Annotated in this window: 44 protein-coding genes (1 of these 44 only partly in view); 27 read left to right on the top strand and 17 right to left on the bottom strand. The window is 66.2% G+C overall.

The genetic code is table 11. The annotated features are described in order from the left end of the window. Positions 1-233: 233 nt before the first annotated feature. Positions 234-854, bottom strand: coding sequence for a class I SAM-dependent DNA methyltransferase (locus DQ229_RS08545; RefSeq protein ID WP_114965845.1), 621 nt, complete (start codon positions 852-854; stop codon positions 234-236). Between the two features lie 121 nt (positions 855-975). Here DQ229_RS08545 and def (DQ229_RS08540) point away from each other — a divergent pair, with 121 nt between their 5' ends. Genes def (DQ229_RS08540) through fmt form a run of 3 tightly spaced genes read left to right on the top strand, consistent with a single transcriptional unit; the run spans position 976 to position 2,947 of the window. After that, the gene (def, locus tag DQ229_RS08540; protein WP_114965844.1) at positions 976-1,497 is read left to right on the top strand and encodes a peptide deformylase; all 522 of its coding nucleotides are present in this window, start codon (positions 976-978) and stop codon (positions 1,495-1,497) included. Between the two features lie 8 nt (positions 1,498-1,505). Further along, positions 1,506-2,018, top strand: a complete 513-nt coding sequence (def, locus tag DQ229_RS08535) for a peptide deformylase (protein WP_114965843.1) — start codon at positions 1,506-1,508, stop codon at positions 2,016-2,018. After that, positions 2,015-2,947, top strand: a complete 933-nt coding sequence (gene fmt / locus DQ229_RS08530) for a methionyl-tRNA formyltransferase (protein ID WP_114965842.1) — start codon at positions 2,015-2,017, stop codon at positions 2,945-2,947. Before def (DQ229_RS08535) ends, fmt begins: the two co-directional genes overlap by 4 nt. A 9-nt stretch (positions 2,948-2,956) precedes the next feature. Here fmt and DQ229_RS08525 read toward each other — a convergent pair whose 3' ends face one another. Both DQ229_RS08525 and DQ229_RS08520 read right to left on the bottom strand, forming a co-directional pair. After that, on the bottom strand, positions 2,957-3,574 hold the full coding sequence (locus tag DQ229_RS08525) for a hypothetical protein (RefSeq protein ID WP_114965841.1): 618 nt from the start codon (positions 3,572-3,574) through the stop codon (positions 2,957-2,959). Then, a complete protein-coding gene (locus DQ229_RS08520; RefSeq protein ID WP_114965840.1) occupies positions 3,567-3,701 on the bottom strand; it encodes an aa3-type cytochrome c oxidase subunit IV in 135 nt (44 codons plus the stop codon). Before DQ229_RS08520 ends, DQ229_RS08525 begins: the two co-directional genes overlap by 8 nt. Positions 3,702-3,885: 184 nt before the next feature. Here DQ229_RS08520 and DQ229_RS08515 point away from each other — a divergent pair, with 184 nt between their 5' ends. Continuing rightward, a complete protein-coding gene (locus DQ229_RS08515) occupies positions 3,886-5,124 on the top strand; it encodes an argininosuccinate synthase (RefSeq protein WP_114965839.1) in 1,239 nt (412 codons plus the stop codon). A 60-nt stretch (positions 5,125-5,184) separates the two neighbouring features. Here DQ229_RS08515 and DQ229_RS08510 read toward each other — a convergent pair whose 3' ends face one another. Beyond that, on the bottom strand, positions 5,185-6,816 hold the full coding sequence (locus DQ229_RS08510) for an alpha-D-glucose phosphate-specific phosphoglucomutase (RefSeq protein ID WP_114965838.1): 1,632 nt from the start codon (positions 6,814-6,816) through the stop codon (positions 5,185-5,187). A gap of 849 nt (positions 6,817-7,665) precedes the next feature. Here DQ229_RS08510 and dnaA point away from each other — a divergent pair. From dnaA to DQ229_RS08490, 4 genes are all read left to right on the top strand, one after another. Then, complete coding sequence (dnaA, locus tag DQ229_RS08505) at positions 7,666-9,111, top strand: chromosomal replication initiator protein DnaA (protein WP_114965837.1); 1,446 nt, start codon at positions 7,666-7,668, stop codon at positions 9,109-9,111. Positions 9,112-9,283: 172 nt separating this feature from the next. Beyond that, positions 9,284-10,402, top strand: a complete 1,119-nt coding sequence (gene dnaN / locus DQ229_RS08500; protein ID WP_114965836.1) for a DNA polymerase III subunit beta — start codon at positions 9,284-9,286, stop codon at positions 10,400-10,402. A gap of 37 nt (positions 10,403-10,439) precedes the next feature. Continuing rightward, on the top strand, positions 10,440-11,558 hold the full coding sequence (gene recF / locus DQ229_RS08495; protein WP_114965835.1) for a DNA replication/repair protein RecF: 1,119 nt from the start codon (positions 10,440-10,442) through the stop codon (positions 11,556-11,558). A gap of 129 nt (positions 11,559-11,687) precedes the next feature. Further along, positions 11,688-12,299: a L,D-transpeptidase gene (locus DQ229_RS08490; protein WP_114965834.1), complete on the top strand. Its 612-nt coding sequence runs from the start codon at positions 11,688-11,690 to the stop codon at positions 12,297-12,299. Positions 12,300-12,463: 164 nt separating this feature from the next. Here DQ229_RS08490 and trpS read toward each other — a convergent pair whose 3' ends face one another. Further along, positions 12,464-13,513 (bottom strand): tryptophan--tRNA ligase, encoded by a 1,050-nt coding sequence (gene trpS / locus DQ229_RS08485; RefSeq protein ID WP_114965833.1) that lies wholly within the window; start codon positions 13,511-13,513, stop codon positions 12,464-12,466. Between the two features lie 101 nt (positions 13,514-13,614). Between trpS and DQ229_RS08480 the strand changes: the two genes are divergently transcribed. Continuing rightward, positions 13,615-14,301 (top strand): rhomboid family intramembrane serine protease, encoded by a 687-nt coding sequence (locus tag DQ229_RS08480; RefSeq protein WP_114965832.1) that lies wholly within the window; start codon positions 13,615-13,617, stop codon positions 14,299-14,301. Here DQ229_RS08480 and murJ read toward each other — a convergent pair. From murJ to DQ229_RS08460, 4 genes are read right to left on the bottom strand one after another with little or no spacing between them, the layout of a single operon-like run. Beyond that, the gene (gene murJ, locus DQ229_RS08475) at positions 14,275-15,846 is read right to left on the bottom strand and encodes a murein biosynthesis integral membrane protein MurJ (RefSeq protein WP_114965831.1); all 1,572 of its coding nucleotides are present in this window, start codon (positions 15,844-15,846) and stop codon (positions 14,275-14,277) included. The genes DQ229_RS08480 and murJ overlap by 27 nt on opposite strands. Beyond that, positions 15,843-16,103 carry a YdeI/OmpD-associated family protein gene (locus DQ229_RS08470; RefSeq protein WP_114965830.1) on the bottom strand — a complete coding sequence of 87 codons (261 nt, stop codon included), beginning with the start codon at positions 16,101-16,103 and terminating at the stop codon, positions 15,843-15,845. The genes murJ and DQ229_RS08470 overlap by 4 nt, the downstream gene beginning before the upstream one ends. Next, complete coding sequence (locus tag DQ229_RS08465; protein WP_114965829.1) at positions 16,103-18,931, bottom strand: [protein-PII] uridylyltransferase; 2,829 nt, start codon at positions 18,929-18,931, stop codon at positions 16,103-16,105. The genes DQ229_RS08470 and DQ229_RS08465 overlap by 1 nt, the downstream gene beginning before the upstream one ends. 6 nt (positions 18,932-18,937) lie before the next feature. After that, the gene (locus tag DQ229_RS08460; RefSeq protein ID WP_114965861.1) at positions 18,938-20,125 is read right to left on the bottom strand and encodes a penicillin-binding protein activator; all 1,188 of its coding nucleotides are present in this window, start codon (positions 20,123-20,125) and stop codon (positions 18,938-18,940) included. An 87-nt stretch (positions 20,126-20,212) separates the two neighbouring features. Between DQ229_RS08460 and rsmI the strand changes: the two genes are divergently transcribed. The 17 genes from rsmI to DQ229_RS08375 all read left to right on the top strand — a co-directional run bounded on the left by rsmI (position 20,213) and on the right by DQ229_RS08375 (position 35,621). Then, a complete protein-coding gene (gene rsmI, locus DQ229_RS08455) occupies positions 20,213-21,085 on the top strand; it encodes a 16S rRNA (cytidine(1402)-2'-O)-methyltransferase (RefSeq protein ID WP_114965860.1) in 873 nt (290 codons plus the stop codon). Next, positions 21,082-21,456, top strand: a complete 375-nt coding sequence (locus tag DQ229_RS08450; RefSeq protein WP_114965828.1) for a YraN family protein — start codon at positions 21,082-21,084, stop codon at positions 21,454-21,456. Before rsmI ends, DQ229_RS08450 begins: the two co-directional genes overlap by 4 nt. A gap of 84 nt (positions 21,457-21,540) precedes the next feature. After that, the gene (gene gshB / locus DQ229_RS08445; RefSeq protein WP_114965827.1) at positions 21,541-22,488 is read left to right on the top strand and encodes a glutathione synthase; all 948 of its coding nucleotides are present in this window, start codon (positions 21,541-21,543) and stop codon (positions 22,486-22,488) included. Continuing rightward, complete coding sequence (locus DQ229_RS08440) at positions 22,485-23,435, top strand: alpha/beta hydrolase (RefSeq protein ID WP_238381006.1); 951 nt, start codon at positions 22,485-22,487, stop codon at positions 23,433-23,435. The genes gshB and DQ229_RS08440 overlap by 4 nt, the downstream gene beginning before the upstream one ends. Positions 23,436-23,525: 90 nt before the next feature. Further along, positions 23,526-24,404, top strand: a complete 879-nt coding sequence (locus DQ229_RS08435; protein ID WP_114965825.1) for an RNA polymerase factor sigma-32 — start codon at positions 23,526-23,528, stop codon at positions 24,402-24,404. Positions 24,405-24,581: 177 nt separating this feature from the next. Continuing rightward, a complete protein-coding gene (gene coaBC, locus DQ229_RS08430; protein WP_114965824.1) occupies positions 24,582-25,787 on the top strand; it encodes a bifunctional phosphopantothenoylcysteine decarboxylase/phosphopantothenate--cysteine ligase CoaBC in 1,206 nt (401 codons plus the stop codon). Next, on the top strand, positions 25,784-26,251 hold the full coding sequence (gene dut, locus DQ229_RS08425) for a dUTP diphosphatase (RefSeq protein ID WP_114965823.1): 468 nt from the start codon (positions 25,784-25,786) through the stop codon (positions 26,249-26,251). Before coaBC ends, dut begins: the two co-directional genes overlap by 4 nt. Next, positions 26,251-27,330 (top strand): HesA/MoeB/ThiF family protein, encoded by a 1,080-nt coding sequence (locus DQ229_RS08420; RefSeq protein WP_114965822.1) that lies wholly within the window; start codon positions 26,251-26,253, stop codon positions 27,328-27,330. Before dut ends, DQ229_RS08420 begins: the two co-directional genes overlap by 1 nt. Positions 27,331-27,429: 99 nt before the next feature. Further along, entirely contained in the window at positions 27,430-28,308 is an 879-nt protein-coding gene (locus DQ229_RS08415) for an MBL fold metallo-hydrolase (RefSeq protein WP_114965821.1), read from the top strand. Between the two features lie 196 nt (positions 28,309-28,504). Beyond that, positions 28,505-29,023 carry a Na+/H+ antiporter subunit E gene (locus DQ229_RS08410; RefSeq protein WP_162300801.1) on the top strand — a complete coding sequence of 173 codons (519 nt, stop codon included), beginning with the start codon at positions 28,505-28,507 and terminating at the stop codon, positions 29,021-29,023. Next, complete coding sequence (locus DQ229_RS08405) at positions 29,020-29,319, top strand: MrpF/PhaF family protein (RefSeq protein ID WP_114965819.1); 300 nt, start codon at positions 29,020-29,022, stop codon at positions 29,317-29,319. The genes DQ229_RS08410 and DQ229_RS08405 overlap by 4 nt, the downstream gene beginning before the upstream one ends. Further along, on the top strand, positions 29,312-29,614 hold the full coding sequence (gene mnhG, locus DQ229_RS08400) for a monovalent cation/H(+) antiporter subunit G (RefSeq protein WP_114965818.1): 303 nt from the start codon (positions 29,312-29,314) through the stop codon (positions 29,612-29,614). Before DQ229_RS08405 ends, mnhG begins: the two co-directional genes overlap by 8 nt. Continuing rightward, positions 29,611-30,558 carry a hydrogenase subunit MbhD domain-containing protein gene (locus tag DQ229_RS08395; protein ID WP_114965817.1) on the top strand — a complete coding sequence of 316 codons (948 nt, stop codon included), beginning with the start codon at positions 29,611-29,613 and terminating at the stop codon, positions 30,556-30,558. Before mnhG ends, DQ229_RS08395 begins: the two co-directional genes overlap by 4 nt. Next, positions 30,555-30,905 carry an NADH-quinone oxidoreductase subunit K gene (locus tag DQ229_RS08390; protein ID WP_114965816.1) on the top strand — a complete coding sequence of 117 codons (351 nt, stop codon included), beginning with the start codon at positions 30,555-30,557 and terminating at the stop codon, positions 30,903-30,905. Before DQ229_RS08395 ends, DQ229_RS08390 begins: the two co-directional genes overlap by 4 nt. Beyond that, a complete protein-coding gene (locus DQ229_RS08385) occupies positions 30,902-32,425 on the top strand; it encodes a complex I subunit 5 family protein (protein WP_114965815.1) in 1,524 nt (507 codons plus the stop codon). The genes DQ229_RS08390 and DQ229_RS08385 overlap by 4 nt, the downstream gene beginning before the upstream one ends. Positions 32,426-32,475: 50 nt before the next feature. Beyond that, complete coding sequence (locus DQ229_RS08380; RefSeq protein ID WP_238381005.1) at positions 32,476-33,894, top strand: proton-conducting transporter transmembrane domain-containing protein; 1,419 nt, start codon at positions 32,476-32,478, stop codon at positions 33,892-33,894. Next, complete coding sequence (locus DQ229_RS08375; RefSeq protein WP_114965813.1) at positions 33,891-35,621, top strand: complex I subunit 5 family protein; 1,731 nt, start codon at positions 33,891-33,893, stop codon at positions 35,619-35,621. Before DQ229_RS08380 ends, DQ229_RS08375 begins: the two co-directional genes overlap by 4 nt. A gap of 26 nt (positions 35,622-35,647) precedes the next feature. On the opposite strand, the gene DQ229_RS08370 is transcribed toward DQ229_RS08375, so the two are convergent. Together DQ229_RS08370 and DQ229_RS08365 are read right to left on the bottom strand one after the other, a co-directional pair. Beyond that, positions 35,648-37,945 carry a xanthine dehydrogenase family protein molybdopterin-binding subunit gene (locus tag DQ229_RS08370; protein WP_114965812.1) on the bottom strand — a complete coding sequence of 766 codons (2,298 nt, stop codon included), beginning with the start codon at positions 37,943-37,945 and terminating at the stop codon, positions 35,648-35,650. 176 nt (positions 37,946-38,121) lie between these two features. Continuing rightward, the gene (locus DQ229_RS08365; RefSeq protein ID WP_114965811.1) at positions 38,122-39,399 is read right to left on the bottom strand and encodes a glycerate kinase type-2 family protein; all 1,278 of its coding nucleotides are present in this window, start codon (positions 39,397-39,399) and stop codon (positions 38,122-38,124) included. Between the two features lie 140 nt (positions 39,400-39,539). On the opposite strand from DQ229_RS08365, the gene DQ229_RS08360 reads away from it, so the two are divergent. Next, positions 39,540-39,848, top strand: a complete 309-nt coding sequence (locus DQ229_RS08360) for a hypothetical protein (protein WP_155326474.1) — start codon at positions 39,540-39,542, stop codon at positions 39,846-39,848. 12 nt (positions 39,849-39,860) lie between these two features. On the opposite strand, the gene DQ229_RS08355 is transcribed toward DQ229_RS08360, so the two are convergent. The 6 genes from DQ229_RS08355 to DQ229_RS08330 form a co-directional block, all read right to left on the bottom strand. Then, positions 39,861-40,136, bottom strand: coding sequence for a hypothetical protein (locus tag DQ229_RS08355; RefSeq protein WP_114965859.1), 276 nt, complete (start codon positions 40,134-40,136; stop codon positions 39,861-39,863). Between the two features lie 64 nt (positions 40,137-40,200). Continuing rightward, a complete protein-coding gene (locus DQ229_RS08350) occupies positions 40,201-41,022 on the bottom strand; it encodes a YihY/virulence factor BrkB family protein (RefSeq protein ID WP_274378829.1) in 822 nt (273 codons plus the stop codon). 77 nt (positions 41,023-41,099) lie between these two features. Beyond that, on the bottom strand, positions 41,100-41,426 hold the full coding sequence (locus DQ229_RS08345; RefSeq protein WP_114965808.1) for an H-NS histone family protein: 327 nt from the start codon (positions 41,424-41,426) through the stop codon (positions 41,100-41,102). A gap of 163 nt (positions 41,427-41,589) precedes the next feature. Then, positions 41,590-42,678, bottom strand: a complete 1,089-nt coding sequence (locus DQ229_RS08340) for an ABC transporter ATP-binding protein (protein ID WP_202909538.1) — start codon at positions 42,676-42,678, stop codon at positions 41,590-41,592. A gap of 2 nt (positions 42,679-42,680) precedes the next feature. Continuing rightward, on the bottom strand, positions 42,681-44,273 hold the full coding sequence (locus tag DQ229_RS08335) for an ABC transporter permease (protein ID WP_238381004.1): 1,593 nt from the start codon (positions 44,271-44,273) through the stop codon (positions 42,681-42,683). Then, positions 44,270-45,157, bottom strand: the 3' portion of a protein-coding gene (locus DQ229_RS08330) for an extracellular solute-binding protein (protein ID WP_114965807.1). 105 nt of this gene lie beyond the right edge of the window; 888 of the gene's 993 nt are visible here — the last part of the coding sequence; its start codon lies off the right edge, out of view; it ends in the stop codon at positions 44,270-44,272. The genes DQ229_RS08335 and DQ229_RS08330 overlap by 4 nt, the downstream gene beginning before the upstream one ends.

Below are 45,157 nucleotides of genomic sequence, written 5' to 3'. Positions count from 1 at the left end.
GGTGGGCGCGGATGCGCCCGCCTGGGGGGCGGGCGGGCGCATGCCCGGGCCGCAAGCGGCCCGCGCAGGGTGAAACCGATCAAGCGCGAGCACGCTATAGTGCCGTTGGAACGAGCGGTGCGCATTGGCCAGCTTGCAAAGCCGGGCCGACGCCGAAGCGGTGGAAATCCATCTCATCATTGAAGGCGCTATGGACGTGAACGGCGACCCTATCGAGTAGCGTCAGGTTCCCCCTAAACCTTCCGCAAGACAAACACCGTCGATTGCAGCCCCAGCGCCGGAAGGTGCGGCCCGCGCGCGGCCTCGAGCCTCTCGGCCCCACCTGCGGCCACTGCAGCATCAAGCCGCTCCTTGTACCCGCCTTCGTCGAGCGCGTGGTCGTTGAGCGAGATCACCAGCAGCCCGCCCTGCGCAAGACTGTCAAGCGCGCCGTCGATATTCTCGGGCGGGGCGGCACCGGGGCTGATCGCGCCCGAGGCAACGATCGCCGCATACCCCTGCCCGCGCGCATCGAGCACCGCATCGGGCGCAGGCTGAACAAGCTTGCGGTAGACGCCCTTGGCCCGCGCCTGCGCCAGCATCCCCGCAGAGATGTCCATTCCGTCGATAACCCGAAACCCTGCCGCATACAGCGCAACGCCCGAAAGCCCGGTGCCGCAGGCAAAATCGAGCACTGGCGCATCGGGGTCGGAAAGGTAGCGGGCCAGCGCCTGTGCGCAGCGTTGCGGCGTGCGGTAGTCGCTTTGGGCAAGTTCGCTGTCGTAGCTGTCTGCCCATTGATCGTAATAATCGCGAAGGTTCTCGCTACCTTCGACCGAATAGATGTTGCTCAGAAAGCCCTCTTCCTGCGGCATTCGCAATGCTCCATTCTCTGCCTCGGGGGTCTCGAAGACCTAGCATCACGGGCAGCGCATTGCAAAATCGGCACCCCGGCACCGATTGCGCATTGCACCAGCTTCGCCTAAATCACGCTGCATGACCATTCGCCCGATCCTGATACATCCCGACCCGCGCCTCAAGAAGGCAGCCGCCCCGGTCGAAGCGATCACGCCCGAGCTGCAAACGCTCGCGCGTGACATGCTGGAAACCATGTATGACGCGCCGGGCATCGGGCTTGCCGCGCCGCAGGTGGGTGTCTCGGCTCGGTTGATCGTGATGGATTGCGTGAAAGACCCCGAGGAAGACCCGCGCCCGCTGATCCTGTTCAACCCCGAGATCACATGGGCCTCGGAGGAGCGCAGCACCTACGAGGAAGGCTGCCTGTCGATCCCCGAGCAATACGCCGATGTCGAACGCCCCTCCGAGGTCAAGGTGCGCTGGCTCAACATCGACGGCCAACCACAGGACGAACATTTCACCGGCCTCTGGGCCACCTGCGTGCAACACGAGATCGACCATCTGGATGGCAAGCTGTTCATCGACTATCTCGGCCCGCTCAAGCGGCAGATGATCACGCGGCGCATGGCCAAGCTCAAGCGCGAACGCGCGCGGGCCTGAGGCGCAGTATGGCGGTGCTCCCCTGTCTGCCCTGGCCCGACCCGCGGCTTGCCACACCCGCCGCCCCGGCCGATGCGATCACCGACGCGATCCGCGCCCTTTGGCAGGACATGATCGACACCATGGAGGCCATGCCCGGCGTCGGCCTTGCCGCACCGCAGATCGGGGTGTTGCTGCGCCTCGCGGTCGTCGATGCCTCCGACGGGCGCGGGGAGGCCGTGCGCATGGCCAACCCCGAGATCCTGCATGAAAGCATCAAGCTGCGCGCCCATGAGGAGGCCAGCCCGAACCTGCCTGGCATCTCGGCCAGGATCGAGCGGCCGCGCGCGGTGACTGTGCGGTTTCTCAATGCCGATGGCGAATGGGAGGAACGCGATTTCGTCAGCCTATGGGCCACCAGCGTACAGCACCAGATCGACCATCTGAACGGGCGTATGTATTTCGACCGGCTCAGCCCGCTCAAGCGGCGGATGTTGCTGTCGCGCGCGGAAAAGCTGCGCAAACGTGGGGGCGGGCGATGAAGGTTGTGTTCATGGGCACGCCCGATTTCTCGGTGCCGGCGCTGCGGGCGCTGCACGCCGCGCATGAGGTCGTCGCCGTCTATTGCCAGCCACCCCGCCCCGCTGGGCGCGGGCAAAAACCCCGGCCCTGCCCCGTGCAGGCCGAGGCCGAGGCTCTGGGCCTGCCTGTGCGCCACCCCGAAAGCCTGCGCGGCCCACAGGAACAGGCCCGCTTTGCCGATCTGGGGGCCGATGTGGCCGTGGTGGTGGCCTACGGGCTGATCCTGCCCCGCGCTGTGCTCGAGGCCCCCGCGCGGGGGTGCCTGAACATCCATGCCTCGCTGTTGCCGCGCTGGCGCGGGGCGGCGCCCATTCACCGCGCGGTGCTGGCAGGGGATGCGGAAACCGGGGTCTGCATCATGCAGATGGAAGTGGGGCTTGATACTGGGCCGGTGCTGCTGCGGCAATCCACGCCCATCGGCCCCGAGGACACGACCGGCGACTTGCATGACCGGTTGGCCGCGATGGGGGCCGAACTGATCTGCACGGCGCTTGAGCGCCTCGACACGCTTGAGCCCGCGCCGCAACCCGATGTCAGCGTCACCTATGCCGCCAAGATCGACAAGGCCGAGGCCCGCATCGACTGGACCCTACCCGCCGCCGCGATCGACCGCCAACTCCGCGCGCTGTCGCCCTTTCCCGGCGCCTGGTGCCTGGCCGGAAGCGAGCGGCTCAAGCTGTTGCGCAGCCGGCTGGCCGAGACACGCGCCGCACCCGGCACCCAAGCCGGCGAGGTGCTGGCCACAGACGATGCGCACAGCCTGCATATCGCGGCTGGCGATGGCGGGGTCATTGCCGTGACCATGGCACAGCGTCAAGGCAAACGCCCGATGGAGATTTCGGAGCTTCTGCGCGGTCTGCGCCTGCCGCCGGGCAGCCGGCTGGAATGACCGCCTTGCTCAGCCAGCCAGCGCGGTCTGCGCACTTTCGCGCGGCGGCAGGACAGGGGCATCTATCCTGCGGGTAACAACGCCGGGCACATCTTCGAAGCGGTTCTTCAGGGTGCGTGGGAAAAAGGTGCTGCCCACACCCTCAAGCCCTGGTATCTGCCGCAGCACCGCGCTGGTGCGCACCGCGCATTGCCCGGATGGTGCAGCCGATTGCGCCTTGGCCGCCTGAATTGCAGCAGCGGCCTGCCCGGGCGTCAGGCGCAAGGTCTGCGCAATCACGTGATGCGTGTCGCGTGCATGGTAATCGAGATATATGCGTTCAAGCTGCGGCGACATGCCGTAATGCACATCGTTGCGCCGTGGTGCGTGCCGGTTGAACCAGCTGCCTGCCGGGTCATACAGAATGCGGTGTTCACCATTGATGATCAGCGCCGAATGATCCCCCGCGCCCGAACGCGTGTTGATCACCGTGATAAGGGTAATCTCGGCCGGTGCATCCGACACATGGCGCGCACGGGCCACCACATCGTCAGCGGCCCATTCGCCCGCAGGCGCGCAGGCGGCCACGAGGACCGGCAGAAGAAGCAGCGCGATCAGCCGCCTCGTAAGCGCGCGAAAATCAGGCATTGACCAGCGCAAGAAACACCAGAATGGCGAGCACGATCACCGTGACCCAGATCGAGAACTTGATGAATCCCGCAAAGGTCTTCTCCTGCTCGGAAATATCCATTTCGCCATGCTTGTGATTGGCCATCTCGGCATATCCTCGGTTTGGTAGCTGTCGTTGTGCCCCGCTATAGCCGATTCATTTCGGGCTGTCACGGCGGCGTGGCGGGTGCAGCCTGAATTTTGTATGCCCGGCCTGCCCCATGCGCTTGCCTCGCCCCGTGAAAGTCACTACACCGCGCGCGTCACAACCCCTGACCCCGGAGCCTGCAATGTCTGCTACAGCGTCCGCGCCGAAAAAAGTCGTGCTTGCCTATTCGGGGGGGCTCGATACCTCGATCATCCTGAAATGGCTGCAAGCCGAATATGGCTGCGAGGTCGTGACCTTCACCGCCGATCTGGGCCAGGGCGAAGAGCTGGACCCCGCGCGCAAGAAGGCCGAGCTGCTGGGGATTGCCCCCGAGAACATCTATATTGAAGACCTGCGCGAGGAATTCGTGCGCGATTTCGTCTTTCCGATGTTTCGCGCTAATGCCGTCTATGAGGGGCTTTACCTGCTGGGCACCTCGATCGCACGGCCGCTGATCTCCAAGCGGCTGGTCGAGATTGCCGAAGCCACCGGCGCCGACGCCGTGGCTCATGGCGCCACCGGCAAGGGCAACGACCAGGTGCGCTTCGAACTGGCCGCCTATGCGCTCAACCCCGATATCAAGGTGATCGCCCCCTGGCGCGAATGGGATCTGACCAGCCGCACCAAGCTGCTGGAGTTCGCCGAGGCACACCAGATCCCCATTGCCAAGGACAAGCGCGGCGAGGCGCCGTTTTCGGTCGATGCGAACATGCTGCACACCTCGTCCGAGGGCAAGGTGCTGGAAGACCCGGCCGAGGATGCGCCCGATTACGTCTATCAGCGCACCGTGAACCCCGAAGACGCCCCCGACACGCCCGAATTCATCGAGATCGGGTTCGAGAAGGGCGATGCTGTCTCGATCAATGGCGAGGCAATGTCGCCCGCCACGGTCCTGACCACGCTTAACGAGCTGGGGCGCAAGCACGGCATCGGGCGGCTCGATTTCGTGGAAAACCGCTTTGTCGGGATGAAGTCGCGCGGCATCTACGAGACCCCCGGCGGCACCATCCTGCTGGAAGCCCATCGCGGGATCGAGCAGATCACCCTCGATTCCGGCGCGGGCCACCTGAAAGACAGCCTGATGCCGCGCTACGCCGAGCTGATCTACAACGGTTTCTGGTTCAGCCCAGAGCGCGAAATGCTGCAAGCGGCCATCGATCGCAGCCAGGAGCACGTCACCGGCACAGTGCGGCTCAAGCTATACAAGGGCTCGGCGCGCACCGTGGGCCGCTGGTCGGAGCACAGCCTCTACTCCGAGGCGCATGTGACCTTCGAGGACGACGCAGGCGCCTATGACCAGAAGGACGCCGCGGGCTTCATCCAGCTCAACGCGCTGCGTCTCAAACTGCTGGCGGCACGCAACCGGCGGCTGAAGGGCTGAAGGGGCGCGGCCCTTCGCGCGCTGGCCGACCTTCACGGCAACTCCGCATTTCCATCCGTCTTATGTCACCACATCGGGCGCCGTGCGCCCGGTGCGCGCCTTGATCCCGGCCAGCACATCAGCGGCGCGCGCCACCGGGGCCAGCACCTCGGCAGGATCGGCGTGCAGATCCTCCGGTGCCTCGCGCAGTTGTTCAAGATAAAGCCGCAAGGTCGCACCCTCGGTACCTGTGCCTGAAAGGCGCAGCACCGCCCGCGCGCCGCCGTCGAATCCGATCTGGATGCCCTGGCCCGTGGCCACCGACCCATCGACCGGATCGGTATAGGCGAAATCCTCGGCCGCGGCCACGCGCAGCCCGGCGAAGTCCTGTCCCGGCAGGCTGGGCAGGCGCACGCGCAGATCCTCCATCAGCCCGGCCGCGGCGGCGCTGTCGATCCCCTCGTAATCGTGGCGGGTGTAGTAGTTGCGCCCGAACTCGGCCCAATGCGCGGCCATCAGATCGGCCACTGACATGCGGCGCACGGCCAGGATGTTGAGCCACATCAGAACGGCCCAGAGCCCATCCTTTTCGCGCACATGGTCCGATCCGGTGCCGGCGCTTTCCTCGCCGCACAGCGTCACATGCCCGGCATCGAGCAGGTTACCGAAGAACTTCCACCCCGTTGGCGTGGCGAAACACGGCAAGCCCCGCGCGGCGGCAACACGATCCGCCGCGCGGCTGGTGGGCATGGAACGGGCTATGCCGCGCAGCCCCTGCGCATGGCCCGGCGTCAGATGCGCATTCGCCGCCAGCACGGCGAGGCTGTCGGAGGGCGTGACATAGATGCCGCGCCCCAGGATCATGTTGCGGTCGCCATCCCCATCCGAGGCGGCGGCGAAATCGGGCGCGCCGGGCCCCATGACATGCGCCACCAGATCCCTTGCCCAGACGGGGTTCGGGTCCGGGTGGCCACCCCCGAAATCCGGCAGCGGCACAGCGTTGACCACCGACCCGGCCGGGGCGCCCAGTGCGGTTTCCAGAATGTCGCGCGCATAGGGTCCGGTCACGGCGTGCATCGCATCGAAGCGCAGCCTGAAGCCGCCCGCGATCAGCCCGGCGATGGCTTCGAAATCGAAAAGTCGCGCCATCAGCGCGCGGTAATCGGCCACCGGGTCCACCACCTCGACGGTCATGCCGCCAAAGCTGTGTTCCCCGATCTGGCCAAGCGGCAGGTCGGCGGCCTCGAAGATGGCGTATTCGCTCAGGCGCAGACTCTCGTCGTGTATGGCCCTGGTGAGCGATTCGGGCGCAGGGCCGCCGTTGGCAGTGTTGAATTTCACGCCGAAATCGGCCTCCGGCCCGCCGGGGTTGTGGCTGGCCGAAAGGATGATCCCGCCATCAGCGCCGTGCAGCCGGATCAGATGCGAGGCTGCGGGCGTCGAAAGCAGCCCGTCCCTCCCCACGATCACACGCCGCGCACCCGAAGCGGCGGCCATACGCAGAATCACCTGCGCGGCCCGATCGTTGAAATAACGCCCGTCGCCACCCAGGACCAACATCTTGCCCTCGAGTCCGCCAATGGCGTTCCAGATGCTCTGGATAAAATTCTCCAGATAATGCGACTGCATGAAGACACGGGTCTTCTTGCGCAGCCCCGAAGTGCCGGGAACCTGCCCTTCGATCGGGCGGGTCGGGTGGCGGCTTATCTGCATGTCATGTTCCTGATTCAAGTCCCTGGTTCAAACCTTGCCCGTCACGGCCGAAGCCCAGATTACCCGCGCGCTGCACGCGATGTCACCCCACCCGGCCCTTCGTGGCCGGACAGGCGCGACTCGGGCCGCTTGCGCGATCGGAGGCTTCTGTCCAGTTCGAATCGGAGGGCTTGTCCCCATGCGGGCATTGCCGTCGCGAGTCGTGCCCAAGCTGCAACAGCCGAACAGGACAGCGCCCGCGGAACAAATGGCGAAGGCCACGACGCTTTCCGGCAAGACGCCTGTTTTCTTTGCCGGCTTTACAATGACGCGCTGCGGCGGGCGCCTTGCCCGTTCCGAAGGCAGCTTCGGGATTCGCGCGATCAGGTGTGAGTCAAGCGCGTTGTTCAGTTGCGCGGGGCGAGAGCGTGTTGCTACCTTTCAGGAGCGATTCACGTCGTCTGGGGGACAAGGAAGCGCCCCGCCCGCGATAGCCGGCCCGACTGTCAGAACGGGCCATGATATTATTTGGGGCGGAAAAGCGCCGTTTGGTCCGGCCACCTGTAGCGCGTTGCGTCTGAACAGGGCGCCAATGCACGCGAGCCAGCAGGTGGCACGACCATGCGGCAGGTGGCCGGCATATTTATGCCGGCTGTCGGGCGCATGTCCGGAAGGGTTCTATCGCCGCCGAAATTGCGGCCAGCATCGCCTCGGGCGATCAGGCGGCATTCGGGCGTAGCCCTCCGCAGAGGCAGGTATTCCGTTCGGTACTGCGAACGGGTTTCTGCTGCAGTTGGCGTGAGCGTTCATTGCAACGTTCGCCCGCAGACCGCGCTGTCTGGCGGGCGACGCCAACGAGAAAGCGGAAGCATGGGGAAAACCAGCCAGGATGAGACTTTGCAGGATAGCTGGGACGAGGTGCGTTCGGCCCTTCAGTCCAGCATCGGAAGAAACAACTTCGTAACCTGGATCGAACCGCTGCAGCTTCGCGGGCTTAGCAATGGGATCTTGCGGGTCGCGGTGCCGACCCGGTTTATCGGGGAATGGGTCTCACGCAATTACAACCAGCAGATCCTGCGTGAATATGCACGGATCGGGGTGCCGGTGTCGCGGATCGATTTTCAGGTATCCCGGCCATCCCAGCCCAAGGCAGAGAAAAAATCGGCCAATACGGCCAACTGTAACGGCGTGGAGAGCCGCGCTGCACAGAACCGCAACGCATCCGCCGCCGGACCCGCCCCGCAATCATCGGAAACCGCAAATGAAGAAGGCGATCTGCCGGGCGCGGCGCTGGACAGGCGCTTCACTTTCGACCGCTTTGTCGTGGGCAAGCCCAACGAACTGGCCCATGCCGCCGCGCGCCGCGTGGGCGAAGGCGGCGCAGTCACCTTCAATCCGCTGTTCCTTTATGGCGGCGTGGGCCTTGGCAAGACCCACCTGATGCATGCCATCGCCTGGGAATTGAACGCGCGCCAGCCTGAAATGCGGGTGCTCTACCTGTCGGCCGAGCAGTTCATGTACCGCTTCATCCAGGCGCTGCGCGATCGACAGATCATGGATTTCAAGGAACTGTTTCGCTCGGTCGATGTGCTGATGGTCGATGATGTGCAATTCATCGCCGGAAAAGACAGCACCCAGGACGAATTCTTTCACACCTTCAACGCGCTGGTCGATCAGGGAAAGCAGATTATCATCTCGGCCGATCGCGCACCGGGCGAGATCAAGGATCTAGAGGAACGCATCAAGTCGCGCCTGCAATGCGGGCTTGTCGTCGATCTGCATCCCACCGACTACGAATTGCGCCTCGGCATTCTTCAGCAGAAGACCGAGAATTACCGCCACCAGTATGGCGGGATCGAGGTGGCATCCGGGGTTCTGGAGTTTCTTGCCCACCGGATCACCACCAATGTGCGCGTGCTCGAAGGGGCGCTGACCCGGCTTTTCGCCTTTGCCTCTCTGGTCGGGCGCGAGATCACGCTCGACCTGGCGCAGGACTGTCTGGCCGACATTCTGCGCGCCTCGGACCGGCGCGTCACCGTCGAAGAAATTCAGCGCAAGGTCTCCGAGCATTACAACATCCGGCTTGCCGACATGATCGGCCCGAAACGCGTGCGCACCATCGCCCGGCCCCGGCAGATCGCGATGTATCTGGCCAAGGAACTGACCTCGCGCAGCCTGCCCGAGATCGGCCGCCGCTTTGGCGGGCGCGATCACACGACGATCATTCACGGGGTGCGCAAGGTCGAGACCCTGCGCGAATCCGATCCGCAGATCGCCGAAGATGTCGATCTTCTGCGGCGCCTGCTTTCGGGATGAGCGCCCGTCACCACCTTTGCCGATGCCGCTTCAGTGCGCCTCGTGGCCACTGAAATGCGATAACGGCGGAAATCTGACAGGAAATACTTGAGGGCCGGGCGAAAATGGCTAGGCTCTGCCCCCCGACACCGCCGGTTGTGCGGGTCGGGCGCGCAAGAAGGGAACCGAGGGCATGAAGATCAGTATCGAACGCGGCCCGTTGCTCAAGGCGGTTGCGCAGGCGCAATCGGTCGTTGAGCGCCGCAACACCATTCCGATCCTGGCCAATGTGCTGATCGAGGCGGAAGGCGACGCGGTCAGCTTCCGGGCCACCGATCTGGACATCGAGGTGGTCGACAAGGTGCCCGCTCAGGTCGAGCAGGCCGGCGCCACCACCATTTCCGCCGTGCTGCTGCATGAAATCGTGCGCAAGCTGCCCGATGGCGCGCTGGTGCGGCTGGTGGACGATCCGCAAAGCGGGCGCCTCTCGGTCGAGGCGGGGCGGTCGAGCTTTTCGCTGGCGACGCTCCCGCGCGAGGATTTCCCGGTGATGGCCAGCTCGGAATACACCAGCAACTTCGCCGCACCCGCGAAAGATTTGCGCCGGCTCTTCGACAAGACCAAATTCGCCATCTCGACCGAAGAGACACGGTATTACCTCAACGGGGTCTATCTGCATGTGGCCCAGGGCGAGGATGGCCCTGCCCTGCGCGCCGTCGCGACCGATGGCCACCGGCTGGCCCGCGTGGATGCGCCGCTGCCCGAGGGGGCCGACAACATGCCTGGCGTGATCGTGCCGCGCAAGACGGTGGGCGAGCTGCGCAAGCTGCTGGAAGACGACGAGGCACAGATCGCCGTTTCCGTTTCAGAAACCAAGCTGCGCTTTGCCACGCCCGAGATCACCCTGACATCCAAGGTCATCGACGGCACTTTCCCCGATTACACGCGGGTCATCCCGACGGGCAACACCCGCCGCATGGAAGTCGATGCCAGCGAATTCGCCCGCGCCGTGGACCGTGTGGCGACGGTTTCCTCCGAGCGGTCGCGCGCGGTCAAGCTGACGATCGAGGAAGACCGGCTGGTGCTGTCGGTAAACGCCCCCGATGCGGGTGCGGCCGAGGAAGAGGTCGCCGTGGCTTATGCCGATGAACGGCTGGAGATCGGGTTCAACGCCAAGTACCTTTTGGAGATCGCCAGCCAGGTAGATCGCGAGAATGCGGTGTTCATGTTCAACTCATCGGGCGACCCGACCCTGATGCGCGAGGGCAACGACACCTCGGCTGTCTATGTCGTGATGCCGATGCGGGTCTGAGGCGGGCGCGGGCCTGTCATTCGAAAGAAGGGCAGCCATGCCCGGAATGGCCGTCGAATCGCTGACGCTTTCGCATTTCCGCTCGCATGTGGCGACGCGGATGACGCTTGACGGGCGGGCCGTGGCGCTGTTCGGCCCCAATGGCGCGGGCAAGACCAACATCCTCGAGGCGCTGTCGCTGCTGTCTCCGGGCCGCGGCTTGCGGCGGGCCGCGCCTGAGTCCCTTTCCCGGCAGCCGGAGGCGCTGGGCTGGAAGGTCACCGCCACGCTGCGCTGCGACGGGCGACAGCACGAGGTCGAAACCTGGGCCGAACCGGGGCGCCCGCGCAGCCTGCGCATCGACGGCAAGGCGGCACCGCAAACGGCATTGGGCCGGATCGCCCGCATCCTGTGGCTGGTGCCGGCAATGGATCGTCTCTGGACCGAGGCTGCCGAAGGGAGGCGCCGGTTTCTCGACCGGATCACGATGAGCTTCGAGCCCGGCCACGCAGACACTGTGCTCACCTATGAAAAGGCCATGCGCGAACGCAACCGGCTGTTGCGCGATCAGGTGACGGATGAGGCATGGTATGGTGCGCTCGAGGCGCAGATGGCGCAGGCGGGGGCGCAGATCATGGTCAACCGCCGCGCCGCGCTTGACCGCATCGCGGCGGCCACCGAAGGCGCCAAGACAAGCTTTCCCGCTGCCACGCTGTACTTGACCGCCCCCGAGGATGCCAGCGCGTCCCCCGAAGAACCCGCCCCCCTGGCCGAGGCTTACGCGCGGGGCCGCCGGCGCGACATGGCGGCGGGGCGAACCCTGGCAGGGCCCCATCGGTCCGACCTGAGCGCGACTTACGCAGCCAAGGGCGTGCCGGCAGCGCAATGCTCGACCGGCGAGCAGAAGGCGCTTCTGATTTCGCTGGTTCTGGCCAATGCCCGCGCGCTGAGCGCGCTGATAGGCAACGCCCCGATCCTGTTGCTGGATGAAGTGGCCGCGCATCTGGACGCCGCGCGCCGCACCGCGCTTTACGACGAGATCACCGCGCTGGGCGCGCAGGCCTGGATGACCGGCACCGGGGCCGAGCTGTTTGCGCAGTTGGGGCCGCGAGCGCAGGGATTTGCGGTGTTCGAGCACGATGGTGCCTCCGGGCTGCACTCCCATGCCCTGGGCTGAGCCGTGCGCAGCGCCTGTGGCAAAGTGGTTACGCCCCGTGCCGACCCACATGATCGTGACTTGAAAGGCCAAGCGAAATCCAGAAGATGTTGGGTCTCGCCGCGTTTGGCCACTCAAAAGGGTATACAGATGTCTGCCAATGGAATCGGACGCCGCCGGGTGCTTGCCATGGGAGGCGCTGCCGCGCTTTCGTCAGTTGCGCTGCCGCTGCGTGCCCAGAATTTCACCGGCGCGATCGAAGGGGAAACAGGCGTTGAAGCCACCGCCAGCGAACGCGCGCGTCGGAATATCCAGGGGTTCCGCAATGTCCGCTGGCAGGACCATTTCGACCATCTGCGCAACGGTGCGATCCTGTGCGACACGGCATCGCGCGCACTGCATTACTGGTCGGCGGATGAAAGCATCTATCTGCTTCACCCCTGTTCGGTGCCGATGAGCGAAGAGTTCATCCGCCGCGGCCGCACCAGCATCGTGGAGAAACGGCCCAATCCCACCTGGATCCCCACCCCCAACATGCGCGAGCGCGACCCGTCGCTGCCCGCCATCGTCCACCCCGGCCCCGACAACCCGCTGGGGACCCGCGCGATGAACCTTGGCTGGACCTACTACCGTATTCACGGCATCGACAACCCCGCGAAGATCGGTCGCAAGGCCTCGAACGGCTGCTTCGGCTTGTATAACGAGGATGTCGAGGTTCTGTACGAGCTGGCGGTCATCGGGACGCAGGTTGTCGTGATCTGAGCGCGACAGGCCAGGCCGGGCGCCGGCATCTGCCCGCGGGGCCGCCTTCGGCGAGGATATTTTTTTCACAGTGAAGAAGGGGTTTGGCGCCTTGCCGAGCCCCTGCAGGACATTTCCGCAGGGCTGCAGGGCGCCCGCCCAAGATGGCAGGCGCCGGGTATCGGTCAGCCGCGCGACCGGATCATGCCCGTGATCTCGAAGCAGCGCTCGACGATGGGGCGGGCGATGGCTTCGGCGCGCTCGGCACCCCCGCCGAGGGTGCGGTCGATCTCGGCCGGGTCATCCATCAGGCGCGCCATTTCGCTGTTGATCGGGCGCAGCTTTTCCACGGCAAGATCGGCCAGCGCGGGCTTGAAGGCGCCGAAGCCCTGCCCGGCGAAGTCTTGCAGCACCGCAGCCGGGCTGATGTCGGCCAGGGCGGCATAGATGTTCACGAGGTTACGCGCCTCGGGCCGCTCTGACAGGCCGTCGAGTGCCTCGGGCAGGGGGTCCGGGTCGGTGCGGGCCTTGCGGATCTTCTGGGCGATGGCGTCGGCATCGTCGGTCAGGTTGATCCGGCTCATGTCGGAAGGGTCGGATTTCGACATTTTCTTTGTGCCGTCGCGCAAGCTCATCACGCGGGTGGCGGCGCCTTCGATCACCGGCTCGACGATGGGGAAAAATTCAATCCCGTAGTCGTGGTTGAACTTGATCGCGATGTCGCGGGTCAGTTCGAGGTGCTGTTTCTGATCCTCGCCCACCGGCACATGGGTTGCATGATAGGCAAGGATGTCCGCGGCCATCAGGTTGGGGTAGGCGAACAGGCCGACGGAGGCGTTTTCGCGGTTCTTTCCGGCCTTGTCCTTGAACTGGGTCATGCGGCTGAGCCAGCCCATGCGCGCCACGCAATTGAAGATCCAGGCGAGTTCCGCATGCGCGGGCACCTGGCTTTGGTTGAACAGGATCGAGCGTGCCGGATCGATGCCCGCGGCCAGGAACCCGGCGGCGGCCTCGCGGGTGGCGTGGCGTAGCTTCGCCGGCTCTTGCCAGACGGTGATGGCGTGCAGATCGACCAGGCAGTAGATGGTTTCAACGCCTTCGTCCTGCTTTTCGACAAAGCGCTTGAGCGCGCCGAGGTAATTGCCCAGCGTCAGCCCGCCCGAAGGCTGGATACCCGAGAAGACACGCGGCGCGAAGGCCGGAGTTGTGCCGGAGGTCTGCGGCGCCTCGGTCATGCGAATTCTCCATCTGGAAATCTGCCTGCGCGTCGCTTATCGCTGGGCGGGCGGGGCGTCAACTATGGCCGGGTCGTGCCGGACAGGCACAGGGAATTGGCATGTCACAGGAAAATACGTTTTCGCTGTTCAATCCGCTGCCGTTCTGGCTATGGGCGCTCGTGTTGGCCATTGTCGGGGTCGAGGCTGCGCTGCTGGCCACGGAGCTGGGCCTTGTCGCAGCGCGGGAAGCGATCGGCTGGCGGCTTGAGCTGGTTCAGCACTACGGCTTTTCCGGTAGCCTGTTCGAGTGGATGCTGGAGAACCGGCGTTTCCCGCCCGAGCATCTGCTGCGGCTGATCAGCTATCCGTTCATTCATGGCGACCCGGTGCACACGCTGTTTGTGGTGGTCTTCGTGCTGGCGCTGGGCCGCTTCGTCAGCGAAGGCATGAGCGGCCTTGCCATGATCGTGGTGTTTCTGGCGGCCTCGGCGACGGGGGCGGCGGCCTGGGGCTGGGCCTTTGGCAGCCCGAGCTGGCTGTTTGGCGGCTATCCCGGGGTGTTCGGCCTGGTGGGGGCATTCACCTATTTGCTGTGGATCGCGCTTGGGCGCAGCGGGGCGAACCGGGCGCGGGCGTTCCTGCTGATCGGGCTGTTGCTGCTGCTGCGGTTTCTGGTGGGGCTTTACCAGGGGATGGGCAGTGTCTGGCTGGCCGATCTGGCGGGGTTTGCCACAGGCTTCGGGCTGTCATTCGTGCTGGCCCCGGGGGGCTGGGCGCGGTTACTCGGCCTGCTCCGGCGGCGCTGAGCCGCGCGAGCGGCTGATGGCGGCGCGGATCTCGCTAATGCTGAAGGCGCCGATGGCCTGGCCAAGGCCGAAATAGACCGCACTTCCACCCAGGATCATCGCCAGCAGTGCGAGATACCGCTTGCCCGACTGTTCCAGCCAGGGCTGGAACAGCATATGCAACCCGTAAAGCGCCAGGCCCATGACCAGCGCGGCCGTCACAATCCGCCAGAAACGCGATTTCATCTGCGCGTCCAGCTGCGCCGCGCGGCCCATGCCGGCCGCCCCGCGCCACAGTTGCCAGACCATGACCCAGGCCGCCAAGGTGGTGGCCAGAGCCGCCGCGATGAAGCCGATGAAGGGCATCAGCCCGATGGCCACCGCCGCATTGACCAGCATCGACACCACCGCATAGCGAAACGGGCGGCGGGTATCGTGGCGTGCGTAATAGAGCGGTTGCAGCACCTTGTGCAGCACGAAGGCCGGCAGCCCCAACCCGTAGACGGCCAGCGCAAGGGCCGTGGCCTGGGTGTCAGTTTCGGTCCAGGCGCCGCGCCCGAACAGCACCGAGATGATTGGCGCGGCGATCACGATCAGCGCCACTGCCGAGGGCAATGTCAGAAACAGCGAGAACTCCAGCCCCCGGTTGAAGCTGTGTTGCCCCGCGCCCTCGTCGCCCGCGCGCAGGCGGCGTGACAGTTCGGGCAGCAGCACCACCCCCACGGCAATGCCCACCACCCCCAGCGGCAACTGGTAGAGCCTGTCGGCATAGGACAGCCAGGAAACGGCGTTTTCAGTAAAGCTGGCGACCTGCCGCCCGACGATCAGGTTGATCTGCACCACACCGCCGGCCAGCACCGCAGGGGCCGCAATGATGGCAAGGCGTTTGAGTTCCGGCGTCAGCCGGGGCCGACGAAACCGCATCTGGAAGCCCGCGCGCCGCACCGCGACCCACAACAGCACCAGTTGCGCCACCCCGGCCACCGGCACCGCGTAGGACAGGGCAAGCCCCATGGGCCAACCCGCGCGCTCGGCCAGCAGCATCGCCGCGACAAAGACCACGTTCAGCAGCACCGGCGCGGCGGCGGCGGCGGTGAAGCGCCCGACGGCGTTGAGCATCCCCGACAAGAGCGCCACCAGGGAGATGAAGAAGATATAGGGGAACGCCACGCGTCCGAAGAGCACCGCCATGTCGAAACGGTCGTCGTAAGCAAAGCCTGCCGCCATTCCCCAGACCAGGAGCGGCATGGCGATGATCGCCAGCGTGCAGAAGACCAGCAGCAGCGCCACCATTCCCCAGAAGGCATCCCGCGCGAAGCTTTCGGCATCTTCGCCCGCTTCGTGCTTCTTGGCGAAGATCGGGACAAAGGCGAAGTTGAATGCGCCCTCGGCAAAGAACCGGCGGAACATGTTGGGCAGCGAAAACGCGACGAAAAAGGCGTCCGTCACCGGCCCCGCGCCCAGATAAGCCGCCATCATCACATCGCGCACGAAGCCGAAGACGCGGCTGAGCAACGTCCACAGCCCCACCGTGAGGAAACCGGCCACAAGGCGGATCGGCTTCATTGCCCGTCCTGCCCGCTGCCGCGCCGGGTGCCGCGCGGCTTCCACGCCATGCCCATATACCCCTCGCCTGCGGCAAGTTCGACCAACATGCTTTCGATACGGCGTGCGCGCGTGTCCGGGCGCTTGGCGCCATCTATCCAGATCAGCCAATCATTGCGCTGATAGGGCGGGCGAGCATCATAGGCCGCGCGCAAGCCGCGTTCGTGCAACAGCGCCTCCACATCCTGCGGCATCGGGTGGCGCGGGCGGCGGGCCATCAGCGCGCGGCCCTTTCGGCGCCGGCCTTGATTGCCTCGCGCAGCTTGCGCTCCAGTGCTTCCTGCTTGGCGCGGCTGTGCAGCTTCAGCCCGAACATGTCCTTGACATAGAAGGTATCGACAACCTGCACCCCGTAGGTCGCGATCACGGCACTGGCGATATAGATGTTGTTGGCCGCAAGCGTGCGCGTCAGGTCGTAGAGCAACCCTGGCCGGTCGCGGGTGTCCACCTCGATGATCGTGTATATCTCGGACCCTTCATTGTCGAAACTGATGTTGGTGGGCACGCGGAAGGGGCGTTCGCGCCTGGGCACCTTGTCGCGATCTTGCAGCGCCTCACCGGCGACAACCTTGCCGGCAAAGGTGCGTTCGATCATGCTGCGCAAGCGCGGCAGGCGCGCGGCCTCGAAGGGGTGGCCCTCGTTGTCCTGCACCCAGAAAACCGCGGTGGCATAGCCATCCTTGGACGTATAGGTGCGCGCATCCACCACATTGGCGCCCACCAGCGCCAGCGCCCCCGCCACCCGCGAGAAGATGCCCGGGTGATCGGCCAGCACGAAACAGGCGCGCGTGGCGTCGCGGTCTTCGTCGGGGTGCAGGTCGATGCGGATTTCATCCGGGCCGATCCCGCGCAGCAGGTTGGCGAAGACCACATGCGTCTCGGTCGGTAGCCCCTGCCAGTAGGGGCCGTAGTGGCGCGCGGTCTCGGTGCGCAACTCGGCGCGGGTCCAGTCGGCCAGCGCCTTGCGCAGGGCGCGCTTGGCTTCGGCCTCCCGCTTTTCGCGGTTGAGGTCTTCAAGCCCGGTCTCCAGCGCATCTGCGGTGTCACGGTAAAGCTGCCGCAGCAGCATCGCCTTCCAGTTGTTCCATGTTCCGGGGCCGACGCCGCGAATGTCGCAGACCGTCAGCACCGTCAGCAGATCGAGCCGCTTGCGCGTCTTCACCGCCTTGGCAAAACCACGCACCGTGCGCGGATCGGAAATGTCGCGCTTTTGCGCCATGTCGGACATCAGCAGGTGATAGCGCACCAGCCATTCGACGGTTTCGGCCTCTTCGCCGCTTAGCCCGAAGCGCGGCGCAATGCGGCGGGCGATTTGCGCACCCAGCACCGAATGATCCTCGGGCAGGCCCTTGCCGATGTCGTGCAGCAGCAGCGCGACATACAGCACCTTGCGGTTCACGCCCTCTTGCAGGATGCGGCTGGCGATGGGCAGTTCCTCGACCAGTTCGCCCCGTTCGATCTGTGCGAGCGTGCTGATGCACTGGATGGTGTGCTCATCCACCGTGTAATGATGATAAACGTTGAACTGCATCATCGCGACGATGCGCTCGAACTCGGGGATGAAGGCGCCAAGCACGCCCAACTCATTCATTCGCCTGAGCGCGCGCTCGGGGTTGCCATGCTTCAGCATCAGGTCGAGAAAGATGCGGTTGGCCTCGGCGCTGTTGCGCAAATCACTGTCGAAACGGTGCAGGTTCGCCGCGATCAGCCGCATGGCATCGGGGTGGATCAGCAGCCCCGTGCGCAGCGCCTCTTCAAAGATGCGCAGCAGATTGAGCGGATCGTCCAGAAAAGACTCCGGGTCGGAAACCTGCAGCCGGCCATGCAGGATCTCGTAGCCCTGCCGCGTCTTGCGGCGGCGCTTGAACAGCCCCACCAGCATCGGCTCGCGTTTGACATGCGACGCCTCGAGCGCTGTCAGGAAGATCCGCGTCAGCTCCCCCACTACGGTGGCATGGCGGAAATAGGCCTGCATGAAATGCTCGACCGCGCGGCGGCCGCCGCCATCGACAAACCCCATGCGTTCGGCCACCTCGACCTGAAGGTCGAAGGTCAGCTGATCCATTTCCCGCCCGGTGATCATGTGCAGATGGCAGCGCACAGCCCAGAGGAAGGTTTCCGCCGCGCGGAAGCTTTCGTATTCCTCGGGGGTGAACATGCCCAGTTCGACCAGTTCGGCCGCGGCATCGACATGGTGGATATACTTGGCGATCCAGTAGAGCGTCTGCAGGTCACGCAACCCGCCCTTGCCCTCTTTCACGTTGGGCTCCAGCACATAGCGCTGTCCGCCCTGCCGCTTGTGGCGCTCGGCGCGTTCGGTCAGCTTGGCCTCGATGAAATCGCGCGCGGTTCCCTTGAACAGCTCTGCCCAGAGCCGCTGGTCCAGGTCATCCGACAACGGCCTGTGCCCCCAGAGATAACGATACTCCAGCAAGGCGGTGCGGATCGTCATGTCGGCGCGGCCAAGGCGTAGGCACTCTTCCACATTGCGCGAGGCATGGCCGACCTTCAGCTTGAGATCCCACAGGATATAAAGCGTCGATTCGATCACGCTCTCGGCCCAGCCGGTCACTTTCCACGGCATCAGGAACAGCAGATCGACATCGGAATGCGGCGCCATCTCGGCTCGGCCATAGCCGCCGACAGCCAGCACGGCGAGGCGCTCTCCCTCGGTCGGGTTGGGCGCGGGATGCAGGTGTTGCACCACCACGTCCAGCGCAGTCGTGACCAGCCTATCCATCAGAAAGCTCTGTGCCTGCACCAGCGCGCGCGCATCCAGCGGCGCGGCCTTGAACGCCGCTTCAAGCCGGTCGCCGCCGGCCCGGCGTGCAGCGGTCAGTTCGCGTACCGTGGCGGCACGAACCGCGCGGCTGTCGGGGGCCTCGGCAATGGCGGCCTCGATCCGTCTGCGCACTGCTTCCGCATCGAAGATCTCACGCTCGGGGCAGATCAGCCCCTCGGCCCAGGTATGGCGCGCACCCGGCGCGGAAGGCTCGGCCACGGCGGCGGATTCGGCAGCGGGTTCGGCGGCAGAGTCCACGGACATGACCGATCAGAAACCGGCACCGGCGAAGCTGCGCGGCGCGGGATCGATCACAACGAGGTCATTGTCCCGAATCTCGGCCACCGCGAGCGCGCGCTCGTTGGTGCCGTCGGGACGCAAGCGGAAGACGCCGCCCACACCGGCAAAACCGGAAGCCTGGGTCAGCCCCGAACGCGACAGCGCATCGGATTGCCCCGCGCTGATCAGGGCGCCGATCGCCGCGACACCGTCATAGGCGAGCCCCGCGATGGGATGCGGCGCCCTACCATGGGCAGCCTCGTAGCGGCGCTGGAACTGTTCGGTCAGACCGGGGTCGGGCAGCGCGAACCAGCCCCCCTGCAACCCGCCCAGAGACAAGGTCGAGCGCGGAATGTCCCAGCGCGTCAGGCCGATATACTGGTAACGGTCGGGGCCGGTGCGGTTTTCGGGCAGGAGTTGCGCAAGCAATGGCAGCGCCCCCGCCGAATCGGAAGTGAAGAACAGCGCATCGGCCGAGGTCGCACGCGCGGCCTCGGCAATGCCGGGCGTCGCATCGACAACCCCCTGCTGCGAGAAGTCGAAGCTCTGCGCCCCGGCGATCTGCCCACCGGCGCGCTGAACCGCCTGTTCGATCGCGCGGCGGCCGACGGCGCCGGCCTCGTTGCGCTCATGCACGATCAGCACCCGCCCCTTGCCTTCGCGAACAGCGTGCCCGGCGAGCCGCGCAGCGGTGTTCTCGAAAGTGGGGCCAAGCACGAAGACGTTGCCGCCCGCAACGGCCGTGTTGTTGGAAAAGCTCAGCACATTGACATTACGCGCGGCGACCGCCTGCCCCACCGCGCGCGCCGAGGACGAGAATACCGGGCCAAGGATGATCTGCGCGCCCTCCTCAACCGCCTGCGCGGCAACCCGCGCGGCCTGGTCGGCGCGGCCCTCGGTATTGTAGACTCGCAGGTCGATCTGTGCGCCGGCTAGGTCGGAAATGGCGAGGCGGGCGGCGTTCTCGAGGCTGGTCGCAATTGCCTGATCGCCCTGTTCGCCCGAGCCGCCCGGGACCAGCAAAGCCACCTGCACCGCACGAGAGGTGTCGATACGCGGGCCACCCCCGAATCCTTGCGGATCGCAGGCCGCAAGGCCCAGCACAGCCAGTAGCAACAGCAATCGGGCGGGCAGACGAAGGGAAAGCGGGTTGCGGATGGCGGGCAAAAGGGCAAACATGAAGGGCATCCTCGGCGTGTTCCTGATCGCAGCGCGACACTAAGCGTTGCGGGGGATGAAGTAAACTTGGCAGAAGGCAATCAGGACATGGCGGGCGAAATCCCACCGGTGGAGCCGGGCCTGCATCTTGTGGCAACCCCGATCGGGGCGGCGCGCGACATTACCCTGCGCGCGCTGGACGTTCTGGCGCGCGCCGATGTGCTGGCAGCGGAAGACACCCGTAACCTGCGGCACCTCATGGCGCTCCACGGCCTCGAGACGGCCGGGCGCGAGATCGTCGCCTATCACGACCATAACGGCCCGCGAATGCGCCCGCGCCTGCTGGAGGCGCTGGAGGCTGGAAAAAGCGTGGCCTACGCCTCGGATGCGGGAACGCCGCTGGTGGCCGACCCGGGCTATCAGCTTGCCCGCGAGGCCATCGGCGCCGGGCACCGGGTGATCGCCGCGCCGGGGCCCTCGGCGGCGCTGGCCGCGCTTACCGTGTCGGGGCTGCCCAGCGACAGGTTTCTCTTCGCCGGTTTCGCCCCCGCACAGGGCGCGGCACGCAAGAAGTTCCTGCATGAGATGGGCACAATCCCCGCAACCGTGATCCTTTTCGAATCCCCGAAACGCATTTGCCGCCTGTTAACCGAACTGTGCGAAGCATGGGGACAGGAACGGGAAGCGGCGCTATGCCGGGAACTGACCAAGCGGCATGAGGAAGTGCGCCGCGGCACGCTGGGTGCGCTGGCCCAGGGTTGCACCGAACACCCGCCACGGGGCGAGATCGTGCTTGTCATCGACCGCGCGCGGGAAACGGAAGCTACACGCGCGGCCGCGTCGACGGATATGGAGGATGCCTTGAGGGAACGATTGCAGACACGCTCGCTCAAACAGGCGGTGGCCGAGATCACCGCCGAAACCGGCCTGCCGCGGCGACAGGTCTATCAGGCGGCGCTCAGGCTGGAGCAAGGCACATGAGCGCGGCGGGCCGGGCAGCGCGGGGCGAAATGGGGTATCATGCCGGGCTGGCCGCCGAGGCGGCGGTCGCGGCGCATTATCTGCGCGCGGGCCTTTCGGTGGTGGCCGAACGCTGGCGCGGCCGGGGCGGCGAGATCGACCTGATCGCCCGTGACGGCGAAGGGCTGGTCTTCATCGAGGTCAAGAAAAGCCGCAGTTTCGCCCATGCGGCCGAACGTGTCACAGCGCGCCAGATCGGGCGGATTTTCGCGGCCGCCTCGGAGTATCTGGCCGGAGAGCCCGCCGGGCAAGCGACCGAGGTGCGCTTTGACGTGGCGCTGGTGAACGGCACGGGTGAAATAGAGGTTCTGGAAAACGCGCTCTGCGCCTGATGGCAACGCCAGCCTGCCACGGCGCCATTGCAACCGGCCCCGCACTGCGGCAATGAAGATTGCAGCAGAAAAGGGGATGCGCAGATGAGCCTCAAGGTCGCTTTCCAGATGGACCCGATCGAGTCGGTCGCTATCGACGCAGACAGCACTTTCCGGATCGCGGAGGAGGCTCAGGCACGCGGGCACCAGCTGTTCTACTATTCGCCCGACGCGCTGCGCTATCGTGAAGGCCGAGTAATCGCCCGGGGGCGACCGATCGAGGAGCTGCGCCGCCGACACGGCGACCATGTCAGCCTCGGCCCCGAAACGGAAATCGACCTTGCCGAATGCGATGTCGTCTGGCTGCGGCAGGACCCGCCGTTCGACATGCATTACATCACCGGCACCCATCTGCTGGACCTGATCCACCCCGGAACCCTCGTGGTGAACAACCCGTTCTGGGTGCGCAACTATCCCGAAAAACTGCTGGTACTGCGCTTTCCCGATCTCACGCCACCGACGCTGATCGCCCGCGACCTCGACGCGATCCGCGCCTTCAAGGACGTGCATGGCGACATCATCCTCAAGCCGCTTTACGGCAATGGTGGGGCGGGTGTCTTCCGGCTGGACCCTAACGACCGCAACCTCGCCGCGTTGCACGAGTTGTTCACCGGCTTCACGCGTGAGCCGCTGATCGCGCAGAAATTCCTGCCGGATGTCGCGCAAGGCGACAAGCGGGTGATCCTGGTGGATGGCGAACCGGTGGGCGCGATCAACCGCGTCCCGGCCGCGGGCGAGACGCGGTCGAACATGCATGTGGGCGGGCGCCCCGAGAAGATCGGCCTGACCGACCGCGACCGCGAGATATGCGCGCGCATCGGCCCGCTCTTGCGCGAGAAGGGGCAGATATTCGTCGGGATCGACGTGATCGGCGGCTATCTCACCGAAATCAACCTCACCTCGCCCACGGGCATCCAGGAACTCGAGCGTTTCGACCAGATCAACGTGGCGGGCCGCATATGGGAAGCGATCGAAGCCAGGCGCGCCGGTTGACAGGCCAGAGCCTGCGCGCACGGCTGCTGAGGCTTGTGCTGCGCTGGCTGATACGCCCGCAGCTTGCCCGCGAGAGCAGCCCACCCCGCGCGCGTCGACTGTTCCGGCTGGGCGCGCGGCTCCTCTTTCGCGATCCGCCGTTCACGGCCTATCTGCCCGCCCGTCTGTGCGCAGATGGTCAGGCGGTGCCCGCGCTCTGGGCGCGGGGCGCGGGCAGGCAAGGCGTGCTTCTCTACTTGCATGGCGGCGCCTATATCATGGGAAGCCCGCGCACCCATCGCGCACTTGCCGCAACGCTGGCCGGCCTCGCCGGGATGGACGCGCTGCTGCCCCGCTACCGGCTTGCGCCCGAGCACCCCTTTCCCGCAGCCTTCGAGGATGCGCGCACAGCCTATGCCGCGCTGCTTGCACGCGGCTATCCGCCCGAACGCATCGCCCTTGCCGGTGACAGCGCCGGCGGCGGCCTTGCCCTTGCGCTGCTGGCCGAGGTGCTGCGGAAGGGCTGGCCTGCCCCTGCGGCGCTGGTGGCGTTCTCGCCGCTGACCGACATGACGTTTTCGGGCGCCTCCTTTCACGAGAACGCCCGCCGCGATGCGATGCTCCCGCCCGCGCGTGCCAACGACATGCGCCGCTTCTACCTGGGCGAGGGCGGCGATTCGCGCGACCCGCGTGCCTCGCCGCTTTTTGCCGGGTGGCACCGGCCGCCGCCGGTTCTTCTGCAAGCCTCCGAGAGCGAGATTCTGCGCGACGACAGCCTGCGCATGGCCGCGCGGCTGCGCACCGCGGGCGGCAGGGTAGAATGCGAAATCTGCGGCGACCTGCCCCATGTCTGGCAAATATTCCAGGGCCGCCTGCCCGAGGCCGATGCCGCACTGGCGCGCGCAGGTGATTTCCTGCGCCGTGCGCTGCCCCCGGCCCGGGGAACGACACCCCCGCAAACTGTCTGAAAATTTGATCCGGCCTCGGGCCCGGCGCGTAAACATGGTATATCCGCCGCGAGAGGTTGCGGCGCTCTGAATACGCCGGAGGCTCGAAAAATGGCATTTGACGGACCCAGCGACAGGGAATTTTCGCGCAAGGCGATGAAGGCCGAACTGCTCGACGCCGAGACCGAGCGCGAACTGGCCTATGCCTGGCGCGACCGGCGCGACGAGGCCGCGCTGCACCGGCTTATCACCGCCTATATGCGCCTTGCCATTTCGATGGCAGCCAAGTTCCGCCGTTACGGCGCGCCGATGAACGAACTGATCCAGGAGGCCAGCCTCGGCCTCATGAAAGCCGCCGACAAGTTCGACCCCGACAGGGGCGTGCGGTTTTCGACCTATGCGGTCTGGTGGATCAAGGCCAGCGTTCAGGATTACGTCATGCGCAACTGGTCGATGGTGCGCACCGGCTCGACCAGCAGCCAGAAATCGCTGTTCTTCAACATGCGCCGCGTGCAGGCCAAGATCGAGCGCGAGGCGCTGGCGCGGGGCGAAACGCTCGACGGGCATCAGTTGCGCGAAATGATCGCCCATGAGGTGGGCGTGCCGCTGCATGATGTAGAGATGATGGAAGGCCGGCTTGCGGGAATCGATTACTCGCTCGATGCGACACAAAGCACCGACGAGGATGGCCGTGCCTGGATCGATCTGCTGGAAGACGATGCGCCGCAAGCTGCGCAAACAGTCGCCAGGGATCACGACAGCGCGCAGTTGCGCGACTGGCTGATCGACGCGATATGCACCCTGAACCCGCGCGAGCGCTTCATCCTGCGCGAGCGCAAGCTGCGGGAAGATCCGCGAACGCTGGAAAGCCTGGGGCAGGAGTTGAACCTTTCGAAGGAACGTGTGCGCCAGCTTGAGGCCGCAGCCTTCGTCAAGATGCGCAAAGCGCTCGAATCCCGCTCGCGCGAGGTGCAGCAATTGCTGGCGTGATACTCCGGCCGCCCGACGTTCTGGACGGGTTGCCGGATGCCCCGTCAATGGGTCCGGCGCCAATGGCAACGTGATTGCACCCCGACCCGGCCCCTGCGCTTCCTTCCGGCGAGAACTGTTGTGCGCGGCCCGGCCTGCGCCTAGAACGGTCGGGCAGGCGGCAAAAAGGGCGTTGGGATGCTGGGCGGCAGGCGGATACTACTTATCATCGGCGGCGGGATCGCCGCCTACAAGGCGCTCGAACTGATCCGGCGGCTGCGCGAGCGTGGCGCAGCCGTGGTGCCGGTGCTTACCCGTGCGGGGGCCGAGTTCGTCACACCCCTTTCCGTGTCGGCGCTGGCGGGCGAGAAGGTCTATCAACAACTCTTCGACCTGACAGCCGAGGCCGAGATGGGCCATATCCAGCTTTCGCGCGCGGCCGATCTGGTTGTGGTGGCCCCGGCCACGGCCGACCTGATGGCGAAGATGGCCGGCGGACATGCCGATGACTTGGCCTCGACACTGCTGATGGCGACCGACAAGCGTGTGCTGATCGCGCCGGCGATGAACGTGCGCATGTGGGAACATCCCGCGACCCAGCGCAACAGCGCCACCCTGCGCAGCGATGGGGTGCTGTTTGTCGGCCCCAACGCCGGCGACATGGCTTGCGGCGAACACGGCCCTGGCCGAATGGCCGAACCGGCCGAGATCATCACCGCGGTCGAGGCCGCGCTAGGCAGCGGGGCGGCACAGGGGCCGCTGGCCGGGCGGCATGTGATCGTGACCTCGGGGCCCACGCATGAACCCATCGACCCGGTGCGGTACATCGCCAACCGCTCGTCGGGGCGGCAGGGCGCGGCGATTGCGGCCAGCTTGCGTGATCTGGGCGCGCGAGTCACCTTCGTCACCGGCCCGGCCGAGATGCCGCCGCCCGAGGGCGTGGCCGTGGCCCATGTCCAGACCGCACGCGAGATGCTGGCCGCCGTCGAGACGGCGCTGCCCGCCGATGCGGTGATCTGCGCCGCCGCCGTGGCCGACTGGCACGTGACCAACGGTGCCGCGCAGAAGATGAAGAAAGACAGGGGCGGCCCGCCAGTTCTGAAGTTCGCCGAGAACCCCGATATTCTGGCACAGATCAGCCAGCCCGGCCCGCAGCGCCCCGCGCTGGTGGTGGGCTTTGCCGCCGAAACCGAGAATGTGGCGGAGAACGCCACCACCAAACGGGCGCGAAAGGGCTGCGACTGGATCGTGGCCAATGATGTATCCGCCGGAACGGGCATCATGGGCGGGGCTGAGAACGCCGTGACCCTGATCACCGACGCGGGCGCCGAGGCCTGGCCCCGCATGGTCAAGCCCGAGGTGGCCCGCCGCCTGGCCGAACGGATCGCGCAGGCGCTCGCATGAGGCCGGTACTGCGCCTTTCCCGCATCGACGGGTTCGACCCCGCCGTGCCGCTGCCCGGCTATGAAACCGAGGGCGCCGCCGGCGCCGACCTGCGCGCCAACCTGCCGGACACCCACCGCAACGGCGGCATCACGCTTTACCCTATGCAGCGCGCGCTGGTGTCCACGGGCCTGCGCGTCGAGATCCCGCCGGGGTTCGAGCTGCAGATCAGGCCGCGTTCGGGGTTGGCACTAAAGCACGGAATCACATTGCTGAACACGCCGGGCACGATCGACAGCGATTACCGCGGCCCGTTGGGTGTGATCGCGGTCAACCTCGGGGCCGATCCCTTCACCATTCGCCATGGCGATCGGATCGCGCAGATGGTTCTGGCGCCGGTGGTGCAGGCCCGCATGGAACTGACCGAAACACTTTCGGACACCGCCCGCGGCTCGGGCGGCTTCGGCTCGACCGGGAGGGGGTGATGGGGCTGGTGTTGTTCATGGCGGCGGTGCTGCTGGTCATCGGGCACCTGATGGGGGCACCTTGGCGGGCGCGGCTGACCATGCTGGCGGTGCTTTATGCCGGGGTGCTGCTGGTGCAGTTCACCCTGCCCGAGGGCGCCGGGCTGCGGCAGGCAACCGGAGGCTCGCCGCTGCCCTGGCTTGCGCTCGGGGTCGTGGGGCTGATGGTGGGGGGCTACGCGGCGGGGCTGGGGCACCTGCGCGCGCGGGCACAGGCCGCAGCCGAAACCCCAGGCAGAACCGCCGGCGGCACCTCGCCCGACAGTTTCAGCCCCGTCGAGCTTGAGCGCTACGCCCGCCACATCATGCTGCGCGAGGTCGGCGGCACCGGGCAGAAGCGCCTCAAGGCCGCGCGGGTGCTGGTGATCGGCGCGGGTGGCCTAGGCTCGCCCGTGCTGCTTTACCTGGCGGCGGCGGGCGTGGGTACTTTGGGAGTGATCGATGACGATGTGGTCGACAACTCCAACCTGCAGCGGCAGATCATCCATACCGATGCACGGATCGGGATGCCCAAGGTGTTCTCGGCACAAATCGCCATCGAGGCGCTGAACCCTTTCGTCACCGTGCGCCCCTACGAGCGCCGCCTCACCGAGGAGATCGCAGAAACCCTGTTTTCGGAATACGATCTGATTCTTGACGGAACGGACAATTTCGACACCCGCTATCTGTCCAACCGTGCCGCTGTCGCTGCGGGCAAGCCGCTGATCGCGGCCGCCATTACACAGTGGGAAGGTCAGATCAGCCTTTACGACCCGGCACGGGGCGGGCCTTGTTTTCAATGCGTCTTTCCCGAACGCCCCGCGCCCGAGCTGGTGCCAAGCTGCGCCGAGGCCGGTGTAATCGCCCCGCTGCCGGGTGTGCTGGGCACGATGATGGCCAATGAGGCGATCAAGCATATCACGGGCGCGGGCGAAGGGCTGCGCGGGCGCCTGATGATCCTTGATATGCTTTATGCCGATTCGCGGATAATTGCCGTCAAACCACGTAAAAGCTGCCCCATTTGCACGGGGGGCGATGCCGAAACCGGCACAAAGACCTGACTTTTCCACCGATGCGACTTGGCCGATATCCGGGTCTTGAAACATATTCGAATTGTGTTATGTGTTGTGCCAACGGATGCAGCAGAAGGAATGTAATCCATGGCCAATTCGCCCGTCGTCAAGACTTTTTTCGACCGCCCGACCGGCAGCCTGCAATATGTCTTTCATGACCCGGAGACCATGAAAGGCGCGATTGTCGACCCGGTGTGGAATTTCTACCCGGAGGCTGGTGCCGTCACCACCGAAGATGCCGACAAGATCCTTGCCTATGTAAAGGAGCAGGGCATCGAGATCGTCTGGGTGCTCGACACCCACCCCCATGCCGACCACTTCTCAGCCGCGCCCTACCTTGCCGAAAAGCTGGGCGGCGTGCCGCGCGGGATCGGTGAAAAGGTGCGCGACATCCAGAAACTCTGGAAAGACAAGTACAACCTGCCCGACGACTTTCCCACCGATGGCAGCCAGTGGGATCGGCTGTTTCACGAGGGTGACGAATTCGAGGTCGGCAACATCAAGGTCAAGGTGCTGTTCTCGCCCGGGCATACGCTTGGCTCGATCACCTATGTCGCGGGGGATGCGGCCTTCGTGCACGATACGTTGATGTATCCGGAATCGGGCACCTCGCGCGCCGATTTCCCCGGCGGCTCCTCGGAAGTGCTTTGGAACTCGATCCGCGAGATCCTCGACCTGCCGGGCAACACGCGGCTTTTTGTTGGCCACGACTATCCCGAAGAAGGCGAAGAGCCGAAATACGAGGCCACCGTGGCCGAGCATCGTGCCCGCAACAAGCACGTCAAGGATGGCATCACCAAGGAAGAGTTCATCCAGACGCGCGACGCGCGCGACGCCACGCTGAAGCTGCCCGCACGGATGCTGGCCGCGCTTCAGGTCAACATCCGCGGCGGTCGCCTGCCCGAGCCGGAAGGCGATGGTCATTCCTACCTCAAGCTGCCGATCGGCAAGTTCGAGCCGCGCTGAGCCGCCCGCGCGATCAAGACGAGACTCTGAAGGCCGCCCCGGATCTCCGGGGCGGCCTTTGGTTTGCGCGGCAGCCCGTTTCGGCCTGACGGAATGCATTCCCCCGCTTCGGGGCGCAGCCGCTTGCGTCGCCCCGCGCCGGGGGTCTACCTTTACCGGGAAAGCCGCTGAAACCCGGAAAGGTCCGCGCACGCCCGTGCCAAATGAACGATCCGCCCGCATCGAACTGCCTCTCGTGCTGATGCTCGTGCTCAAGCGCGGCGCACTCCTGGCTGCGGTCTGGCTGGTGCTTGCGGGCGCGGGGGGCGATGCGTTGCTTGTCGGTCTGCTGGTGGTGCCGGTTGCCACATGGATAAGCCTGCGGCTGCTGCCGGCGTCCGGGGGGGTGCGACTTTACCGGATGCTTTTGTTTTTACCGGGCTTTTTGTGGCGGTCGTTGCTGGGTGGCGTCGACGTCGCCTGGCGTGTCTTTCATCCCGCACTGCCCATTCGCCCCGGCTGGATCAAGGAGCCGGTCAACCTGTCGGATGGCGGCAAGGTCGCGCTGGGCGCCGAACTGTCGCTGATGCCCGGCACCCTGGTCGCCGGCAGCGATGGCCCGATGCTGCTGGTGCATGTGCTCGATACGCGCCAACACACGGCCGATGCGGTGCATGTGGAAGAGGCCCGTATCGCCACGTTGCTGGCGGCTGCGCCCGGCGAGCCGCGATCATGAGCGGGTGGCTGACCGCATGGCTGACCTTTGCGGCGGCGATCGCGCTGCTGGCGCTGGCGGGCGCGCTCTGGCGCGTCTGGCACGGGCCAGCACCGGCTGACCGGATGATGGCCGCGCAGCTTGTCGGCACCGGCGGCGTGGCGGTGGTGCTGCTGCTGGCTGCTGCAAACGATTGGGGGATGGTCGATGTGGCGCTGGTGCTGGCGCTGCTTGCCGCTTTTGCCGCCGTAGCGTTTGTGAAGGCCGAAAGCAGCGGCGGGCGCGGCGACCCGGAAGAGGAGAGCGCCGATGACTGAGCCGCTCACCGCCATGCTGGTCGGGCTGGGGCTGGTGTTCTTCCTGGCGGGCACGCTGGGGCTGATCCGGCTGCCTGACACCTTCAGCCGCTTGCACGCGTTGACCAAGGCCGACAATCTGGGATTGGGATTCATCGTCCTGGGGCTGGCGCTGCAAGCCGATGACTGGAACGTGCTGGGCAAGCTGGTGTTGATCTGGGCCTTTGCTCTGATCGCTGCCGGCACCAGCGCACAACTGGTCGCACGCAGCGCGCTGCGGCGCAAATCCACACCATCCGAACGGCAGGCGCCATGACCGCTGTTGCCCTGGCCGACATCGCCTTTGACCTGATCCTTTGCGCACTTTTGCTGAGTGCGGCGCTGGCCGCTCTCAGCCGCCAGCCGCTGTTCGGGGCGGTGATCTTCTTCATCGTCTATGGCGTGTTCGCCGCGATCGCCTGGCTGCGCCTCGGCGCAACCGATGTCGCGCTGGCAGAGGCCGCCATTGGCGCGGGGCTGACCGGGGTCTTGCTGCTTGGGGCGATGGCAAGGCTTGATGCCGCAGCGCATACCGAGCCGGGCTTTGGGCTGGCCGAAGCATTGACCGCAATCGCCGCCGTTGGCGTGACGCTGGGGCTGGGCTGGGCCTTTCTGGCGCTGCCCGAGCCGGGCGGGCTGCAACAGGCCGTGGCGGCAAACCTCGCGCAATCGGGCAGCGAGAACCCTGTTACCGCAGTTCTGCTGAACTTTCGCGCCTGGGATACACTGCTGGAAAGCATCGTTCTGCTGGCGGCGCTGATCGGGGTCTGGGCGCTGGCCGATGATGCGGCCTGGGGTGGCCGGCCGGGGCTGCGCCACCACACAAGGCCCGGCGGGGTGCTGGCCAGCTTTGGCCGGGTGCTGCCGCCGATGGGCCTTCTGGTCGGGGTCTATCTGGTCTGGGCCGGGGCCAGCCAGCCGGGCGGCGCCTTTCAGGGCGGCACAGTGCTGGCCGCCGTCTGGCTGCTGGTGGCGATGGCCGGGGTGGTGCGCGCGCCGCATGTCAGCGCGACCTGGCTGCGGGCGGCGCTGGTTGCGGGGCCTGTGGTGTTCCTGGCGGTGGGGCTGGCCGGTGTGGCAGCGGGGGCTTTCCTGACCTTGCCGCCCGATCACGCCAAGGCGCTGATCGTCACCATCGAGGTCACGCTGACGCTGTCCATCGCGATCACCCTGGCCGCGCTGGTGCTCGGCCCGCCCGAAAACGCGGAGCAGGCCCCATGATCGCACCGGCAACGATATACGGGCTGTGCGGCGCGGCGCTGGTGGGGCTGGGGCTTTATGGGTTCGTCACAAGGCGCGGACTTTTGCGCAGGGTGCTTGCGTTCAATGTGATCGGCTCGGGCGTGTTCTTGTATTTCGGCGCGGCGGCGGCGCGCGGGGCGCGCGACGGCATCGCCACCGACCCGGTCCCGCAGGCCATGATCATCACCGGGATCGTGGTCGCCCTGTCGGCCACGGCGCTGGCCGTGGCGCTGGTGGTGGCCCATGCCAAGGCCGGCGGCGGCCACGACCGGCTTCCCGAGGATGAGCCTCGGGAAACCCCCGCTGGCAAGGATGGCCCCGCATGACCGCCACGGCTGCGATGACACCCCCGGCGCTGGTGTCGCTGGCGCTGGCACTTGTCGTGGCGCTGCCGCTGCTCGGGGCACTGCTGGCGGTGGTGGCCGGGCGGCGCGGTGGTGCGGTCGCGCTGGCCACGCTGGGCGCTACCGGGGCCGCGCTGGCGGTGGTGGTGTTCTCCGTCGCGCGAGACGGTGCGCCGGTGCTCATGGCGCTGGGCGGCTGGGCGCCGCCGCTGGGGATCGTGCTGCGCGCCGACGGGCTTGCGGGCGCTTTCCTGTGCATGAGCTGGCTGGTCTTGGGCGGCGTCATGCTGCAGGGGCTGCACCGTTTCGGCCCCAGCAGCGACCCGCCCGCCGAGACCCGCGCGGGCTTTGCCTTCTGGCCGCTGGTGCTGCTGCTGTGGGGCGCGCTCAACGCGATCTTCCTGTCGCGCGACCTGTTCAACCTCTATGTAGGGCTGGAACTACTGAGCCTTGCCGCCATCGCCCTTGTCGCGATCGAGCGCAAGCCCGAGACCATCGCCGCCGCGTTGCGCTACATGGTGTTCGCGCTGATGGGCTCGCTGCTTTACCTGCTCGGGGCCGCGCTGCTGTATGCCGCGCATGGCACGCTCGACACGGTGCTGCTGGCCGCGCGCACGCCCGCAGGCCTGCCCGACCACATGGCGGCGGCGCTGATCACCGCGGGGCTGGCGGTCAAGACCGCGCTTTTTCCCTTTCATGCCTGGCTGCCGCCTGCCCATGCCGGGGCGCCCGCGCCGGCCTCGGCGCTCTTGTCGGGGCTGGTGCCCAAGGCCTCTTTCTTCATCCTCGTGCAGGTCTGGTTCGGGGCGTTGCCCGACATGACAGACCCGGCCATGCCGCTGGTGCTGGCCAGCCTGGGCGCGGTGGCGGTGTTCTATGGTGGCATCATGGCGCTGCGGCAGGAGCGCCTGAAGCAGATCATCGCGTATTCAACCGTGGCGCAGCTTGGGTATCTGTTCCTGATTTTTCCGCTGGCCGGGGGCGACTCGGCCGCGCAGCCCTGGGCCGCGGGGGCATGGACGGGGGCGATGTTCCATGCGCTCAGCCACGCGCTGGCCAAGGCGTCGATGTTTCTATGCGCGGGCCTGTGGATAACTGCCGCCGGGCATGACCGGCTCAACGGGCTGCGCGGCATGGCCAAGGCCACGCCGATTGCCGCCTTCGCCTTCGGTCTTTCGGCGATCGTGCTGATGGGCCTTCCTCCCTCGGGCGCATTCACGGCCAAGTACCTGATGCTGACGGCGGCCTTTGCCTCGGGGCAGGTCATCTGGGCCGCGGTGCTGGTGCTGGGCGGGCTGCTGGCCGCCATTTATCTCTATCGCCCGCTGGTGCTGACCTTCGCCCGCGACATGCCCGAGGGGCTGACGGCGATCACGCGGGCGGCGCAACTGGTGCCTCTGGTCCTGGCTGCGGCAGCCATCCTGCTGGGCCTGGCCTCGGCCGCGCCGTTCGAGTTTCTCCAGATCGGCCGACCAGAGGCCGCGGCGGAGGGGCTGGAATGACCGCGGCGCTTCCGGTTTTGATCCTGTTTTCGTCATTGATCGCATCTTTAGTGACGTTTTTTCTGCCGCAGACCGCCCATGGCACCCGCAATGCGCTGAACCTTGGCTGCGCGTTGCTCAAGCTGGGGATGGTGGCCTTCATGCTGGGCGAGGTCGCGCAAGGCACGATCTACGAGATGCGGCTGCCGCTTGCGCCGGGGCTGGACCTGTTGTTGCGCATCGATGCGCTTTCGCTGCTGTTCGTGACGCTCTCGGCTTTTCTGTGGCTGCTGACCACGATCTACGCCATTGCCTATTTCGGCACCAAGCCCGAGCTTTCGCGCTTTTTCGGCTTCTTCAGCCTTTGCGTGGCGGCCACCACGGGGCTGGCGATGGCAGGCAACCTGATCAGCTTTTTCATCTTCTACGAGCTTCTCACGCTGTCCACATGGCCGCTGGTCATCCACAAGCAGGATCGCGCCTCGCTGGCGGCAGGACGCAGCTACCTGACGTTTTCGCTGCCCGGCAGCGCTGCACTTCTGGTGGCGATACTCTGGCTGGAAAGCGCGACCGGCCCGATCGAATTCGCCCTGCCTGCCGACCTGCGCGCGCATGGCGATGCCAGCCTGCGCATGATCTTCGCGCTGTTCATCGCCGGGCTTGGGGTCAAGGCCGCGCTGGTGCCGCTGCATGGCTGGCTGCCCGCAGCCATGGCCGCGCCCGCGCCGGTCAGTGCGCTGCTGCACGCGGTGGCGGTGGTCAAGGCCGGGGCCTTCGGCATCGTGCGGGTCATCTATGATGTCTTCGGCATCGCGCTGGTCGAGGAATTGCGCGTGGGCATCGTCCTGGCCGCGCTGGCGGCGGTCACGATCATCTGGGGCTCGCTCAGGGCGTTGCAGCAAACCGAGGTCAAGAAGCGGCTGGCGTTTTCGACCGTCAGCCAGGTCGCCTATATCGTGCTGGGCGCAGCGTTGGCGGGGCCCTTCGCGGTGATCGGCGGGCTGGTGCACCTGGTGCATCAGGGGCTGATGAAGATCACGCTGTTCTTCTGCGCCGGGGTCTATCAGGAATGCGCCGACATTTCCGAGATCCGCCAGCTTGACGGGATAGGGGCGCGGATGCCGCTGACGTCGCTGTGCTTTTCGCTGGGCGCGCTGGGCATGATCGGGATACCGCCGATGGCCGGGTTCGTTTCTAAATTCTACCTGGGCGTTGGCGGTGTGCAATCGGGCGCGGCCTGGGTGGTGGCGGTGCTGGTGGCATCGTCGCTGCTCAACTCGGCCTATTTCCTGCCGCTGCTCTACCGGATCTGGTTTCGGCCCGTGCCGGTCGAAGGGGGCAGCTCCGGCCCGAGGGCGACGCCGCCGGGTATCCTCTGGCCGCCGGTCATTACTGCGGCGGCGGCGCTGGCCGTGGGGCTGTTTGCCGCCAGCGCGTTCAGCCCGCTGGCCTGGGCCACCCTGATCGTCGAAAGGGAGTATCTGCCGTGACACCCCTTGTGCTTGATGGCCCTGTGCTGCCGCTGATCGCGCTGATCTGGCCGCTTGTGCTGGGTCTGGCGGCGGCCTTGCCTGCGATCCGCACCCACGCAATCACACTGCTGCCGCTTGCGCCGCTGCCTGCGCTGCTGCTGGCGCTGGTGGCAATGACAGGGGCCGGTAGCGGGGCCGAGACTGTGGTGGGGTTCGTTCTGCTCGGCGTGGTGCTGGGCCAGCCGCCGCTGGGGATGTTGCTGTTGGGGATGACAGCGTTTCTGTGGCTGGCGGCGGGGGTATATGCGGTGGCCTACATGCGCAGCGCGCGCCGCCCCGCTGTATTCACCGGCTTCTGGTGCCTGACGCTGGCAGGCAATCTGGGGGTGTTTCTGGCGCAGGACATCATCACCTTCTATGTGGCCTTTGCCGCAGTGTCGCTCGCGGCCTATGTTCTGGTGGTCGAGGCGGCGAGCAAAGAGGCCCTGCGCGCCGGGCGTATCTATTTGACGCTGGCTGTGCTGGGCGAGGCCTGCCTGCTGGCGGGGTTCACCATCGGTGCTGCCGCTGCCGATACCCTGCGCATCGAGGATATGCGCGCGGCCCTGCCCCAGGCGCCGCTGGGCGGGCTGGCGGGATGGCTGCTGCTGGCAGGCTTCGGGCTGAAAGCGGGGCTCGTGCCGCTGCATATCTGGCTGCCGCTGGCGCATCCGGTCGCACCGACGCCGGCTTCGGCGGTCCTGTCGGGGGCGATCGTCAAGGCCGGGGTCATCGGGCTGATCCTGTTCCTGCCGCCGGGCACGGGCCTGGCCGGGGTGCTGGTGACGGCGGGGCTGTTCGGGGCCTTCGCCGCGGCGCTCTACGGGCTGAGCCAGGCCAATCCCAAGGCGATCCTGGCCTATTCCACGATCAGCCAGATGGGGCTGGTGATGGCGCTGATCGGTGCGGCACTGACGGCGGGCAGCGGGATGGAGCAGGCAGGTTTCTACGCCTTTCATCATGGGCTGGCCAAGGCGGCCTTGTTCCTGTCGGTGGGTGTGGTCGCAGGCGCGGCTGGCGGTCGGCGTGTTGCTGCCTTGGGCCTTGCGGCGCTGGCCGCGCTTTCGGTCGCGGGTGCGCCGCTGAGTGGCGGCGCGCTGGTCAAGGCGGCTGGCAAGCCGGTGCTGGCCGGTGGTGCAGGCGCCACCGCCGAAATGCTGATGACGATTTCGGGGATCACCACGACATTGCTGCTGGGCTGGTTCCTGATCCGGCTGTCGCGGGAAGCAACGCCCGAGGGAAAGCACAGTGCCGGGCGGTCCGACTGGAGGCTTTGGGCGCCGGTGCTGGCGCTGAGCCTTGGCGCGGTGCTGTTGCCCTGGGGGCTTTGGTCGGACTGGTCCGGAGGGCTTGGCCCCGACTACCCGTGGCGGGGCACCACCCTGTTGGCCGCTGCCTGGCCCGTGGCCACCGGGCTGGCTGCTGGCCTTCTGGCAAATTGGCGTGGGCTGGTCATGCCGCGTCTGCCCACCGGAGATCTGGCGCCAATGCTCGAGCGGGCGGTGCTGACCACGATCAGGCAGGCCGAGCGCGCTGACACCGCGCGCAGAAGCCTTGCGCAAAAGACAGTCACCAGCCCCTTGCCGCGAAGCCTTGGCAACCAGACGGGCCAGCTTGTCGCCCGTCTGGAGGCCGCGCTGGGGCAGTGGCGATGGAGCGGGCTGGCGGCGCTCGTGCTGATCCTGGTGCTGGCCGGCTTCATGTAAGCGCGGCGGGGCGGCCGGGGCCGCCTTCAGCCATTCGCCCCGTTCAACGCCTGCCACACCCGCAACGGGCTGGCCGGCATCCCGATCGGGCCGACCCCGCGCGAAGCCAGCGCATCGCAAACCGCGCTCATCACCACCGGCAGGGCGCCCACGGTGCCCGCCTCGCCCGCACCCTTGGCGCCAAGCGGGTTGTTCGCCGTCGGCACCGAGTGTGTCTCGACCCGCGGGCTGGGCATGTCGCCCGCGCGGGGCATGGCGTAATCCATGAAGCTTGCGCTCAGAAGCTGGCCGCTGCCGGATTCGAAATGCACCTGCTCGAGCAGCGCTTGCCCCAACCCCTGGGCTATCCCGCCGATGATCTGCCCTTTCATCAGCAACGGGTTGATCACCGTGCCAACGTCATCGACCAGCGTGTAGCGCACCACCCGCGTGCCGCCGGTGTCCGGGTCTATCTCGACCTCGCAGACATGGCAGCCATTGGGGAAGGTGGCTGCATCCGCCGCCTCGAAGGATTCTCCCGAAACCTCGCGGTCGGCGCGGGCCAGAACATCGCGGAAGGCCACGCCAAGGTCGGTGCCGGCCACGCGGTAGCGGCCGTGGTCGAACTCGATATCGGCGGATGCAGCCTCGAGCATCTCGGCAGCTTCTTCGCGCAGGGCCTCGATCACCTGGTCGGCCGCGCGCCACAGCGAGGTGCCCGCCGCCGCCATCGTGCGCGACCCGAAGGTGCCAACACCCTGCGGCACGACATCGGTGTCACCCGTCAGCAGCGAAATCTCTTCGGGTTCCAGACCCAGCCGATCGCTCAGCACCTGGCGGAAGGTTGTCAGATGCCCCTGCCCCGAATCGGAGGAGCCCATCAACATCCGTGCCCCCGCCTGGGGCGAAACCACCAGCCGGGCGAATTCCGGCGCGGGCTTGCCGGGGGGGCCGTTGGCGATCTCGATCACGCAGGCAAGGCCAATGCCAAGGATACGGCCCCGGGCTTCGGCCTCGGCCCGGCGCACGGGAAAGCCCGCCCAATCGGCCGCCGCCAGAGCCTTTTCGAGAACGGCAGGAAAATCGCCACTGTCATAGGTGTAGATGAAGCCGGTGTCATAGGGCATCTGATCGGGGGTGACCATGTTGCGCCTGCGCAGCTCAACCCGGTCCACGCCCAGCTTCACGGCGGCCCGGTCGATCATGTGCTCAAGGATGTAACTGGCCTCGGGCCGCCCGGCGCCGCGGTAAGGCGCATTGATCTGGGTGTTGGTGAAATAGCTTTCGATCCGCATGGCCGCAGCCGGGAAACGGTAAACCCCGACGATGCCGCCGGTATTGGCGATCGGCGGAACCATGGTCGCTGGCCCCAGATAGGCGCCAAGGCTGGCCTTTACCGCGACATCGATGGCGAGGAACCGCCCGTCTTCATCCAGCGCGAGCGTCGCATCGGCCCATTGTTCACGCGCGTGCGCGTCCGACTGGAACGATTCCATCCGCCCTGCGACCCAGCGCACCGGCCGCCCCAGCCGCCGCGCCGCCCAGAGCGCGACGACATATTCGGGATAGGCCATGTTCCGCATCCCGAAAGAGCCGCCGCAGCTGCGGGTCATGACGTGCACCGCCTGGTTCGGCAATCCCAGCGCAGCTGCCAGATCGCCGCCCAGCCGGTGCGGTGCCTGGGTGCCCAGTTCCACCTCGAAACGTTCGGTTTCAGGGTCGAAACTGACCAGCACGGCGCGCGGCTCCATCGCGGCGGTGGTGATCCGGGTGATCTCAAGCCGCTCGCGCAGCACATGCGCGGCGCCAGAGATTGCCTCGCGGGCCGCCTCCGGGTCGCCCTGTATCTGGCGATAGCATAGGTTGTCGGGATATTGTGGCCAGACGCGTGGCGCATCGGGGCGCGCGGCCTCAAGCGCGCTGATCACCGCGGGCCGGTCCTCGATCTCGAGCATCACCGCCTCGGCGGCATCCTCGGCCTGCGCGCGCGTCTCGGCCAGGATCGCGGCAACCGGCTCTCCGACATGGCGCACCTCATCCACCGCGAGGGGCATGAAGGGCGGATGGCGCGAGGCCTCACCATCCGGGCCCGGCATCGGCACGCGCGGCGCAAGCCCGACAACTCCGCCCGCCGCCAGCTCCTGCCCGGTGAAAACCGCCACGACACCCGGCATTCCGACCGCGCCGGAGACATCGAGCCTGGCGATCCGGCCCACCGCGACCGGAGACCTCAGCAGCACGAGGGCAAGCTCGCCGGGGCGGCGCACATCATCGGTATAGGTGGCCTTGCCGCGCACCAGCACGTCATCTTCAAAACGGACCTGCGACTGCCCAATCCTCAGCATGAACTCCCCCTCGATACGGTTTTGTTGCCCTCACGATCCGCAACAAAGCACAGCCCCGCACGGGCTGCGAGAGGCAGAAGCGCAAAAATCGTTTTTCCGGGTATGTTTTCGCTCTTGCGTCATCGCGCCGCCATCGACGGCGGTGCGCCGCGGCCCCCGCAGAGCCGAAAGCGCGCTCATTCAGGCGGCAGGACGAGGATCGCGCGAAAATCGTTCACATTGGTCAGGGTCGGGCCAGTGATGACCTGATCGCCCAGCGCCGCGAAAAAACCGTGGCTGTCATTGGCGTTGAGCGCGCGCTCGGGGTCATGCCCGACAGCGCGCGCACGGGCGAGCGTGCCCGGCCCGATAATCGCGCCGGCCACTTCGGCCGCACCATCCACCCCGTCGGTGTCGCAGGCGATGGCATGGATACCCGGCGCACCATCAAGCGCAAGCGCCAGCGCCAGCGCGAACTCGGCATTCGGGCCACCCAGGCCATCGCCCCGGCGCGTTACCGTCAGTTCCCCCCCCGACAGCAACAGCAGCGGCGAATCGCCCGGCTTCATCGCCTGCCGCGCCTCAATGGCTGTGCGTGCCTGCGCGCCGGCGATTTCGCGCGCTTCACCCTCCAGGGCATCGCCCAGAATGCGCAGATCGCAGCCTGACGCGCGGACCAGCGCCGCCGCCGCATCGAGCGATTGCGCAGGCGCGGCGATCACCCGGTTTTCCACCCGCGCCAAACGGGGGTCGCCGGGCGGCACCACGCCGGTTTCGCCGCCGGCCAGGTGCGCGCCCACCGATTGCGGCACCTCGACATTCCAGCGCGCAAGGGTCGCGGCCGCGTCTGCCGGGGTGGAGGCATCGCCCACCGTCGGGCCTGAGCCGATCTCGGCCGGGTCATCGCCCGGCACATCCGAGATCATCAGGGCAACCATGCGCGCGGGCGACGCCGCAGCGGCAAGCTGCCCGCCCTTCACGCGGCTGAGATGTTTGCGCACGATGTTCATCTGCCCGATGGGCGCACCCGAAGCCAGAAGCGCCGCGTTCACCGCCTGTTTGTCAGCCAGCGAGATCGCGCCCGCCGGACGCACCAACAGCGCCGATGCCCCGCCCGAAATCAGCGCCACGGCCAGGTCATCCTCGCCCAGAGTTGAGAGCAGTTCGAGCATCCGTCCCGTGGCCTCGGCCCCGCGCGCATCGGGCACCGGGTGTGCGGCTTCGACAATCTCGATACCTGCGCAGGAGCGCGCATATCCATAGCGCGTGATGACCAGCCCCTCGCAGGGGCCCCAGGCCGCCTCGACCGCCTCGGCCATCCGGGCCGAGGCCTTGCCCGCCCCGATCACCACAACCCGCCCGGCCGGCCGCGGCGGAAGTGCCGGAGCAACGATCCGCATCGGGTCGGCCACCGCGACCGCACGGTCGAACAGGGCACGGAGAAAGTCGGCGGGCTGTTGCGGGCCAGGGTGCATCGGGTTTCTCGTTTCTTGCGCATTGCATATGCGAAAGGGGTAGCGCCAGCCGCGCCGGGGGGAAAGGGCGATCTGCCCCTCAGTGCAACGGAGCGCCGCGCGCTAACCTTCTGTTAACCAGACCTCGGGAGACTGCCGCCATGCACCCATGTCTCGCAGCCTTTGCCTTCGTGCTCGCCATCTCACTCGGCCTTGGCGGGTGTGCCTCGCCCTCGCCCCGGTTTCTGGGGGCAGAAGAGCAGCGCGTAACCATCGGCGGCACGCAGATCGCGGTTTTCCGCGACGGTGATCACGCACAGGCGATCCGGCTGGATTACGCCGGCCGTGCCGCCCGGCGCGACATGCCAGAACGGCTGGTTCAGGCAATCGGGCAGACCACGGGCTGTTCGGTGCGCCCCGGCTCGGCCGAGGGTGACAGCGGCGTGATCACCGCACGGATCGATTGCTGAGGGGGCATGTGCCTACTCTGCCCCGCGCGCGGCTTCGGGATGATCGGCCATGAAGCTGCGCAGCACTGTAAAAAGCGTGCGCGCATGGTCGAGATCATCGCGGTGCAGCGCGGCGCGAATGTCATCGCAGATCATCTGCTGCACCTGCACCGGGCCGTGATGGATATGCATCAGATATTCACCCAGCATCGCGGCATCGAGGTCGGGCAGGTGCTCATGCTCGGCGATGGCCGCGATTTCTTCGCGGCTCAGGCAGGTCATGTCTTCAATGTCGTCCAGGGTGATCATCGGTGCCTCCATACGCAAGGGCACCATTATAGCAGGTTCACTCCCCCGCCCGGGATGATCGGGATCAATCCGCAGCCGCGTCGTTATCGGCCTCGGCGGTATCCAGCCGCCCGCCCTCGAGCTCGGCATTGAGCAGCGCGCCGATCAGCGTGGCATAGGCCGAGATATAGAACCAGATCAGCAAGGCGACCACCGCCGCCAGCGATCCGTAGGTCTCGTTGTAGTTGCCGAAATTCGCAAGAAACCAGGAAAAGGCCAGCGACGCCAATGCCCAGAGCGACACCGCCAGCAATAGCCCAGGCGTGAGCCAGGGCAGCCGAACCCCACGATTGGGGCCGTAGCGATAGACAATACTCAACCCGCCCATGACCACTGAAAGCGCGACGATCCATTTCAGCGAATTCACGACGATACTGGCGAACGGCCCCAGCGGCACAAAAGCAAGAACGATGGGCAGTACGATGATCGTTGCAATCGCCACGATGGCCACGGCAAGCAGCGTGACGGTCAACGCGATCGCCACGGCTGTGCGCCGCACCCCGCCACGATTATTCAAGCCATGCACGGCATTCAGCCCCGTCATCAGCGCCCCGACGCCCAACCGCGCCGTCCACAATGTGAAGAGAATGGAAACGAGCGTCGTCCAGCCCAGTGCACTGTCATGCGCGGCGGCAAGGCGGTCAATCTGGCTGGCGACCAGCGCATGCGCCTCTTCCGGGATGAATTCGCGCAGCATTTCGAACTGATACTCGATCATCGCGGGGTCTGACATGAAGCCCCAGATTGATATCAGTGCTGCAATACCCGGAAAAATTGCAAGCAGCGCGAAAAACGCAACCCCGGCCGCAATAAGGTCAAGGTTGCGTTCGCCCATTGCATTCCACATGCGGCCAACGATGCGGAGCCAGGTTTTCATGCGTCCGGCGTGCGGCTTGTCATCGCCAGGGCCTTGCTGCACTTTGATCAGATGGCAAGATCGTCTGCCGACTTGCCCTGTTTCAGCGCATCGACAAACCAATTGGGTTTGCGGCCACGGCCTGACCAGGTAATGCTCGGGTCATGCGGGTGACGGTATTTTGGCTTTGCCGGTTTGCGGGTTTTCCGCGCAACCCCGGTCAACTCGGCCAGAGAAAACCCTTTTTCGCGCGCCAGAGCCTCAAGCTCAGATGCCGCTTCCAGCTTTTTACGCTCCTGGAAGGTTTCAATAGCTCGATCAACATCCTTCCTGAGCTGCTTCAACTCATTCAGCGGCATTTCTTCCAGATTGAATCTAACCACGTCGTTCCCCATTCTAGAGAGTTACACCATTAAAATGGCACGCAGCGTATAAATAGCAAGCGCTTTGATTGCAATAAGGGAAAGGCATGGCGCGCCCGAGCCAAACCGCAAACTGGCACGGGCACGTTTTGCAACAGCGCTTTTCGCTATGAGGGCTCGCGGTATCCGAGGTGGCTCAATTCACCGGGGTGACGCAATCGCAGATCCGCAGCCGCACGCGCGCGCCCACATCAATCTGCGCCCCCGGCCCTGAGATGACAAGCAGACAGCGTTCGCCTTCCTGCACCCAGTAAAGCTGATCGTGGCCGCGGTATTCGCGGCCCACCACGGCGGCGGTGCCTTCGGGGTCGGGCTCAAGCAGGATCTGTTCAGGCCGCACGGCAAGGCTGACCTCGCCATTGGCCGCGCGTGACAGCGGCAGCCGGCCGAACGGTGTGTCGGCATCCATCCCGTCGGCGGTGCCTTCGAAGATGTTCGAGCGGCCAATGAAGCTGGCAACAAAAGCACTGACGGGGTTGCGATAGATCTCGTCGGGGGTGCCGATCTGCACCACGCGCCCGGCCTCCATCACCGCGATGCGATCGGCCAGCGCCAGCGCCTCTTCCTGGTCATGGGTGACGAGGATCGCGGCCGATCCCGCCTCTTTCAAAAGCGCGCGCACTTCCTGCCGGGTCTCGACCCGCATGGCGGCGTCGAGGTTTGAAAACGGCTCGTCCAGTAGCACCAGCGGGGGCGCCACAGCCAGGGTGCGGGCCAGTGCCACGCGCTGCTGCTGACCGCCGGAAAGTTCATGGGGGTTGCGCGCAGCGAGCGATTCCAGCCCGACGAGCCGCAGCATGGCGCGGGCGCGGTCGTCGGCCTCGGCACGGCGCATACCGCGCAGGCCGAACTTGACGTTGTCGAGCACGTCGAGATGCGGAAACAGCGCGTAATCCTGAAACACGAAGCCGATGCCGCGCTTTTCCGGGGGCAGGCGCGTGATGTCGCGCCCGCGCAGGATGATGCGGCCAGCATCCGGCGGTTCGAACCCGCCGATCATGCGCAGCGTGGTTGTCTTGCCGCAGCCGGAGGGGCCAAGCAGTGCGAGCAATTCGCCTTCGCCCATGCTGAACGAGACACGCTCGACCGCGGCCGCGCCTTCACCGGGGAAACGGCGCATCAGGCCATCGACCTCGAGCAGCACCTTTGCCGGGCGTTGGCGGAAGCCCAGCGGCGTCGCCTCGGCCGGCATACGGAAACTGAGTGAACGCGGCAGCTCTTGCATCATCATCCTCCTGCCTTGCGGTCATGCCGCAAAACGAAGCCGACGAAAATAGCCGAGAAGGCGATAATCGCCGCCGCATAGGGCGCGGCATCCATCAGCATCCCCTCGGAGGTGCGCGAGAACATGGTGATCGCCAAGGGCCTGAAACCGGTTGGCGCCAGCAGGAACGCGATTGGCAGCTCTTTCATCGCGATGACGAAGACCAGCACCATACCGGCAACGATGCCGGGGCGGATGGTGGGAAAGGTCACGCGGCAGAAGGTCGAGACCGGGCCGTGCCCCAGTGCGCGCGCGGCTTCCTCCAGCGAGGGCCGCGCGTGATACATGGCCGAGCGGATCGGCCCCAATGCCAGAGCTAGAAAGGCGAGTGCATAGACGGTGATCAGCAGCAGGTGGGTCTGGTAAAGCCAGCGCGCACCCTGAAGCGAAAAGAACACGAAGGCCAGCGCGAAGGCCAGCGCAGGCACAGCATAGCCCACGAAGGCCAGCCGGTTGATCAGCGTCGAAAGCGGCGAGGGGTAGCGCACCGCCAACACCGCTACGGGCAAGGCCATCACCGCGGCCAGCGCCGCCGAGGGCACCGCGACCGAGAGCGATTGCACGAAGCTGTCAAAAAGCGGCGCAAGCACCGGCTCGAGCGGCCCGCGTGTCATCCAGAAGGTCAGCACCGCCACCGGCAACCCGATAGAGGCCAGCACCACCGCCCCGGCAAAGCCCCAGCCTGCCGCCTGCCCGGCCAGTCCCAGCCGCAGGCGTTTCAGCGCCGCGCCGCTTCCCGATCCGGTGCGCGCATAATGCGCCCCCTCGCGCAACCGGCTTTCCCACCAGACCACGGTCAGCGCGATGGCGATCAGGATCAGCGCGAGCCATGCCGCATAGACCCGGTCGAACGCCGCCGAATACTGCACATAGATCACGTAGGAAAACGCCTCGTAACGCATCAGCGCGACGGCGCCGAAATCGCCGATTACGTAAAGCCCTATCACCAGCCAGCCGGCCAGCAGCGCGGGCATCAGATGCGGCAGCGTCACCCGCATGAACACCTCGCGCGCGGAACAACCCAGCGCGCGGGCGCTTTCCTCAAGGCTTGCATCCAGCCCGGCAAAAGCCGCGCGCAGGTTCAGGTAGAGGTAGGGGAAGGTGTAGAGGCTGAGCGCCAGTGTCGCGCCCCACCAGCCTTGCGGGCGCGGCAGGGTGAAACCCAGCGTCTGGTTGAGAAACCCGTAATTGCCCGCCAGCCCGATCAGCGCATAGGCCATGACGTATCCGGGCACGGCAAGCGGCAGCACGACGAGGATGTTGAGCACACGCCGCCCGGCCAGGTTGGTGCGGCTGACCAGCCAGGCCAGCGGCAGCGCGATCACTGTGGCAAACACCAGAACCCCGCCAGTCAGTGCCGCCGTGTTCAGCAGAAGCTGCCCGGTGCGCGGCCGCCAGAGCAGCCCCATGACGGTGGAGAAATCGGCCTGAAAGGCCCGCAGCAGCAGATAGTAAAGGGGCAAAAGCATCATGCCCCCGATCATCAGACCGACGACCGAGAAGAGAATGCGGGCCGCCGGAATGCGACGGCCCGAAGTGATGGCGAGGTCTGTCAAATCAACCCGGCTTCCCTAATCAGATCAAGCGTGCCTTCGAGATCAGTCAGCGTGTTCAGATCGAACTCGGGCGCGTTGGCCTCGGCTTCGGTGTGGCTCAGCCCCATCCCTGTGACAGGCACGATGCCGCTGCCGGTTACGGGGTATTCATAGACATTGCCAGTAAAATACTGCTGGGCAGTCTGGCTCAGCAGGTAATCGACAAAGGCGACAGCCGCTTGGGTATTGTCGCTGGTGGCAAGGATCCCGATACCCGCCGGCATCATCAGGTTGCCCAGATTGCCCGGCTCGAATTGTGCCTGCGCGATCGGGAATCCCGGATCAGACGCCAGAAAGCGGCCCAGATAGTAGTTGTTGGTCATGGCGAAATCGGCCTCGCCATCGGCGATTGCCTGATAGGCGGCCGTGTTGTTGCGCACGATGACCGGGTCATTGGCGGCAATCCCGCGCAGCCATTCCAGCGTGTAGTCGTCACCTTCGGCCACGCGCAGCGCCGCGACATGGGCGATGAACGAGCCATTCGTGGGCGGCAGCGCCATGCGCCCGGCGTATTGCGGATCGGTCACATCGGCCAATGTGCGCGGCAGCTCTTCGGCCGACATCCGCTCGGGCGAGTAGATCAGCACGCGCGCCCGGCCTGAAATGCCGATCCAGCGGCCATCGCTGTCACGATAAACCGGCGAGACCTTCTCGAGCGTCGCTTCGGGCAGCGGCGCAAACATGTCGGCCACCGCGCCAAGTGCAGTGACATCCTGCGCCCAGTAGAGATCGGCGGGCGAGATGTCGCCCTCTTCCTGCAGCAGGATTGCAAGCTCGGCGGTGCCGCCATAGCGCACGTTCACCTCGATACCGGTTTCCTGCGTGAAGGTCTGGATGATCGGCGC

The sequence above is a fragment of the Alkalilacustris brevis genome (assembly GCF_003350345.1).
GTDB lineage: Bacteria > Pseudomonadota > Alphaproteobacteria > Rhodobacterales > Rhodobacteraceae > Alkalilacustris > Alkalilacustris brevis.
Note: the sequence above shows the minus strand (reverse complement) of the source record. Positions and strands in the feature narration are given on the sequence as shown.

Bases quoted from the DNA above. Each gene is read 5' to 3' on its own strand.
- DQ229_RS08545 (WP_114965845.1), bottom strand. From the start codon at position 854: ATGCCGCAGGAAGAGGGCTTTCTGAGCAACATCTATTCGGTCGAAGGT.
- def (WP_114965844.1), top strand. From the start codon at position 976: ATGACCATTCGCCCGATCCTGATACATCCCGACCCGCGCCTCAAGAAG.
- def (WP_114965843.1), top strand. From the start codon at position 1,506: ATGGCGGTGCTCCCCTGTCTGCCCTGGCCCGACCCGCGGCTTGCCACA.
- fmt (WP_114965842.1), top strand. From the start codon at position 2,015: ATGAAGGTTGTGTTCATGGGCACGCCCGATTTCTCGGTGCCGGCGCTG.
- DQ229_RS08525 (WP_114965841.1), bottom strand. From the start codon at position 3,574: ATGCCTGATTTTCGCGCGCTTACGAGGCGGCTGATCGCGCTGCTTCTT.
- DQ229_RS08520 (WP_114965840.1), bottom strand. From the start codon at position 3,701: ATGGCCAATCACAAGCATGGCGAAATGGATATTTCCGAGCAGGAGAAG.
- DQ229_RS08515 (WP_114965839.1), top strand. From the start codon at position 3,886: ATGTCTGCTACAGCGTCCGCGCCGAAAAAAGTCGTGCTTGCCTATTCG.
- DQ229_RS08510 (WP_114965838.1), bottom strand. From the start codon at position 6,816: ATGCAGATAAGCCGCCACCCGACCCGCCCGATCGAAGGGCAGGTTCCC.
- dnaA (WP_114965837.1), top strand. From the start codon at position 7,666: ATGGGGAAAACCAGCCAGGATGAGACTTTGCAGGATAGCTGGGACGAG.
- dnaN (WP_114965836.1), top strand. From the start codon at position 9,284: ATGAAGATCAGTATCGAACGCGGCCCGTTGCTCAAGGCGGTTGCGCAG.
- recF (WP_114965835.1), top strand. From the start codon at position 10,440: ATGCCCGGAATGGCCGTCGAATCGCTGACGCTTTCGCATTTCCGCTCG.
- DQ229_RS08490 (WP_114965834.1), top strand. From the start codon at position 11,688: ATGTCTGCCAATGGAATCGGACGCCGCCGGGTGCTTGCCATGGGAGGC.
- trpS (WP_114965833.1), bottom strand. From the start codon at position 13,513: ATGACCGAGGCGCCGCAGACCTCCGGCACAACTCCGGCCTTCGCGCCG.
- DQ229_RS08480 (WP_114965832.1), top strand. From the start codon at position 13,615: ATGTCACAGGAAAATACGTTTTCGCTGTTCAATCCGCTGCCGTTCTGG.
- murJ (WP_114965831.1), bottom strand. From the start codon at position 15,846: ATGAAGCCGATCCGCCTTGTGGCCGGTTTCCTCACGGTGGGGCTGTGG.
- DQ229_RS08470 (WP_114965830.1), bottom strand. From the start codon at position 16,103: ATGGCCCGCCGCCCGCGCCACCCGATGCCGCAGGATGTGGAGGCGCTG.
- DQ229_RS08465 (WP_114965829.1), bottom strand. From the start codon at position 18,931: ATGTCCGTGGACTCTGCCGCCGAACCCGCTGCCGAATCCGCCGCCGTG.
- DQ229_RS08460 (WP_114965861.1), bottom strand. From the start codon at position 20,125: ATGTTTGCCCTTTTGCCCGCCATCCGCAACCCGCTTTCCCTTCGTCTG.
- rsmI (WP_114965860.1), top strand. From the start codon at position 20,213: ATGGCGGGCGAAATCCCACCGGTGGAGCCGGGCCTGCATCTTGTGGCA.
- DQ229_RS08450 (WP_114965828.1), top strand. From the start codon at position 21,082: ATGAGCGCGGCGGGCCGGGCAGCGCGGGGCGAAATGGGGTATCATGCC.
- gshB (WP_114965827.1), top strand. From the start codon at position 21,541: ATGAGCCTCAAGGTCGCTTTCCAGATGGACCCGATCGAGTCGGTCGCT.
- DQ229_RS08435 (WP_114965825.1), top strand. From the start codon at position 23,526: ATGGCATTTGACGGACCCAGCGACAGGGAATTTTCGCGCAAGGCGATG.
- coaBC (WP_114965824.1), top strand. From the start codon at position 24,582: ATGCTGGGCGGCAGGCGGATACTACTTATCATCGGCGGCGGGATCGCC.
- dut (WP_114965823.1), top strand. From the start codon at position 25,784: ATGAGGCCGGTACTGCGCCTTTCCCGCATCGACGGGTTCGACCCCGCC.
- DQ229_RS08420 (WP_114965822.1), top strand. From the start codon at position 26,251: ATGGGGCTGGTGTTGTTCATGGCGGCGGTGCTGCTGGTCATCGGGCAC.
- DQ229_RS08415 (WP_114965821.1), top strand. From the start codon at position 27,430: ATGGCCAATTCGCCCGTCGTCAAGACTTTTTTCGACCGCCCGACCGGC.
- DQ229_RS08405 (WP_114965819.1), top strand. From the start codon at position 29,020: ATGAGCGGGTGGCTGACCGCATGGCTGACCTTTGCGGCGGCGATCGCG.
- mnhG (WP_114965818.1), top strand. From the start codon at position 29,312: ATGACTGAGCCGCTCACCGCCATGCTGGTCGGGCTGGGGCTGGTGTTC.
- DQ229_RS08395 (WP_114965817.1), top strand. From the start codon at position 29,611: ATGACCGCTGTTGCCCTGGCCGACATCGCCTTTGACCTGATCCTTTGC.
- DQ229_RS08390 (WP_114965816.1), top strand. From the start codon at position 30,555: ATGATCGCACCGGCAACGATATACGGGCTGTGCGGCGCGGCGCTGGTG.
- DQ229_RS08385 (WP_114965815.1), top strand. From the start codon at position 30,902: ATGACCGCCACGGCTGCGATGACACCCCCGGCGCTGGTGTCGCTGGCG.
- DQ229_RS08370 (WP_114965812.1), bottom strand. From the start codon at position 37,945: ATGCTGAGGATTGGGCAGTCGCAGGTCCGTTTTGAAGATGACGTGCTG.
- DQ229_RS08365 (WP_114965811.1), bottom strand. From the start codon at position 39,399: ATGCACCCTGGCCCGCAACAGCCCGCCGACTTTCTCCGTGCCCTGTTC.
- DQ229_RS08360 (WP_155326474.1), top strand. From the start codon at position 39,540: ATGCACCCATGTCTCGCAGCCTTTGCCTTCGTGCTCGCCATCTCACTC.
- DQ229_RS08355 (WP_114965859.1), bottom strand. From the start codon at position 40,136: ATGATCACCCTGGACGACATTGAAGACATGACCTGCCTGAGCCGCGAA.
- DQ229_RS08350 (WP_274378829.1), bottom strand. From the start codon at position 41,022: ATGTGGAATGCAATGGGCGAACGCAACCTTGACCTTATTGCGGCCGGG.
- DQ229_RS08345 (WP_114965808.1), bottom strand. From the start codon at position 41,426: ATGGGGAACGACGTGGTTAGATTCAATCTGGAAGAAATGCCGCTGAAT.
- DQ229_RS08340 (WP_202909538.1), bottom strand. From the start codon at position 42,678: ATGCAAGAGCTGCCGCGTTCACTCAGTTTCCGTATGCCGGCCGAGGCG.